The organism is Bacillus sp. B1-WWTP-T-0.5-Post-4, assembly GCF_009183795.1.
GTDB lineage: Bacteria > Bacillota > Bacilli > Bacillales > Bacillaceae_G > Bacillus_A > Bacillus_A cereus.
The window spans coordinates 230687-287687 of record NZ_WEIJ01000001.1; the positions used below are offsets into that span (position 1 = coordinate 230687).

Below are 57001 nucleotides of genomic sequence, written 5' to 3' on the forward strand. Positions count from 1 at the left end.
TTACGGTATTGCTCTTTTACAGAATTTAACGGTGTTCCGCTATCACGTTTCTTTCCATTTTGGTATGCATCATATAAGTTAAATGCATATATGCCGAGCCCAAAAGCGATAACGATAAGGGCCAAGATTCCTTCTACTAATAGAAAGACAGAATGGTCACGTGGAACTTCTGTACCAAGCGTTACAATACCCCATAATCCCATATTTAATAAATCAGCAAAGGCTACAATAAATGAACCTGTTAATACTAGAAAAATAAGACCTTTTACAAATTGTTTATTATACATTTGGCCCACGCCTGGAATGATTGATAACATGGTTGCCATTTTCCTATGCTTTGAATGGTTTAACCCATTTGCTGGTTCCATAGATGTTTGCATGTTCCTTCCCCCTTTTTTCTTCCTACATGGAAGGGAGAGAATTCGTGCCTCTCATATTAGAGGCACGAATTTCACCTTATTTTTTCTTGTTATGATTTGCCTCAATATTACCTTTAATTTGTTTCACTGCACTATCAAGCGCCGCTTTTGGTGCCTCTTTATCTGTAACAACTAATTGAAGCGCATCTCCAGCTGGTTTCCAAACTTCTTGCATTTCTGGAATGTTTGGCATTGGAATTCCATTTTCAGATTGCGTTGCAACTGCTTTTGCAGCTTCGTTATCTTTAATAATTGGATCTTCCATTACTGATTTTACTGGAGGAATTTCTTTTGTTTTCTCAAATCGAATTTTTGCGTTTTCTTCATTTGTTACCCACTCAGTGAATTTTGTAGCTAAATCATTTTGTTTAGAGAAACTTGTTACATGCCATCCTTTAACCCCAACAAACGTTTTCATTGGTTGACCATTTGGTAATTTCGGCATTGGAGCAACGCCATAATCAATCCCGTTCTTTTCCATTGCTTGGAACGCCCATGGGCCATTCATGATAGAAGCTGCTTTTCCTTCATTGAATAGTCCATCAGCAGCAGGCCCACCTGATTCACCGATAATACCTTTTGGGAATAATTTTTCCTTGTACCATTTTTGAAGATATTCAGCACCTTGTACTGCTCCGCTATTATTTAATCCAACATCACTTGCATTTGGCTTTCCATCTTTTTCACCAAATACATAACCGCCCATACCTGCCATGAATGCATTAGCAAAGTAGAAGTTATCTCCTAATGCTAAAAATCCGTACTTGCCATCTTTCGTAAATTCTTTTGAGAAGTTAAACAGCTCGTCCATCGTTTCTGGCGCTTTTGGCATTAGTTTTTTATTGTAAATAAAGACTGGTGTCTCAATTGCTTTTGGTAAACCATATAATTTTCCATTATATGTCTGTGCTTCTATTGATGAATTAGTAAATTTACTCTTTACAGCATCATCTGCTTTCACTTCAGAAAGTAAACCTTCTGTTACTGCATTTCCGATTTGATCGTGTGGCAATGTTACAACATCTGGTCCAGTCCCCGCTGGCCCATCAAGGCGTAACTTCTTCACTTGATCTGTCATTTGCATTTCAACAACTTTTACTTTTACTTTATATTTTTCCTCAAAGCTTTTCACTGCTGGTTCTAAACCAACACCTTTTTTATCATCTTCCCAAACAAGAAGATCATAGTCTTTTTTCGCTTTACTTTCCTCTTTTTTCCCTGAATCTTTCGGCCCACATGCAGATAACATACCAATAGATAATGCTGAAACCGTTAATAATGATAATGCTTTCTTCATCCCAAAAACCTCCCTAAATTGTCTATGTACCTCAGTAACTGAAAACGTTTGCATTTAATAGTTTAATTGAAGCGCAAACAATATCTCAATCTATGAAAACGTTTGCGCTATTTGTCTATCATTATACATTCTTTTATTCATTTTGCAAATATTAATTTAAAAATTATGTCATTATACTCTTTATACATTGACTTTATATGAAATGAATACTACTCTTATAAGCAATATTAAAGCTACGAGAAAGGCAATCGTTTGCAATATAGGCTTTATTATTACACTTAAGGGAATACTATGTATAGAGATATTGAAGGGGGATTTTCTATATGTTTAAAGAAGCCATTTATCATAGGCCGAAAGATAATTATGCATACGCTTATGATGAACAAACAATTCACATCCGAGTACGTACTAAGAGAGATGATATTCAAAGCGCCGATCTTATTTACGGTGATCCTTACGAATGGAAAGACGGGAAATGGATATCAGCAAGTACACCCATGAAAAAAACGGGTTCTACTGCATTATTTGATTATTGGTCCATTTCAATCGAACCAAAATTTAAGCGCTTACGTTATGGGTTTGAATTAAAATCTGAAACAGACACTCTTATTTATGCAGAGCGAGGATTCTTTTCTAGCATTCCAAATGATGATGTTGGTAACTTTTTCTGTTTTCCATTTATTCATGCAGATGATGTATTCAAAGCACCATCTTGGATTAAAGACACCATTTGGTATCAGATTTTCCCTGAGCGATTCGCTAATGGCGATAGTACGCTGAATCCAGAAAACACCCTCCCTTGGGGAAGTGCGAATCCAACTCCAACTAACTTTTTCGGCGGAGATTTTTCTGGTGTTATTCAAAACCTTGATTACCTTGTTAAGCTTGGCATTTCCGGAATATATTTCACACCTATTTTCAAAGCTCATTCAAACCATAAATATGACACAATTGACTATATGGAAATTGACCCACAATTTGGGACGAAAGAAACTTTTAAAGAGCTCGTTGAAGAATGTCATAAGCACGGTATAAAAGTAATGCTCGATGCTGTGTTTAATCATAGTGGATACTTTTTCGAGAAATTTCAAGACGTACTAGAGAATGGTGAGAAGTCCGCATATAAAGAGTGGTTCCACATTCATGAATTTCCGATTATAACCGAACCACTTCCAAATTATGATACTTTCGCCTTTACACCGTATATGCCAAAATTAAATACAGCTCATCCAGATGTAAAAGAATACTTACTTGAAGTAGGACGTTATTGGGTACGAGAATTCAATATAGATGGCTGGCGCCTTGATGTCGCCAATGAAGTCGATCACAACTTTTGGAGAGAATTCCGAACTGAAATAAAGACACTAAATCCTGAAGTATATATTTTGGGAGAAATTTGGCACGATGCCCTTCCGTGGCTACAAGGCGATCAATTTGATGCTGTCATGAGCTATCCTGTTACAAACGCTCTACTTTCTTACTTTGCTAACGATTCCATTAAAGCAAGTGAATTCATGAAGCAAATTACAGAATCTCTACATTCCTACTCTATGAATGTAAATGAAGCAGCATTTCATTTATTAGACAGCCATGATACTCCAAGAATTTTAACAACATGCAACGGAGATAAAAATAAGTTGAAATTGCTCTATGTATTCCATCTTTCTTTCATCGGCTCTCCTTGTATTTATTACGGAGATGAAATTGGTATGGATGGCGGCATGGACCCTGATTGCCGTAAATGTATGATTTGGGATACTAAAGAACAAGATCATGCATTATTTACCCATATACAAACATTGATTTTATTACGGAAACAACATAAAGCATTTGGAGGACATGGTACTTTTCAATTCATCGAAGCAAATGATGAACATAATTATATTTCTTATACGAAAACATATGAGGATGAAACTATCTTTTTCGTTTTAAACCCTACTAATAGTGAAGTTACAGTTTCACTCCCTCTTCATGTTACTGGTAAGAAAATAATTAACATTTATACAAACGAAGAATTTTCAGCAGAAGCAAGTGTATTACAAGTTACACTTCCTCCATATGGATTCTCCATATTAAAATGGTAATCCAAAAAAGCCTTATGCCAAGTTTGAAGTGGCATAAGGCTTTTTCTTATTTCAATTTGAACACTATCGCTTCATACGGACGTAATGGAATGTTATCTATTGATCCGATTTCTACATCGTAATTGTGTATAAATAACTCTGATTCACTATAACTAATATCCTTAGGCATTTCAAATACACTTTCATCCGCAGTAAAGTTTGCAATGACAAGTAGTTTTTCATCTCCATATGTTCTTACATAAGCAAAAATAGAAGGGTCTTTATCTAATATTAAATCATATGATCCATACACAACTATTTCATTATTTTTGCGTAGTTCAATTAATTTCTTATAGTAATAAAAAATTGAACCTTCATCTTGGATTGCTTGTTTCACATTAATCTCTTTATAGTTAGGATTTACAGTAATCCAAGGTTCACCTTTTGTAAATCCAGCGTGATTCTGATCATTCCACTGCATCGGAGTTCTAGCATTATCACGACCCTTTATATAAATAGATTCCATTACTTTTTCTATATCTTCACCATGGTCTATCACTTTTTCTTTATACATATTTAACGTTTCAATATCTCGATATTCATCAATTGATTGGAATCGAACGTTCGTCATTCCGATTTCCTCTCCTTGATAAATATATGGCGTTCCTTTCATCATATGAAGAACTGTCGCTAACATTTTTGCTGATTCAATGCGATACATTCCATCATTACCAAAACGAGATACAACGCGAGGCTGATCATGATTATTCCAATAAAGGCTATTCCATCCGGTATGCTCTAATGCTTTTTGCCACTTTGTTAAATTCTCTTTTAAAGTAAGAAGTGAGCATGGTTTTACATCCCACTTTCCACCTTCTCCTGAATCTAAATCCATATGTTCAAATTGGAATACCATTTGCAATTCTTTTCGTTCTTCTCCAGTATACAATTTCGCTTCTTCTGTCGTTACACCAGGCATTTCACCAACCGTCATAATATCATAATGCGATAATACTTCCTCATTCATTTCATGTAAATATTTATGAATGTTTGGACCGTTCATAAAATGCTTATGACCTGAAACATACCCCTCTTCTTCTGTTTCAACAGCTGGTAATCCCTCTTCTTTAGAAATAAAATTAATAACATCCATACGGAAGCCATCAATTCCTTTTTCTAACCAAAACTTCATCATTTCATAAACATCTTGTCTTACCTTTTCATTATCCCAATTTAAATCTGGCTGTTTTTTAGAAAACAGATGTAAATAATATTCATCTGTCATTTCATCATACTGCCATGCTGATCCACTAAACGCTGCTCCCCAGTTATTCGGCTCTTTTCCTTCTTTTCCAGGGCGCCATATATAGTAATCTCTATATTTATTATCTTTTGATTTACGTGATTCAATAAACCAATTATGTTCATCCGAAGTATGATTAACAACTAAGTCCATCATAAGTTTCATATTACGTTCATGCATTTCATGTAATAGCTCATCCCAATCTTCCATTGTTCCGAACTCGTTCATAATTTTACAATAATCGCTTATATCATAACCATTATCATCATTTGGAGATTCATAGACTGGTGATAACCAAATCACATCAATCCCTAACTCTTTTAAGTAATCTAGCTTTGAAATAATCCCTTGAAGATCTCCTATACCATCACCATTACTATCCATAAAGCTACGAGGATAAATTTGATATACTACACTTTCTTTCCACCATTGTTTTTCCATTATGCTACCCCATTTCATTCATCATTCATTTTTCTCTTTTTTAAGGCGCAAACGTTTTCATTAATGAATGATAACAGATTCTATCTCAATTTAAAATAGCGCTTACAATTTTTATTGTTCTTTTTCTAAGAAAACATATGAAAACCACTAATAAATCTCCAATAAATGAAAACGTTTTATTTTTTTATTTATTTTTTGAATCTATTCGTTTATAATGAACTCAAAGAAAACGTTTGCATAATTATTTCTAGGGGGAAATACCATGGCAGAACTTAAATTAGAAAACATTTATAAAATATATGATAATAACGTAACAGCTGTAACTGATTTTAATTTACACATTCAAGATAAAGAATTTATTGTATTTGTCGGTCCTTCTGGATGCGGAAAATCTACAACATTACGAATGGTAGCTGGACTTGAAGATATTTCAAAAGGCGAGTTTTCAATTGATGGTAAACTAATGAATGATGTTCCTCCAAAAGATCGAGATATCGCTATGGTATTCCAAAACTACGCTCTTTATCCACATATGAGTGTATATGATAATATGGCATTTGGATTAAAACTTCGAAAAATACCAAAAGATGAAATCGATCGTCGTGTGAAAAATGCAGCAAAAATTTTAGGACTTGAACAATATTTAGATAGAAAACCGAAGGCATTATCAGGTGGACAGCGCCAACGTGTTGCTTTAGGTAGAGCAATCGTTCGAGATGCAAAAGTTTTCTTAATGGATGAACCATTATCAAACTTAGATGCTAAACTCCGTGTTGCAATGCGCTCAGAAATTTCTAAGCTACATCATCGTCTTGGAACAACAACAATTTATGTAACACATGATCAAACAGAAGCAATGACTATGGCTTCGCGTCTTGTCGTTATGAAGGATGGAAAAATCCAACAAATTGGAACTCCAAAAGAAGTATATGAAACACCAGAAAACATTTTCGTGGGTGGATTTATCGGCTCACCAGCTATGAACTTCTTCCGTGGTAAATTGACTGAAACCGATTTCGTTATAGACAATACTATAAAAATTAAAGTATCTGAAGGAAAAATGAAGATGCTACGTGAACAAGGCTATGTAAATAAGGAAATTATTTTAGGTATTCGTCCAGAGGACATTCATGATGAACTACTATTTTTAGAAGCTTCACAATCTACTGCCTTCACAACAAAAATTGAAGTCGCTGAGTTATTAGGTGCTGAATCCATTTTATATATGAAACTTGGGAATCAAGATTTTGCGGCACGTGTAGATGCAAGACATACGTTTTCACCTGGTGACCAAATTAAATTAGCATTTGATATGAATAAAGCGCATTTCTTTGATAACCAAACTGAACAACGTATTCGCTAAAAAATTTATCTTTACTATACACATACAAAAAACCGTCCACATATATTGAGGGCGGTTTTCATTATTATACTAGGGCTTCTACTGTATGAAATGATTGTCCTTTCGTGCTAATAATACCAAAAATCGGTAAATCACTAAGCACCACTTCTTCTTGCTGTTTCATAAAAGATGACGTTAATTGTTTTATCTCTATCCAAACGTCATTAATACAAAGTACATTGGAATCGTTCTCTTGTTGGCGAGAAAAAATAGAATCTATTTTATATAAACCAGCATTTTGAAAAAGCATATCAATGCGACTGAATGCATTCAAAGTAATGCTAATAACGCGTTGCCAATCTCCTTGCTTTCCCATATCATAGGATACAAAAAGTGCTTCTCCGCCTAGATTCATAATTTCCTCCACTGTTGCTTGTCCACTCTCTTTATCAATGTCCGTCACAATAACTTTTGCGCCTTGTTTAGCCAACAAAAGAGCTGTATTACGTCCAATACCGATGCCACCGCCAGTTACGATAGCAACTTTTCCTGCAAGCTTCATTTTCATTACCCCTTCTATAAGTCTTACCGTCATTCAGTATACTCCTTTATAAGATTAATCTGCAAGCAAGAAAAATTGCTATTTAATTTGTAAACGTTTACTTTTTACCCTTCTTTTTTCTTATTATTACGCTGATCGAAAACTAGACCGATAAAAATGAGAATACCCCAAAAAATTATGCTACCTCCTGTCATTTTAACTTCCCCCTTATTATATAAAGTGAAATTTTACTCAGCCCCAATATGGCGGAATAAAGATATTATTTTTAATCATTATATCATTTTCTTAATTTTCAATCTATTATAAATAGAAATAACACATTTTGGCTTTTCCTTACTGTAAACATTCCCCATATACTTATAAAATCAAAAAGACCCTTTTATATATAAAAAGGTCTTTTTTTCATTATACAAGACTTATTACTTTCGTTTTTGTAATTAAATCCTGAAAACCACAATTATCTTTGCGGAACAACATCATATATACATTACATATTAATGGAATTCCTAATAGCAATACGTTCGGTAATAACACTACAAAAAATCTTATAATTAATGTTTGCAACGTTAGCTTTTCACTCTTCAATGAAATTAGTTTTATTCTCGTTATCTTTTTTCCAAGTGTAACACCGTTCCAAAGAAAGGGTAATACAATAAAATATATCGCCATTAATATGAAAACTACTGCAAAATCATATCTAAAATCACCTAAGCTTATATTAAAGCGCTTAAACATAGCACTATAGTTTCCGGTCATAATAGCTACTACTGCACCATACATAACCGAGATTAAAAACATGTCAATTAGGGAAGCACCTATGCGATTCATTACAAGCGCTGGACGATGCATCTTTAACTTCATTTTATGTCGACTCCTTCATATCCTTCTTTACCCGTCTCATCGTACCACTTCTAAAAAACATTGTAAACTAGCGTTTCTCTTACTTTTCTTGTACAATTTGTTACAATAGCATTATAAAGGAGGTTCCCATATTGAAAAAATGGATAATCCTATTCGTCGCCTTCCTATTAACTGGTTGTGCAGGAAACACAAGTCACTTAACTTATACGGTTAACGATGAATACGAACTCATACGTACTTCTGGAAATGCATTTGAACTTTTCCCCTCGCAAGATGCTGTATATGCCACACAATACATCCCTGCAAAAATTACAGACATTGCTTGGGATGATAAATACATTATTGCAAAACAAACTGAGGAAAAATCAGATCCAAATAACCCTGACGCAGCAATTGCAAATAAAAAAAGTGAACATTATTGGATTATTGATGTAAAGCACAATAAACGTTTCGGTCCCTACAATGAAAAGCAATTTAATGAACAAAAAGATGCGTTTAAAATTAAGGTGCCTTTTCAAAATGTAGATTCATATATAAAAGAAATAAAAAAACAGTCAGCATAATATTTGTATGCTGACTGTTTTGTCTTACATTATTTTAGTGAGATGTTAAACGTTTGTGGCTCTTTTACAACATCTTGTGTTTCTGAATCTCCTGCAAGTAAATCATCAGTTGTAAACTGAATATCCTTTACCTTGTCTTTTCCATCGTCAAGTATTAAACCAATAATACCATCTCTTATTTCACCAGGCTTATAGTCTTCTCTTGATACATTTTTTGTACCAACTAACGTATCTTCGTCATATAAAAAGTTTTGAGTGGCTACTTTAAAATGTTGCTTACCATTAATCATAACATCATTCATAGAGAAAAATTGCATATTTTTATTTCCGCTATTCTCCACTTTATATGTAATCTCAACGTAACGAATTGTATTACTAATCTCTGTTCCACTTAGCGATGCATATAATTCTGCATCTTCTTGGCTTACTTTATCCCCTAATCTACGTTTTACTTCTTCAGGAGTTAGTGCCGTGTATACTTTCAATGTATTTTTTGCCTTTTCACTCATTTGTGATAAAGAGATTACTTTCACATCTTGTACGTGAATTTTCATTGGCGCTACTTCAAATGTTTGATTCACAGAATGCATCTGCTCTAACTTGAAAGTACCCCATCCTGTTTCTTTCACTTTTTGTCCTACTTTTTTCAGCTCACGCCCACCATATTCTTTCGTTTCAGGAATAGATTCTTTCTTCTTCGGTTCAGCTTTCTTTTCTTCTTGATGGAAGCAACCACTTAACATAAGAAGAAAACTACATAAAACAAAAATACTTTTCCATGCTTTCATCATTTCATTTCTCCTAACGCTATCATTCATGAATATAAAATTAGTCCCTTGCTTTGTAAACTATAGAAACAATGACAATTCCACAAAATGAACTTGTCAATCCAGATACTATTATACCTCCAATTTGGAAAATATGAAAATAGGGATCTAGGAACGCATGCACGATAAATATAAAAGCTGTCACAATGATTATCGAAACCCAATACTTTCTTTTTTCTAAAGCTACAATCATATCTTTCCCTGTTTCATCTTTATACTTCCATAGTACGTATAATAGCAATAATAAGCCAACACATGTACTCCCATGTTGCATATATTTATACAATGGAATACTGCGTAATTCAATTTGTAACAATGCTATTTTCATAACGAAATAGCCTGTATTATGAGTAAATGCATCCCAAACAACATGCGTGAGCATACCGAATAATGCAGAATAGCAAAATACAAAGAATTCTTTCCAGGTATGTAGCCCCCACCTCTCATCTATTGCATATGAATAATAACCAGCAAACGGTTTAGGCAAATGCGTTATAAACGGCTTTTTTAAAATGTAATGATATATGTATGCGATTAGAAATACAAGCGGTAAATTTAAATATAAGAACCCAAGCCATGTATGGCCAATAACACCATAGGGTCTAAAGTGCAAAAAATATTCAAAGTCAGGCGCCATACTACCTAATATAAGAGCCGTTACTGAAATATGTTTAGAATGCTTTTTCGCAAAAGGAAGAACTGCTGCTGGATGTGCAAATGTAAACGGCATACTTTAACTCCTTCTCACATTTTCAATAGAATACCATATATCATAACGAGAGAATGGATCTTCATGCAATATTTATTTTCACATTGGAATATGATAGTTTAAATGATATAATCCACATAAAATATTCAGAAAACAAGAAGGGATTCAGGTGTCATTAACACTTGTATTTGCTGCCTTTTTAAATTCAAAATCCGTTATGAATTGAGGTTTATATATTGATTGACGTACCCTTTTTACAAAATGTCACATTAAAAAAAGAAAATATCCCTAGTTTTTCCGCATATCCTTACTGCTTACCCGCTATTCGAACATTACAATCACTAGCTTTCCATCCAAATGTAACATTCATTATTGGAGAAAACGGAACAGGTAAATCAACATTACTTGAAGGAATTGCAATTGCGTTAGGTTTTAATGCAGAAGGTGGAACGAAGAACTTCCGCTTTAGCACAAACGATTCCCATTCATCTTTACATGAATACCTTCGCATTTCAAAAAGTTTCAATACACCAAACGACGGTTTCTTTCTTCGCGCTGAATCATTTTATAACGTTGCTTCTTATATTGATGAAATAGATGCTGATAGAGAAGCACGTGGGAATCCGGTTATCAACTCTTATGGTGGTATCTCACTACACAAACAATCACACGGTGAATCATTCTTCTCATTATTTATGAACCGTTTTTCAGGACAAGGTTTATACATTTTAGATGAGCCTGAGGCAGCTTTATCACCAATGAGACAACTTTCCATGCTCATTCGAATGCACGAACTAGCTGAACAAGGTTCACAATTTGTTATCGCGACGCATTCTCCTATTTTAATGGCTTATCCTGAATCCACTATATATTCTTTAACACAAGAGGGAATTCACGAATCCACATTAGAAGAAACTGAGCATTACCAAACGACGAAACTTTTCTTTGAAAATCGCGATCGATTATTCCATCATCTATTTGAGTCGTAAAAAAAGAAGCAGCAATAGCTGCTTCTTTTTTATAGTGCTTCTATAAATAAGGCAACCCCGATACCGCCACCGACGCATAAAGAGGCAATTCCTTTTTCTAACCCACGTCTTTTTAATTCGTGAATTAAACTTACTGTAATACGAGCCCCTGTACAACCAATTGGATGCCCAAGTCCTACGCCACTACCGTTTACGTTCACTTTTTCACGGTCTAAGCCTAACTCTTTCTCTACAGCTAAATATTGAGCCGCGAAAGCTTCATTAATTTCAAGTAAATCTGCATCTTCCAATGACCAATCTACTTTTTCTAAACCTTTACGAATTGCTGGTGCTGGTCCAATACCCATAATTTTTGGATCTACTCCAGCTACTGAATATCCAACAATTCTAGCTAACGGTTGTAAACCTTTTTCTTTCGCTTTTTCTTCGCTCATTAATACTAGAACTGCACTCCCGTCATTAAGGCCAGATGCATTTCCAGCAGTCACTGATCCATCTTTACGGAATGCCGGCTTCAATCCAGCTAATTTTTCAGCTGTAATATCTGCACGTGGATGTTCATCCTTCGAAAATACAACTTCTTTTCTACGCTCTTTTATTGTAATAGGAACAATTTGATCGTCAAAGTATCCAAACTCGATTGCCTTCAGTGCCAATGTATGACTGCGAAGAGCAACTTCATCTTGTTCCTCTCTTGTAATTTCATATTGTTCAACTAAATTTTCCGCTGTTTCACCCATCATAATATGGTGAATCGGATCTTCTAACACTTCCCACACCGTATCACGAATTTCTCCGTGCTGTAGACGTTGTCCCCAGCGGTGCTGTTTCAATGCATAAGGGCTCGAACTCATCGCTTCTACCCCACCTGCAACAACAACATCACTTACACCTAATTGGATTTGCATTGCAGCTGACATAATTGCTTGCATACCTGAAGAACATTGACGTTGGATTGTATATCCCGTAACTGTGTCAGGAAATCCTGCCGCTAATGCAGCTGTTCTCGCCGTATTTGCTTCATCAGTTCTTTGAATACAATGACCTAAAATTACTTCATCAACTTCATGTGGTTCTACCCCGCCTCGTTTTACAGCTTCCTGAAGTACAGGAACAGCTAATTCTACTGGCGTTACATTTTTTAGCGCTCCTCCAAAAGTTCCAATTGGCGAACGAACTGCAGCTGTAATAACAACATTATGCATTTTGCACTTGCCCCTCTCTTATGTACCCTAGTCAGTTTTTAGGTGAAATTCCATAAGATGTATATCTATAACTATCATACTATAAACATACTAAAAAATCAAAATATTTAATATAATAAAAATAGAAGGAATTAACCTTCTATTCTGTCAGCGCATATAAAAACTTTTGTAAAATTTTCTCTGTCGTTTCATTCAATTTTGGCAACTTATCTACTGGAAAATATTGAAGTTTTAACCCTTCATGATCGAGCTTTAATTCCCCGCTCACATGATGTGCCTGATACAGATGAATAACATTGAAAATTTCATCGCCATTCGGATAACGGAAATATACTTCTTTTCCAGATAGAACACCCAGAAATTGCATTATTTTTGCAGTTAACCCCGTTTCCTCAAATAACTCTCTACGTGCAGTTTCTTCTGTCGTTTCGCCCAGTTCCATCGCCCCACCAGGTACACCCCAATCATATGTATCTGAACGATATTGAAGCAATACTTCTTGATTATCGTTTAATATAATAATTGCTGATCCTACGAGAATAAGCGGCCTTGTACCAACGACTTTTCGTAACTCTTCAATATACCCCATATGTAAATTCCCCTTTCCCTAACCTCCCTTATCATAACAAAATTTTGCTCTTTTTGTTCATGTAATTTTAAAGAAAAAAAGAAGCTTTCGCCTCCTTTTTTTCACCTTTATTTCTTAAAACTTTCATATTTTACAGCTTCAAAAGCTTCCTCAATTTCATCATTACGATAATGGACATATGTAAAACGCCCCAATTCTACTAATCTTGCTATTTCCTGTAACGCTTTATGCTGCTCATATGTTTCTTTCAGCTTAATATGTACATAAAACTTCATTAACGGATGTTCATATAAAGGTTCTCCCACCTCTACATATACATCTTCCACCCCTTGTACAACTCTTACATAACTTGCAAATTGATAAAGAGCTTCTCTGTCTGAAACGATTTTTAATGTATACATATATTCTCCCCCTTTTCTTTACTATATCAAAAAGATGATCACACTACGTTATAGAACTATGAAATTTTTTCGACTTGTCATCTATATATTCAATAAAGAAGGCGTTTATCCATACATGACATCTTTTCCCCACATATATTATAGGAAGAACTTTTTTTCAGTTGAGGTGTTCCTTATGGATCCATACGTCAATATATGTATTTGTATTACTCCCGGCGCCGATATTTCTGATGACCGCATCGCAAAAGATTTAGCTGTTGCAGAATCAATTTGGCACCCCATTACATTTCAAATTCAAGAAGTAATTGTATTAAATGAACTTTTCCGTTTTTTTGACCGTGAAATCAGTTATAAAAATTCCATTCAAAGTCAAGAAAAGCTGGCATCCTTTTTCCAAACATGTGTAAATGAAGCTCCTGAATGCGACCTTTATATTTGTTATATTGGCAGTGATTATTTCAAAGAAACAGCAGTAATTGCCTGCGCTTATTCTTTAGCAAAACAACAGCAACTTACTGGCTATATCGTTTTAACAAATTCGGCTGCTCCTATGAAAAATATATATACGCTCGCTCACGAAATCGGTCATATTTTATTTACAAGACGTATTCACGGAAAACTTACTCATGCAGATCCTCATTCTCCAACTGGCTCGGAGCACCATCCTTCTCCAACCAATCTTATGTATCCGATAGTCCCTCGTCCAGAAAACGTTCATATTCATTCCTTATTAACAGCAGAACAAAAAGCGCTCTCTTTACAAAGCTCTTTATTACAAAGAAAAAAACAGTAACCCTCATGTTACTGTTTAAAACGACTTATTCCAATCAACAAACCAAATCCCGGCTGCTAGAAATAAAAATAGACAACTAAATGTAAATGTAATCCCTCTAAAAATCCCTATATAATATTTCTTTGGAAATAATTTTTGGTGTATCCAGAGCAGCCCTTTTCCAATAAAACCGAAGAATAGAATATAACCCGATGTGTCATCTAATAAAGTATCGAAATAGTCATCATGTACCTTTTTCAAAAAGGTAGTATAGAGCCTAAAAATCGTTAAACCTAAAAACACAATAGACAATATACCTAGAAATATACTTTGCATATTCGTTCCCCCCTTGATAAAAAATTCAGTTCGTTCACTTCACTATTAGTATAAAACTAGCTTACAGTTTTTTCCTCTTTATTTTTAAAAGACCATCTCATTAATACATATAAACTTCCGTACAGAAGTAAAGGCTCTAACATTCCCCAATATGGGTTTTGCTTCCCTAATTCTTTAAATACAAACATAATTAATAACGGTATGATAACAGCTAATATTCCAATCCATCCAAGTATGTACGCTTCACCAATTAGCAGTACTAATAAGATTATTCCAGCTAGTATATAACTTTGCATTGTAGTTAATTGCAATACAGGTGTCCCGTACCATTTATTCATAAACATTAATAACACTAATAATAAAATAGGTATCATTACTATTACATAAATAATTCCAAACTCTACTAATTTACTTTTAAAAGAAGACATTCTAAACGCAAAAACCGTTCCAATAATTGTAATAATTAAAACGATAGGATAACCAATTAACTGTACATTTGTTAACGTAAATTGTTGATTCGAATTTCCAAATAAAATATTGGTTAGTAACCAATACCCACCAATACCAATAATCATTCCTAAAACACTCTTTATACTTCCGCTTTTATCCTTCTCCATCTCTTTCGCTAATTCTTCCGCATACTCTTTTGGTGAGTCACCAAATATGTCCCTTACCGTCTTTCCCTTTTTTTCACCTTCTATTAAATGAAGTTCTGCATCTTCTAGAAAGGCGTTCACCTCTTCTTCTTTAATCCCTTTTGTTATTAAATATACTTTCGTATCGATTAAAAACTTTTCTCCTTCTTTAGAAACATTCATTATAACCCCTCCCTTATTTAACCATTTCTCTTCTATTCGTCTTCATCATAATTTCAAGGAAAATTAAAATAAACAAACTTCCGTATAAACATATAATTTGAAATAGCATTGGCATAAGATCTTCCGATGTAAATGTTTTAAACAGTAACATAATAGAAAGTGGAATGATTAAATATAAGTTTTTAAACCATCCTTCAAAATATATATTTATCGCTACTGTGATCATAAAAATCCCACCAGCTACTATATAACTTTGGACTTCGGTGAATGTGAGCATTTTTGTAGGATATATCACATCTAATATCGTAACAGCTCCTAATAAAAACAATGGAGCAATCATAACTAAAGACCACATGGAAAACCATGTTTTTGTAAAGCTTGTGACGAAGGTCATTTTGCGAAGTAGAAAATTAGGACCTATAACAACTAAAATCAATGAAAAACTGTAACCGATACACTGAATAAGTGAAATCTGTAACATTCCATGATTCACTATTAAGATAGAAGCAATAATCCAAAACGATACGATATTCATTACTGTAAAACCAATTTGCTTCCACGTTTCCTGTCTATCTCTTTCCATTACTTTGACAAGTTCATTTGCATATTCTTTCGGTGAGCTTCCGAAAATATCTTCTACACTTTTCCCATCACTCTCCCCCTCAATTAAATGGAGTTCCGCATCTTCTATAAAATTTTCAATATCGCTTTCTTTCACACTCTTTGCCGTCAAAAATAATCTCATATCTAACAAAAACTTTCGCGCTTCACTTGATAGCATTATTTTCTCCTTCCCTTCCCTTCAAGTAGACGTTCTACACTACTTTGCATCGTTTCCCAGCGATCCATAAATTCATCAAGTGCTTCCTCGCCTTTTTCTGTTAATGTATAATATTTTCTCTTTGGACCAGATGGAGATTCCTTCATTACGCTTGTTATTAGTCCTTCTTTTTGCATTCGTATTAATAACGGATAAATACTTCCCTCACTCGCCATTGTAAAACCATACTTCGCTAGCTTTTCACTCATTTCATAACCGTATATTTCGCCTTCAGAAATAATAGCAAGTAAGCATCCTTCTAAAATCCCTTTCAGCATTTGACTTGTCGACATAATTCAAATCCTCCTACTATCTTGCTTTACAAGATAGATAAGCGTAAGTATCTTGCTTTACAAAATAGTATAGCAAAGACTATTTTGCAAAACAAGATAGCTAACGATATTTTTTCCAAATGTTTGCAGGAATTTCATTATAGCTTCTCTAAATAGAGCACTATGAAAACTTTATTATGAAGGGATGTTTTTCATCATGGTTACAAATCGAGTTGTCTTTTTAACAGGTGCTGCAAGTGGCATTGGTTATGAAATGGGAAAGGCTTTTGCAAAAGAAGGTGCAAAAGTTGTGATTACCGATCGGCTTGAAGAACGCGCAAAAGAAGCTGCTGAACAATTACAAAATGAAGGTTTTCAAGCTATCGGTTTAAAATGTGACGTTACATCTGAAGAGGAAATTACAGCAGCAATTTCTCAAACAGTTGATCATTTCGGTTCATTACATATATTAATTAACAACGCAGGAATGCAACACGTTTCACCCATTGAAGACTTTCCAACTGAAAAGTTCGAGCTACTAATTCAAATTATGCAAATTGCTCCGTTTATTGCAATTAAGCATGCCTTTCCGATTATGAAACAACAAAAATATGGTCGTATTATTAATGTCGCTTCTATTAACGGCCTTGTCGGGTTTGCTGGAAAAGCTGCCTACAATAGTGCAAAACATGGCGTAATTGGATTAACAAAAGTTGCCGCTTTAGAAGGTGCTACGCATGGTATTACTGTTAATGCCCTTTGCCCTGGTTATGTTGATACCCCCCTTGTACGTAATCAACTACAAGACTTAGCTACTACACGAAATGTACCACTTGAAAATGTTTTAGAAGATGTTATTTATCCACTCGTTCCACAAAAGCGCTTATTACAAGTACAAGAAATTGCAGATTATGCGATGTTTTTAGCGAGTGAAAAAGCTAAAGGTATAACTGGTCAAGCTGTCGTTATCGATGGTGGTTATACCGCTCAATAAAAATAAAGTTTGCTCAAGAAGAGCAAACTTTATTTTTTATCCCGAGGATCTTCGTACTTTAGTAATTGCCGCGGGAGCTTCTCAATTGCAACAATTACCCCCTCTAATTTACTTTCAATACGGTGGAGTAAATATAATGTTACAACAATCGGAAACCCTACATTACCTATCATCTTGATCCACTCTTCCACCCTCTTCCCCTCCTTTCATTATATAAGTAAGAGAAAACACTGCATTTAGGCATAAAAAAACAAGCTATTATGTATTAGCTTGTTTTTCAAATAATGATGCAATTTCTCGTTTATAGTCCCCGCGTATAATACCTTTCTCAGTAATAATTCCTGTAATTAATTCATTCGGCGTTATGTCAAATGCTGGATTATAAACATCCGTTCCAATTGGTGCTACTTGTTTTCCAAAGATTTTCGTAACTTCTGTTTCATCTCTTTCTTCAATAATAATTTCGGCTCCAGTTTCTTTCGTAACATCAAATGTTGACAGTGGCGCAGCAACGTAAAATGGGATGTTAAAGTACTTTGCTAAAATAGCTAAATTCATTGTCCCTATTTTATTGGCTGTATCTCCATTTGCGACAATTCGATCCGCCCCCACAATAATTGCGTTTATTTCTTTCGTTTGAATAGCATGAGCTGCAGTATTATCTGTAATAAGGGTCACATCAATATTTGCTTGCTTCAATTCCCAGGTCGTTAAGCGACCACCTTGTAAAACTGGTCTCGTTTCACACGCATATGCATGTAAACGCACACCTTTCTCTTTTCCAATATAAAAGGGAGCTAATGCAGTTCCATATCTGGCAGTTGCGATACTTCCAGCGTTACAGATTGTTAAAATATTATCGCCATCTTTAAAACATGTTAACGCATATTCCCCAATATTTCGGCACACCTCTTCATCTTCCTGCTGAATGCGAAGCGCTTCTTCTTCTAATGTTTTTTGTGCTTCTTTTATTGTAGTAATCTCTCGAATAGATTCTCTCATACGATCAATTGCCCAAAATAAATTTACTGCTGTCGGGCGTGACGTTCCTAAATAATTACAATCTCTATTAAACTTCTTTTGAAATTCTTCAATATGTACAGTGTTATATTTTTTTGATGCAAGCGCCAAGCCAAATGCAGCTACAATTCCAATTGCAGGCGCTCCTCGTACTTCTAACATTACGATGCTTTTCCAAACCTCTTCAATAGTCGTTAATGTTTTGTATTCTGTGCTATGCGGCAATTTCGTTTGATTTAATACCGCAATTGCATCACCTTTCCAGCTTACAGATCTCGGAACAGTAACAATTGTACTCACGCTTTTACGCCCCCTGAAACTGTCTGTTGAAATAATGTTCGAAACAGTTGAATATCAGCACTTTTAGATTCATATTTTATTAGTTCTTTACCTAAGGATAGCGCTTGTTTCTTAGCTTGAATTCTTGTTTCTTTATTTTCTATTTCATCTAAATCTGCTACATGAGCTAAACCAATTGTTCTACGAATCAGTTCACATCCGGCAAATCCAACTGCATCAGTAAAGATATTTTGCAAAATAATTGGTAACCATTGTTTTTCTTTCGTATATGCTTCTACACCTTCCCCAATCCATAACTTTGTAAAAGTCTCTACAAAATAACTCCACGTCTTTTCTATATGAAAAAATAGTACACTTCTCTTTTCTTCTTCTCTAGATAAAGCATTTAATAATAGATTTGCAATAAATTGACCTATATCAAATCCAAATGGGCCATATGTCGCAAATTCTGGATCAATCACTTTCGTTTCAGAAGGTGACGAAAAAATACTACCAGTATGTAAATCACCATGAATAAGAGTTTCTTTTCTTGTTAAGAACTTATATTTATATTGTGCTACTTTTAGTTTTAAAGTTTTATCACTCCAAAGTTCATCAACCACGAGCTGTAAATCTGGCTCATAATCATTTGTATCATAATGCCCAAAAGGATCTGTAAACACTAAATCCTCTGTAATTTTACATAGGTCCGGATTTACAAAGGTACCTTCTAGTATCCTCTTCTCTTCTGACTGTAAACCAAAATCTGAAGTGTAAAATAAAACATGTGCTAGAAAACGACCAATATGCTGGGATAAAAGCGGATATTCTTCTCCGTCTATTAATCCTTTTCTTGTAATTGTTAGTCTTGATAAGTCTTCTATTACCGTTATTGCTAACTCTTCATCATGACTGTACACTACTGGAACATAATCCGGTACATACTGCGCAAAAATTTGTAATGCCTTGCTTTCAATCGTTGCTCTTTTTATAGACAATGGCCAGCTTTCACCAACTACTTTAGCATAAGGCAGTGCTTGTTTTATTATAATGGATTTCTCTCCATCATCTAATTTGAACACGTAATTTAAGTTTCCATCTCCAATTTCATGACAAATGACATTTGCCTTCTCTTCAAAATAACCATGATCTTTCGCATATTGTACAGCTGTTATTTCTGTTAATAAATAATATCCCATCGTCTTCTCCCCCTTTTTAAATTCAGAGGTTTTTCTAACACAGAAAAACCTCTTTCCACTAAGAAAGAGGTTTGAAGTTTATCTTCTCCCCTCTTATCTGCCAGAAAGTTTTACTTTCTGCTGGAATTAGCACCGTGCCTTTTGGCGTAATAAACGCCCCATTTCACAATGGTATTACGGTCGGTTGCTGGGCTTCATCGGGCCAAATCCCTCCACCTGCTCTTGATAAGAGTTGTATAATTTTTTGAATTTTTAACTTTATGTTGATGACTATACCAAGAATAAAAATCAATTGTCAACATTTTATTTGTATAATTCTGGACGACGATCCGCAAAAACTGGAATTCCTTTTCGTACTTCTCTAATTTTCTCGAATACAAGCTCTCCAAATAAAATTGATTCCTCTTCATTCGCCTCTACTACAACTTCACCCCAAGGATCCACAATTAAAGAATGACCTGCAAACACATTATTCGGATCCTTTCCTGCTCTATTACACGCAACAACATAACACTGATTTTCAACTGCTCTTGCTTGCAATAGCAAACGCCAATGTGCTAAACGAACTAATGGCCATTCTGCTACAACAAATAATACTTTTGCCCCTTTAGCAGTATGAACACGCATCCACTCTGGAAAACGAATATCATAACAAATTGTTCCAGCGCATTCAACATCATCTAGCTTAAATTCGCCTGTACCATTACCAGCTATTAAATATTTATGTTCATCCATAAGCTGAAATAAATGTACTTTACTATATTCGTTGACTAACTGTCCTTCATTATTTACAACATACATCGTATTTGTAACGCCTTGCTCTGTTTGCTTTGCTATGGACCCACCAACAATATGTACATCATATTGCTTCGCCCATTCTATTAACTTTTCTTTCGTTTCCACTCCATCCCTATCTGCAATTTCAGAAAGTCTCGTTAAATCATATCCTGTTGTCCATAGTTCTGGTAAGACGATAACATCTGGCCTTTCCTTCATAGCTTCACTTATTTTATTTTTAGCATTCTCAATATTTTTTTCTACATCTCCAAAAACAATATCCATTTGAATACATGCGACTTTCATTTTTTCAGCCCCATTCTTATTTTTCTCTTTACAAAATACTGGAAAGATTATATCATTTGTCACTAGAATTGTAACAACTTTCAAAAGAGGTGGAAAGTATGAAATTATTTCAACCTTCTGAGATAGTAACATCATTGCCAACACAATTTTTCGCTTCACTTGTTGCAAAAGTTAACAAAGTCGTTGCAGCTGGTCACGATGTTATTAATCTAGGTCAAGGTAATCCAGATCAACCAACACCGCAGCATATCGTAAAAGCTTTACAAGATGCTGCCGAAAAGACCATTCATCATAAATATCCGCCATTTCGCGGACATGAAAGCTTAAAGGAAGCCGTGGCTACATTCTATAAACGTGAATACGGCGTGGAATTAAACCCAAAAACTGAAATTGCTATTTTGTTTGGAGGGAAGGCTGGACTAGTAGAATTACCGATTTGTTTTACAAATCCCGGTGATACGATTCTCGTTCCGGATCCAGGTTATCCTGATTATTTATCCGGGGTTGCTTTAGCAAAAGCACACTTTGAAACAATGCCGCTTATTGCAGAAAATAACTTTTTACCAGATTATACGAACATTGATGACTCTATTGCAGAGCGTGCAAAATTAATGTTTTTAAACTATCCAAATAATCCTACCGGTGCTACTGCATCAAAAGATTTTTTTGATGCAACCATTCACTTTGCTAATAAACATAATATATTAGTTGTTCACGATTTTGCTTATGGCGCTATCGGATTTGATGGTCAAAAACCTGTTAGTTTCTTGCAAGCAGATGGTGCGAAAGATATAGGAATTGAAATTTACACATTATCAAAAACTTTCAATATGGCTGGCTGGCGCATCGCTTTTGCTGTAGGGAATGAAAGTGTGATTGAAACAATTAACCTATTACAAGATCATATGTATGTTAGTATATTCGGTGCAGTTCAAGATGCTGCTCGAGAAGCGCTATTAAGTTCACAGTCTTGTGTAATAGACCTTGTAAATAGTTACGAATCTCGAAGAAACGCTCTTATTTCAGCCTGTCACTCAATTGGTTGGAATGTAGACATTCCAACAGGATCATTCTTTGCATGGCTTCCCGTTCCAAAAGGATATACCTCTGAGCAATTTTCTAATATTTTACTAGAAAAAGCACATGTCGCAGTTGCTCCTGGTGTTGGATTTGGTGAGCATGGAGAAGGGTATGTCCGTGTTGGTCTCTTGCATACAGAAGATAGATTACGAGAAGCCATTCATCGAATTGATAAATTAAATTTTTTCAAAAAGTAATTGACAACACGAAAAATATCTGACAAAATTCAGTTATCTTAAAAATTTAAACATTTCTAAATACTTCTTATCAAGAGCAGGTGGAGGGACGAGCCCGACGAAACCCGGCAACCGATCTACAATTGTAGACACGGTGCTAATTCTCGCAGCATTACGCTGACAGATAAGGAGCTGGTTGTAAAAAAACCTCTCCTTAGCTGAGAGGTTTTTTTATTTAACTAGGAGGTTATAACAATGAGCGGAATTATAGCGACGTATTTAATCCATGATGATTCACATAACTTAGAAAAAAAAGCTGAGCAAATTGCACTCGGTTTAACAATTGGCTCTTGGACTCATTTGCCACACTTATTGCAAGAACAATTAAAGCAGCATAAAGGCAACGTCATTCATGTTGAGGAATTAGCTGAACATGAACATACCAATTCGTATTTACGTAAAAAAGTAAAACGCGGAATTATTAAAATCGAATATCCGCTATTAAACTTCAGTCCAGATTTACCAGCGATTTTAACGACTACATTTGGAAAGCTATCACTTGATGGCGAAGTAAAACTAATTGACTTAACTTTTTCAGACGAGTTAAAAAAACATTTTCCTGGTCCAAAATTCGGGATAGATGGTATTCGAAATCTTTTACAAGTGCATGATCGTCCCCTTTTAATGAGTATTTTTAAAGGAATGATTGGACGAAACATTGGGTATTTAAAAACGCAATTACGCGATCAAGCAATTGGTGGTGTAGATATAGTAAAAGATGATGAAATATTATTTGAAAATGCATTAACACCCCTTACGAAACGCATTGTATCTGGAAAAGAAGTTTTACAATCTGTCTACGAAACATACGGTCATAAAACGTTATATGCCGTAAATTTAACAGGGCGAACTTTTGATTTAAAAGAAAATGCGAAACGTGCAGTGCAAGCTGGAGCTGATATTCTATTATTTAACGTATTTGCTTACGGACTAGATGTACTACAATCACTTGCAGAAGATGATGAAATCCCAGTTCCTATTATGGCACATCCTGCTGTAAGTGGTGCTTATTCAGCATCCAAGTTATATGGAGTTTCATCTCCATTATTACTTGGAAAGCTACTACGTTATGCTGGGGCTGACTTTTCATTATTCCCATCTCCATACGGAAGTGTTGCGCTAGAAAAAGAGGAGGCTCTTGCTATCTCAAAATATTTAACTGAAGACGATGCATTTTTCAAGAAGAGCTTTTCTGTTCCGTCTGCTGGTATTCATCCTGGTTTCGTTCCCTTTATTGTACGAGATTTCGGTAAAGATGTTGTTATTAATGCTGGCGGCGGGATACACGGACATCCAAATGGAGCGCAAGGCGGCGGTAAAGCTTTTCGTACTGCAATTGATGCTACTTTGCAAAATAAACCACTCCATGAAGTAGACGACATAAATTTGCATAGTGCACTACAAATATGGGGAAATCCCTCTTATGAGGTGAAATTATGAGTATTCAAGTATTTTGTGATTTCGATGGCACGATTACAAATAATGATAACATTATGTCCATTATGGAAAAATTCGCACCACCAGAAGCCGAAGAAGTAAAGAATAAAATTTTATCACAAGAACTATCCATTCAAGAAGGTGTTTCTCAATTATTTCAATTAATACCTACTAATCTGCACGATGATATTATTCAATTTTTAATAGAAACTGCTGAAATCCGTAGTGGTTTTCATGAGTTTATACAATTCGTAAAGGAAAATAACATTTCTTTTTACGTGATATCAGGTGGAATGGATTTCTTCGTCTATCCACTCTTACAAGGAATCATTCCAAAAGAGCAAATTTATTGTAATGAAACAGACTTTTCAGCAGAGTTTATTACAGTTAAATGGCCTCATTCTTGTGATGATCATTGTCAAAATCATTGCGGATTATGTAAATCATCATTAATCCGTAAATTAAGTGATACAGATGACTTTCATATTGTAATTGGAGATTCTATTACTGATTTACAAGCCGCGAAACAAGCTGATAAAGTATTCGCTCGCGATTTTCTTATTACAAAGTGTGAAGAAAATCATATTGCTTATACACCGTTTGAAACATTTCAAGATGTGCAAGCTGAATTAAAACTTTTGTTGGAGGTGAAGGCATGAAACAACTTTTTCGTCAATGGTATGACTTAAGCGAGATAAAAAAAGAGTTAACAACACGAAATTGGTTCCCAGCAACAAGTGGTAATATTTCTATAAAGGTTAGTCATGAACCACTTACTTTTCTTATTACGGCAAGCGGTAAAGATAAAACAAAAACCACTCCAGATGATTTTCTATTAGTAGATCATGTAGGAGTTCCCGTTTTAGAGACTGAATTACGTCCTTCAGCAGAAACAATATTGCATACACACATTTATAACAATACGAATGCCGGTTGCGTACTTCATGTTCATACAACCGATAATAATGTCATCACAAATTTATATAGTGATGCAGTCACCCTTCAAAATCAAGAAATTATTAAAGCACTCGATATTTGGGAAGAAGGTGCAACAATTCACATTCCTATTATCGAAAACCATGCCCATATCCCAACGCTTGGAGAAAACTTCCGAAAGCATATACAAGGAGATTCGGGTGCAGTATTAATCCGTAACCACGGTATTACTGTATGGGGCCGAGATAGCTTTGATGCAAAGAAGAGATTAGAAGCTTATGAGTTTTTATTCCAATTTCATATAAAACTATTATCAATTCAGGGAGGCGTTTCTAATGGCGCAAATTCGTATTCATGAAGTAAATACTCGTATTGAAAATGAAGTGGAAGTATCTAAATTTCTACAAGAGGAAGGCGTTTTATATGAGAAATGGAATATTTCTAAACTTCCTACTCATTTAAATGAAAATTATTCGTTAACAGATGAAAACAAAGCTGAAATATTAGCTATTTTTTCAAAAGAAATCGCTGATGTTTCAGCACGCCGTGGTTATAAAGCACATGATGTAATTTCACTTTCAAATAGCACCCCTAACCTTGACGAATTATTAATTAATTTCCAAAAGGAACACCATCATACAGATGACGAAGTTCGCTTTATCGTCAGTGGTCATGGCATTTTCGCTATTGAAGGTAAAGATGGGAAATTCTTTGATGTTGAACTTGAGCCAGGCGATTTAATATCTGTTCCTGAAAATGCAAGACATTATTTTACCTTGCAAGATGATCGCCAAGTTGTAGCTATTCGTATTTTTGTGACAACTGAAGGCTGGGTTCCAATCTATTAAGGTAGTTAGTTGAATAAAAGGACTTGGACCCCCTTTTCCAAACTTTTATTCACTCTACATATATACATCCTCCTATGGAACAGGCTTATTTCATTTTGAAATAAGCCTGATTTTTTATTTACTTGAAAGTACCATTTCATCACAAATTTAACACCTTGATTTTTCAAGTGCATTTTTCGAACATTTTTTGAACATTTATTGAATTTTTTCTGAAAATTCTGTTTTATGTGTGATATACTACAATTAACTAAGAAGGAAAATAATATCGCAAACAGAGGGGGATAATCATGAGCTTACTTATCGCACTTATACTTGGAGTTACATGTGGAGCATTTCCTGTTATTTTAGGAGCTATTATGGAAGAGTTAGAAATTGGTGTTTTAGGATTTGTCGCATCTTGTGTAAGCGCTTTATTATTTGGTTTATTCGGCGCTATTCCTGTTTCAATTCTGTGTGCTTTTTATATAATACGCCATGCTCGTACAAAACAATTTGGTCCTAATCACATCGCACAAATTATCCCGTTCCCGGTTGAACGATGCCGCCGGGCTTCTAACTTATAATTATAAAAATTAAAGATGACTAAATAAATAAAAGTCCTCATTTGAGGACTTTTATTTATTTTCTTCTAGAAATTGAAACAATTCTTGTAGATGTAGGGCATCTTCACCATAGCTAATAGATACATAAAATATGCCGTCAATCTCAGCTTGCATATAAAGATCCACTCCATCACGATCATATTTCAATGCTAAATAAAACTCCATTTCTTCTAACATCTTTTTTGAGGTTCGAATTACATAATGCCCCTTCTCATCTCTTCCATATTCAAATTCTGGTTCAAAATCATATTTTTGTTTAAAAGCTTCTTTTTGTTTTTCATTAATTTGCATACAAGTAGCTCGCTGTACAGTATCAATCATCTCATCAAACTTTTGAAGGTCCACCTCGTTTACCCCCTTATATATTTTTTATATAGTACTTGTGTTCCACTATTTTCTTCGCCATCCTTAATTAACTCTTCATACAATTCTTTCGCCAAACTTAAGCCTGGGACTGGTAATTGTAATTTTTCTGCTTCCTCTAAAGCAATTTTCATATCTTTCATAAAATGCTTTACATAAAATCCTGGCTCAAAGTCTCCTTTTAACATTCGAGGAGCTAAATTACTTAATGACCAGCTACCTGCTGCCCCTGTTGAAATACTCTCTAACACTTTATCTGGATTCAGTCCAGCCTTCTTCGCGTAAGCAACAGCTTCACATACTCCAATCATATTGGAAGCAATCGCAATTTGATTGCACATTTTTGTATGTTGTCCACTCCCAGCTGGTCCTTGTAATTGAATGTTTGTTCCTAACTTTTCAAGTAAAGGTAAGCATCTATCATATATTTCTTTCTCCCCACCTACCATAATTGCGAGTTTTGCCTCTTTCGCACCAACATCTCCTCCTGAGACAGGTGCATCTAACGTATATATATTTTTGCTTTTTGCAACTTCATTAATCCGTTTTGCTAAAGTAGGTGTAGATGTCGTAAAGTCAATTGCTATCGTACCTTCTTTTGCATGTTCTATAATTCCTTCTATACCAAAATACACTTCTTCTACATCATGTGGATATCCAACCATTGTCATTACAATATCAACTTGCTTCACTAACTCTTTTGGCGTATTACACCAATTTGCACCATCTTGCACTAAAGAATCTGTTTTTGCTTTCGTTCTATTATATACATATACTTTATGACCATCTTGCATTAAGTGATAAACCATACTTTTTCCCATTACGCCAATCCCAATGAAACCTATTGATAAAGTTTTATGTTCCATTTTCTCATCCCCTTTGTTCTAATAAATCATTTACCATCTTTCGGAACTCTTTATTAAAGTCATCATCCATACTATTTTTCACATTTGAAAATAAAATAACAAAAGTTCCTTTTTCTTTATTAAAATTATTGAAAGTGTTCCAACCAGATAATACACCATGATTATGAAAATAATCTGGATATATATAAAAACTAAATGCATATTTCCGTTCTGCTGAAGGTGAAAACATTGCTTGTATACTTTGTTCAGAAAGAAGTTTTCCATTTATAATTGCTTCGTCTAATTTCTTCATATCTCCAACTGTCGTATACATCTCACCACAACCATATAGCCAATCCATGCCTAACTTCTGCGCTGGTACAAGCTCTTGATCTTTTTTCACATAACCCTTTGTAAAATTTTTATCTCCAGGTACCATATTCCCCATACCGGATTCATGCATATCTGCTTTTACAAATATGTTTTCTTTTATGTAATCTCCTAAAGGTTTTTTCGATATATGTTCTATTATATAAGCAAGCACCATATAATTATAATCTGTATATCTCCAACCTGTTCCTGCAGGAAATTCTAAATTTTGACGTCCAATCCAATTAATTAATTGTAAGCGGGAAGCCGCATTAATATTGCCTTTTGCGTGTTCAGGTAAACCAGAGGTATGCGTTAATAAATGATATAGCGTAATATTTTTATTCTCCGGAAATGAAGGAATATATTTATTTACATTATCTTGAATATTCAATTTCCCTTGTTCTTGCAGCTGTAAAATAGATGTGGCAACGACTGTTTTCGTAATAGAACCGATACGATATTTTGTTTGAGGTGTATTTTCTATTTTATTTTGAACATCAGCATACCCATATCCTTTATTCAATATAACATGCTCTTTATCTGTTACCAAAACTGTTCCATTGAATTGCTTTCCGACTAAATATTGATCTAATTTTTGAGATATGCTAGCATAATCAATTTGTTGCTCTTCTTTTTCTTCTATATTCCCTTGTACTTCCGATTCAATAGTAGGATTCACTTTAGTTGTTAATACAGTGTTTTCCTTTATATTGGGGCTAACAAGAAAATAGTATACTCCGCCGCCAACTATAGCAGACAGTGAAGCCACCACCATTACTTTTTTTATCATATTGATCCTCCATAATTCCTTCGCTAAAAATTGTCCCCCTATTCTATTATCAAACAATAAAAAAAAATCGCAACAATTTGTTGCGAAAAATCACATTTTTTCTTTTCTATACACACATACTTGATTCTTTCCATTTTTTTTCGCTTCATATAATGCAATATCCGCTCGTTGCATTAATTCTTCTCTTGTAGTTCCTTGTTCATATAACGCAACTCCAAAGCTAGCTGTTAACTTCGAAATTCCAGTGAATTGCTTTGTTTCAATGAAGAATCGTAATGATTCCGCAACTTGAAATGCTTCCTTTTCTACTGTATTTGTCACTAATATAATGAATTCTTCCCCTCCCCATCTTGCAAATACATGTTGCTGCTCCACTTTAGATTTCATAAGCTCTGCAAGTTGTATTAATGCCAAATCGCCAAAATCATGACCATATGTGTCATTAACTGTTTTAAAATTATCTATATCAAATAAAATAATTGCTATTTTCTCATCATTACGTATTACCTTTTCCCATTCTACCTCTAGTATTTGTTGAAACTTTAAACGATTATAAATCTCTGTCAATGAATCTATCATAGCAAGTCTTTCTTGTTCTTGATAGATTTCATCTAATTCTGTAATTTCCGTGCACTTTACAATAAATCTTGATAAATCTTCTGGCAATGGTGTCGCACGTAATAGAAAAGTAGATACTGCCCCTTCATAATTTGACATCTTAATTCTTCTACCGCTTGATAAAGTATCGTCTAGCCATGTTATATCATGCGTCGTCGAGTAGTATCCATTTTCTCTAATAAAATGTTCAGCAAATACTAAATGTTGCTCGCGATAGGCAAACAAATTTTCATATCCGAAAAACGTTAAAAAATTTGTATTACAATCAACAATTTCATCATCTTCTACTATAAATAATAAATCATTTTGAAAATCAAACATCGTTTGAAGCAGTTCCTGTTGTAAACTAACTTGCCTTACCAAAGAAAGTTGATACAAACTCTTATTCACTTCTTCTAACACTGCTTGCGGAGTTACAGGGGCTATTACAATATTACGTATTCCTAATGCAAGTACATCTGTAAATTCTTTTGTTATTTGTTGATCCCAAATGACAATGAATGTACTTTGCGAGGTATACATATTCTTTATATATTTTATTTGAGAATAATCTGTTACATACATAATTATAATGTGCGGTTTCGTTCTTTGAAATAATAGTTCGCCCTCTTCAAAACTATTTGCTATAAACATACATTTTGGATGGATATTTTCTATCGTTTGTTGATGTTTACATCCATTTTCTATATAAAGGACATTTAACTGCAGATCTTGTAACACATTTTGGAAAACCGTATTCTCTAATAAAAAATGTAGTATGTTCATCACTAGTCTTCACTCACTTCATATATCTTGTTCTACTGAATTCCTCACAAATATTTTTAAAAGACTGTTCTCCAATAAACTTTAATTTGTGAGAAATACATATTAACAAGCTAATTGAGAATGTTATCTTCCCTTTTCACTCTATAAATTCCTTTTTTAGTGTATGATTATAGGAATTATATCGTTTGTATGAATGCCCTAGCTTATTTCTTAAAACTTGACAATTAAAATAAAGATATTATATTCTTAAATTCGATAACTTACAAAATGTAAGTAATATACATTACGTTTTCCCGATAATTTTATATACAATTTGGAGGATATATTATGACAAACGACAACTTTTTTAACGTTCTATATGAACGCACATCTACACGTGCATTCAACCCAAATAAAGAAATCTCATCTACAGAATTACATGAGATTTTAAAAGCAGCAGCACAAGCACCTTCCGCTTGGAACTTACAACACTGGAAATTCCTTGTTTTTCAAGGTGAAGATGTACAAAAACGATTACATCCAATAGCTTATAACCAACAACAAATTCTTGATGCTTCTGCAGTAGTCGCTATTTTAGGTGATTTAGAAGCTTATAAAAATGTTGAGCCAGTATATGGTCCAATTGTAGAACAAGGATTTATGAAAGAAGAAGCAAAAGAACGCTTAGCTAAAAATATTGAATCTGCATATGCTCGTGAACAATTCCCAAGAGATGCTGCCTTTTCAAATGCATCTTTAGCAGCAATGCAACTTATGCTTGCAGCTAAAGCAACTGGTTGGGATACTTGTGCTATTGGTGGCTTCAATCCACAAGCACTGACAGACGAATTTAACGTTTCATCTCGTTACGTTCCAATTATGCTTATTACAATTGGTGAATCAACTTTAAAAGGCCACCCTGCACCTCGCATGAGCGTAGAGCAAGTGAGCGAGTGGGCAAAATAATAAAAAACGAAGGCAACTACATTGCCTTCGTTTTTTTTATTCCCTGTCATACTTTTGTAATATTACTACAAATCATTCGACATTTATACTTATGGAAAAGTATATTCTATTCCCTTCTCATAAATAAACGTGACGTTTCGTGTCGAATTTTGTTAAGGTGTTGAAATATACCCGTGTGTTTTTGTTACAATTGTGATACAATGATAACAAATAGATAACAAGAGAGGGATTTTCATTGAGTTCATACGGAAGCTTTATCGCACTTTTATGTTACATAGTAACTGTACTGCTTCTATATTTTATTGGTGATGCCGCAAACATCTCCATTTTACAATTTCCAAAAGAAGAAGCATTCCAATTAGAATCAGAAAAACATACTGCACGATCCATTGTACCACTACTCCTAGCTCTTCCTGTATATATCATCGTTTTATATAAAAGTAAAAAAGTGTAAAGGCTACCCATTTCATTTATTTCGGTGGTTTTTACATTTTTTTGTTATATTCCCCCTATTTTAAACATCATTCCATACTAAACACCCAGCTAGTCATTTAAAATGAGAAAATCCCCTAGAAAAAATTCCACTCTCTGTCCAGTCACTAACTACCGAACTTACATAGATTATAAGTGTGAAGGGGGTGATGAGGATTATGTTTGGATCATTTGGATGCTGTGATAACTTTAGAGAATGTCATCATCATGAAAGAGAGCGCGACCATCGCGAGAAAGAGAGAGAGAGAGAGGTTAGACCACAACAACCAGCTGTATGTAACGTACTTGCTAACATTTCAGTTGGAACAGAACTTTCTCTTTTAAGCATTAGAGGTAACGGCACATTCAACAATGTTATTTTTGAAGGTTTCGCTAACGGTGTTGCTCTTTTCTCTGCTTTAGCTCGTAATGACAAAGACAACAAAGATAACAATAAAGACGATAAGAACAATCAAAATCGAAATACTTTTACTGGTATTTTACGTGTATGCCCAACTGATATCGTTGCAATCGCTATCTAATTCTGTCTCTTATCCTCGATAGTAAGCAAATAAGATTTACTTTTCTCATAGAAAAAACCTGAGACCGATTTCAAATCGACTCAGGTTTTTTTATTAATTATATGCTTTTAACTAGTTCAACAACTTCTTCAGCAGTTGACATCATTAATGCTTTTTCTGCTAATGTTTCCATTTCTGCTTTTGACAACTTGCTTAGCTGTGTTCTTGCAGGAAGAATAGATGTTGCACTCATACTGAACTCATCTAAACCTAATCCTAATAATAATGGGATAGCAAGTGAATCGCCCGCCATCTCACCACACATACCAGCCCATTTGCCTTCTTTATGAGCAGCATCGATAACCATTTTTACAAGACGTAAAATAGATGGGTTATATGGTTGGTATAAGTATGATACTTGTTCGTTCATACGGTCTGCAGCCATTGTGTATTGGATTAAATCATTTGTTCCGATAGAGAAGAAGTCAACTTCTTTCGCAAATTGATCTGCTAATACTGCTGAAGCTGGGATTTCAACCATCATACCAACTTCAATAGAATCAGAAACAGTTGTACCCGCTTCTACAAGTTTCGCTTTCTCTTCTAATAAAATCGCTTTCGCTTGACGGAACTCATCAAGAGTTGCAATCATTGGGAACATAATTTTTAAGTTACCGTATACGCTAGCACGAAGTAATGCACGAAGTTGTGTACGGAACACATCTTGCTCATCAAGACATAAGCGAATTGCACGGTATCCTAAGAAAGGGTTCATTTCTTTTGGTAAATGTAAGTATGGAAGCTCTTTATCTCCACCGATGTCAAGTGTACGAACAACGACTGGTTGACCTTCTTTTACACCTTCAAGAACTGCTTTATACGCTTCGAACTGCTCTTCTTCTGTTGGAAGATTGTCACGGCCCATGTATAAGAATTCTGTACGGTATAAGCCAACGCCTTCTCCGCCATTATCGATAATACCTTGTACATCATTTGGTGTTCCGATATTTGCAACAAGCTCAACGTGATGTCCGTCACTTGTTACAGTAGCTTGGTCTTTTAATTTAGCCCATTCAGCTTTTTGCTCTTCAAATTTCGCTTTCTTTTCTTCAAACGAACGAAGAGTTTCTTCTGATGGGTTTACAATTACTTCTCCATCTAAACCGTCAATGATAACGATATCGCCGTTTTGGATTTTCTCCATAACAACTTTCGTACCAACAACAGCTGGAATTTCCATAGAACGAGCCATAATTGCAGAGTGAGATGTACGTCCACCGATATCAGTAGTGAAACCTTTTGCATACTTACGGTTTAATTGAGCTGTATCAGATGGTGTTAAATCTTCAGCAATGATGATTACCTCTTCAGAAATTGTACCAGGATTTGAGAAGTTAATTCCTAGTAAATGTGCAAGAACGCGTTTTGTTACGTCACGAATGTCCGCAGCACGTTCTTTCATATATTCGTTATCCATGTTTTCAAACATAGAAATAAACATTGATGCAACTTCATCCATTGCAAATTCAGCATTTACTTTTTCGCTATTTACTTTATCTTTTACTGGGTTTACTAGTTCTGGATCATTTAACACTAATAAATGTGCTTCAAAGATCGCAGCTTTGTCAGCACCTAGCTCAGCAAATGCGTGGTCCTTAATAGCTTCTAATTCAGTTTTTGCTTTCTCAAGCGCAGCGTCTAAGCGTGCAATTTCTGCAGCTTCGTTTGTAATTGATTTCTTTTCGATGTTAAATTCAGGATTTTCAAGTCTGAAAGCCTTTGCAATAGCAATCCCACTTGATGCAGCGATCCCTTGAATGTTAAGAGTCATTATTCTCCTAATCCTTCGTTTTTCATAGTTTCTTCGATAGCTGCTAGTGCTTGAGCTGCATCATCACCATTTGCAGTGATTTTAATTTCTGCGTTTTGTTGAATGCCTAAAGACATAACGCCCATGATTGATTTTAAGTTAACGTTCTTTCCGTTATACTCTAAGTTAATGTCAGAACCGAATTTGCTTGCAGTGTTTACAAGTAGAGTTGCTGGACGAGCATGAATTCCTGAGTCGCTAGTTACTTTAAAGATTTTTTCCATGATAATTTATCTCCTTTAAATTACAGTATTTTTTAGTTGTATAGACGTGAGTACTACATCATCTATTGTATATAATAGGCGATGTTCGGTCAACCACATCGCCTATTATAATTATAAACATTTTGCGTCAAATTCCTACTGAATGTCAATAATAGCGGTTTCGCCCTTCTTAACATTTCCATCTTTTTTCAATTCGACTTGTTGCCCTTGTTGTAAGTTTGTAAAGACAATTGGTGTAATGATAGATGGTGCATTTTCTTTTACAAATGCAAGATCTACTTTTAATAATGGTTGGCCTTGTTTCACCTTGTCGCCTTGTGCTACAAGCGCTTCAAAACCTTCACCATTTAATTTTACAGTATCAATACCGAAGTGGATTAAAATTTCTTTTCCGCCTTCAGATTGAATACCAATCGCATGTTTTGTAGGGAATACATTGACAATCTCACCGTTCACTGGAGAAACTACTGTTCCTTCAGTTGGCTCAATTGCAAATCCGTCTCCCATCATTTTTCCTGAGAATACTTGGTCAGGCACTTCTGTAATTGGTAAGATTTTCCCTTCGATTGGTGATACAATTGTTTCATTTTCATCAACTTTTTGAGGAGTTTCTTCCACTTTTACAGGTTCTTCTTTTTCAACATGAGGTGTACGACCTGACATAATATCATGAATTTGTGATTTTAATGTGTCAGATTTCGGTCCGAAAATAGCTTGAATGTTATTTCCAACTTCAAGTACACCAGCTGCTCCAAGTTCTTTTAAGCGGTCTTTGTTTACATTCTTTTGTTCGTTAACTTGAACACGTAAACGAGTAATACAAGCATCTAAAGAAGCAATGTTTTCTTTACCACCAAGTGCTACTAATACTTCACGAGGAAGTTCGCCTGCTTCTGCTTTTCCTGCGCCGTCATTTGCATTTGCCACTTCACGACCAGGTGTTTTTAGATTCCATTTACGAATTGCAAAGCGGAATCCGAAGTAGTAAATAACTGCTAGTACAAGACCAACAATAATTACCCACCACCATGCTGTACGGCCTGGTAGTACACCGAATAATAGGAAGTCAATTAAACCACCAGAGAATGTCATACCAATTTTAACACCTAAAATTTGCATTGTCATAAATGATAGACCAGCAAATACAGCGTGAATTCCGAATAATACTGGTGCTACGAATAAGAATGAAAATTCAAGTGGCTCTGTAATACCTGTTAAGAAAGATGTTAATGCTGCAGAACCTAAAATACCTGCTGCTAATTTTTTATTTTCTGGACGTGCTTCATGGTACATTGCTAAAGCTGCTGCTGGAAGACCGAACATCATGAACGGATACTTACCAGTTGTAAATGTACCTGCTGTTAATTCTACACCGTCTTTTAACTGTGCCATAAAGATTTTTTGGTCACCACGGATTAATTCGCCAGCTGCATTTGTATACTGACCGAATTCGAACCAGAACGGTGAATAGAAAATGTGATGTAATCCAAATGGAATTAATGAACGTTCAATTAAACCGAATATAAATGCTGCGATTGTTCTATTTGCATCAATCATTTGATGTGAGAACGTGTTTAAGCCACCTTGAATGTATGGCCAAACGAAGCACATGATAATACCTACTATTAAAGAGAATGTTGCAGTTGCGATCGGTACGAAACGCTTACCTGCAAAGAAACCTAAGTATGATGGTAATTCAATGTTGAAGTATTTATTATAGCAATATGCCGCTACTATACCGACGATAATACCACCAAATACCCCTGTTTGTAGCGTTGGAATACCTAATACGTTTGCATACGCTGGATCTGCAAATCCAATTTTTACTGGGTCTGCTCCAGAACTTGTTACTTTCACTAGCTTATCTACTTCTAAGAACACACTCATCGTTTTGTTCATAATTAAGTAGCCGACGAATGCTGCTAAACCAGCTACTCCGTCTCCACCAGCTAAACCAATTGCTACCCCAACTGCGAATAATAATGCAAGGTTAGCGAAAATAATATCACCAGATTGTTCCATAATTTTTGCTACCATTACGAACCAATCTGCTTTTAAAGCAGGAATAACATTTGTTAACTGTGGATTTTGAAATGCATTACCAAATCCAAGTAAAATACCTGCCGCCGGTAAAATCGCTACTGGAAGCATTAACGCTTTTCCGACTTTTTGAAGAACACCAAAGATATTCTTAAACATGGAAACCCTTCCTCTCTTATCTATATTGATACCTTCCGACAAACGCCAAAAAGACATGAGGAAAAAAAGATAGAACGATAGCTATACAAAGGGTAGTATATCCCTTTCTCTAGCTTACATTCCTTACTTTTCTCCACTCATGCCTGATCGAATCAGTAACACGTGTCAAAAATAGGTTTACGTATAAGTTCACTATAATTAAGGCAAACGTTTTCGTTACTTACCTTAATGTGTTTGTCGAAATTTGTATAACTTTGCAATAGTTATTATACATAACTATTGTAAGCGATTCAATCATTTTTTTTAACGTTTTCATTTTAGACAAAAATATATGACTTTTTACACATGCTCTGCCTTTACTAAGCGTTGCAAGTGCATCGTTAAATAAATACTTTCAGCTTCATATACAGGTAGTTGCAGCTCTTTTTGCATGACCTTAACTAGCTTCCAAGCCAAGTTATAGCAAACTGGATACTCCGCCTTTAATAAATCAGCAAAACTTTGCGATTCCTCTACTTTTTCTCCTTTTTTCACCCTCTCAATAGCATATTGAAGATGACGAATAAGACGTAAATAATGAATGCTCTCTTGATCTAATGTAATTTGTAAGTTTGTCTCAATTAAAGATACAAGTTGTGCAATGAGACGGGAGTTTTGATTAACTGAAGATAAATCAGAATTTGTAAGCGAACTGTAAATGTGAAGTGCAATAAAACCAATTTCTCCTTCAGGCAATGTAATTTGCAAACGAGAATTTAAAAGTTCTACAACACCTTCCGCAATTTCATATTCCTCTGGATAGAGCATTTTTGTTTCAACTAAAAAAGGGTTATCAATTGTAAGTCCTTGTTTTAACCTTTTAATCGCAAATGAAATATGATCTGTTAACGCAATATGAATATGTTCATTTAGTGGCGATTTCGCTTTTCCTTGAATGTACAGCATAATATCGTTCATCAATTCAATTAATTTTTCACTAATATGCGGCACTAATAATTTGTATTGTTCACGATCACGTTCATTTTTTAAGACAAACATTTTTTCGATTTGTTCTTGCTCCAATACATCTTTCGCTTTTTTCCCAAATCCAATTCCTTTACCAATCACTACTACTTCCTCGTGTTCCGGATGGCTAGCAATGATGACATTATTATTTAAAACTTTTTTAATTTCTAGATAATTACTCATATAACACCACCCTCGTACTTAAATAGCCTACTTTTATGTTACAGAATATTCTTCTTTGTCGTCAATGTAAAACATCTGCCATTTAATAAAAATTCATTTTTTAGACATGTTTATATATGATGCGTATAATGTAAGAGCAACTGTACATAGAAAGGAGATAACAGCATGATTAAAATGTTTGTAAGTGATATCGATGGTACAATGATGCAACACGGAGGTCTTATTGATGAACAAGATGTTGCGGCACTGCGCAGCCTTGCCGAACAAAATGTTATTCTTTGCTTCGCTTCCGGAAGACTTGATAATGAAATTGCAGACTTAATGAAAGCTGTAAATACAAATTTTCATCGTATTAGTGTAAATGGTGTTTTTGTATATACACATGAAAATAAACAACTATTATCTGCAACTTTTGATTCCAGCATACTTCCCGATTTGTTAGCTATGACGAATGAAGAGCCTTATTTCCGTTATGTAAGTGATGAGCATAATTATTACATTGAAGAGAAAACACCTTTTATTCAAGAACTTGAACAACAAGTAACTATGACTTCTGTTGAAGAACCAAACTTACTACAGAAGATTGATAATACAATTTTCCCAAATAAAATTTCTGTCGGCGGAACAAAGGAGAGCTTACAACTCCTTCAGAAAAAAATTGATGAAAAATTCCACGGGAAAGTTAGTACTTTCATCTCAGCAGAACAATGTTTAGATGTAATGCCACCGAATGTTAGTAAAGGCTCTGCCATTTCTGTTTTATTAAATGAGTTTCAAATAAAACCTGAGGAAATTGCTTGTATAGGGGATTCTTATAATGACATTCCTATGTTTTCTTTAACTCCTCACAGTTTTGCTATGTCACAAGCAGATGATGCAGTAAAAAATCACGCTCACTATGTAGTAAATCACGTCAAAGATGCTGTTAACCACGTAATTGCTCATAATAAAAATACGACTCATTCCTTATAAGGATGAGTCGTATTTTTATTTCTTTACATGTTAACCATTTTCAATTCCACTGTACTTCACAAACTGAAATATACTATTTGTTACGTGCGATATTCGTAATAAATTTATAACGATCTCCACGATAAATACATTTCACGTACTCTAGCGGTACCTCGCCTTCTGAATATGACCATTGACGCATTACAAGTACAGGCGCCTTTTTAGGAATATGCAGATGTTCAGCTTCATTTTCCGTCGCAACGGAAGCTTCAATTGACTGAGTAGCGCTAACAAGTTTAAAGCCCAGTTTTTTCTCTAAATGTTCATATAAAGATTGTTGCAATATCTCTTCGTTAATATCTTTTACAAGAGCTGGCGACAAATATGTCGTCTCAAAAGCAATCGGTTCATCATCAGCTAAGCGAATACGCCTCACTTCATAAACCGATTCCCCCTCCTGTATTCTCAACCGGTCTGCTATTTTAGCAGTAGCTGGAACTAGGCGGAAACTAAGTAATTGACTACTTGGGTTCATCCCACGAGAAATCATGTCTTCTGTGAATCCCGTCATTCCTTGCAATTTTTGTTCCACTTTCGGAAGTTGGACAAATGTTCCAATTCCACGCTTCCGATATAAATAGCCTTGTTCCACTAAATTATTAATCGCCTGTCTGATTGTCATTCGACTCACTTCGAACTTATCACAAAGTTCATTCTCAGATGGGATTTTATCTCCCGGCTTCCATTCGCCGTCCTCAATTAGCTGTTTCACCCACTCTTGAATCTGATAATAGATCGGAAATGGTGAATACTTGTCGATGTTCATCAGCAATCGCCTCACTGCATAAAGATAGAGCTTCTTGATCAGCGATTACGGTTACATTCGGATGACGTTGTAAAACTGTAGCCGGACACTCTTCACTATATTCACCTTGCAATAATTCTTTAACAGCTTCTGCCTTTTTAGAACCCATCGCAACAAGTAGAACTTGTTTCGCTTTCATAATGCTTCCAATTCCCATTGTAATCGCATGAGTTGGCACATCTTCTTCTTTTTCGAAGAAGCGAAGGTTTGCTTGGCGTGTAGATTCTGTTAATTCAACAATGTTTGTTGGAGAATTAAACGGTGTTCCTGGCTCATTAAATCCGATGTGACCGTTTTCACCGATTCCAAGAATCTGTAGGTCAACTGGGTTAGCAGCTAGAATGCTCTCGTAACGTTTGCACTCTTCCTCTAAATCACTTGCCATCCCGTTTGGTACATAAGTTTGTTTAAATGGAAGATGATCAAACAACTGTTCTTGCATGAAATAGTGATAGCTGTTTTTATCTTCATGTGGTAAATTTACGTACTCATCTAAGTTTACAGTGGTTACACGGCTTGTATCAAGTTTATTTTTTCGCATTTCTGCATAAATACCTAATGGAGAGCTTCCTGTAGCCATTCCTAATGTTGGATTTTCTTTTGTTTTTACAACTTCTTTAATTAATTTATAACCTGCTTCTGCTAGTTCTTCTGGAGTTTTTACAACAAGAATATTCATTTAATTACTTCCCTTCCTTCATATGAATTCCTAAACGAACCGTATCATATACATGTAAATCTTCATTCATCACAACAAAGTCTGCATCTTTTCCTACCGCTAATGCACCTTTATTATTTAATCCAAACTCTTCTGCTTGGTTAACTGATGTCATCAGTACTGCATCTTCGATTGAACAACCTGTAAATTCAATTACATTTCGGAAAGCTTGATCCATTTTTAAAATACTACCAGCTAACGTTCCATCTTCTAATCGAGCACTACCATCTTTTACATGTACTGGCTGTCCGCCAAGCTCATATAATCCATCTTCAAGACCTTTTGCACGCATTGCGTCAGTAATAACACTTACTTTTTTTGGTCCTTTTAACTTATATGCTAATTTCACCATATCAGGGTGAATATGAATACCATCTGTAATTACTTCAACCATTACATCTGGATTTAATAACACATGACCAACAACTCCTGGTTCACGGTGATGTAATCCACGCATTTGATTGTATAAATGTGTTGCATGTGTAATTTTTCTATTTTTTAGTTGCGCATCAATTGCATCTGTATGCCCCATTGTGCCAACTACACCAGTTTCAGCAAGATATTGTTCAAACTCTAATGCTCCCTCTTCTTCTGGTGCATATGTTACTAATTTAATTAAATTCCCACTTGCTTCTTGCCATTGTTTAAATTGCTCAATATTTGCAGGAACGATATGTTCAAGTGGTTGTGCACCTGCACGTTTCTTTGAAACATAAGGTCCTTCTAAGTGAATATATTCGAAATGCGCTCCTTTTTCTTTTGCTTCTTTTGCAGCAGTTAACGCTGCTTCAATTGCCTCTGGAGCTTGTGTCATTGTTGTTGGGAAGTAAGTTGTAACCCCTTCTTTTAACATTTCTTTACCTAGAGTTACTAACCCATCGCTATTTGCATCCATCGCATCAATATCGTATCCACCATGAATATGAACATCGATCATACCTGGAATTACAATCTTCCCTGTAGCATCAAAAACAGTTTCATTTTCTTGTGGTACATATTGAGCCATCAAACCAATTTCTTTAATGGTTTCTGCGTAACGAATAAATCCGTTTTCCACTATTTCTTGACCTGTGTAAATTTTGGCATTGATGACAATTTGCGTTTTCATTTTCATCGATCCTTTCCCATGAATTACCTACTTGTTATTATTACCTTATTCGCCTAGTTCCATCTTAATATACGCACGAGTAGTTGTCTATACATTCTAATGAAATTTCCTTTTTATTCAACAGAAAAGGAAATTTCTTACGTCTCTTATAATTATAATATATATTATTCATTTTTCCAAAAAGGGACAGTATCGCCCCCTAATCTAGAAATCACTTCAATAATGGCATTAACCCGCTAGACTCTAACATAATATGTTCACCATCTGTTTCCATTTCTACTGTACGTTTATTCGTTCTATATACCATTATACCGTGCCTTTTTAAGCGTTTCACTACACTTTGGTGAGGATGTCCATACGGATTACTACTCCCGTACGACAAAATAGCAAACTGCGGTTCCACTTTTTTTATAAACGTTTCACTTGTTGAAGTATATGAGCCGTGATGCCCCACTTTTAACACATCTGCATGGACATCAAATTGTTTTAATATTTCATGTTCTGTCCGTACATCCGCGTCACCCATTAATAAAAAATCCGCTTTTCCATATCGCACCTTTAAAACAATTGAGGATTCATTATTTTCATCTTTTGATTTCCCGTTGTTTAATACTTGTATAGAAACATGTGGATCCAGCGGTATATATTGTCCTTCCTTTACTGAAACGAAAGGTATCCCTCTTTTTTTAATATTATTCCGATACGTATGATAAGTAAGAGAACTATATGTTTTTCCGCTATCTAATATAAGCGATACCGGCATTTGCTCTACAATTGGAATTAACCCCCCTATATGATCCATATCGGGATGCGTACTGACAATTACATCTAAATGATTAATCCCTTTCTCAATTAATTTCTGAATAATAACCTCTCCTGCTTCATAAGGTCCTCCATCAATTAACATTGTTTGTCCATTTGGCATTATAATAAGTGTTGCGTCACCTTGCCCCACTTTTAAAAAGCTCACTTTCATTTTACTAAGATGTTGCCGATGCATATGTAAAGGAGACGTAGTATGAATGGACATCATATACCTTTTAGCTGATGCGCTATTTAAAGAAAAACATAATAAAACAGAAACTAATAATAAAATAATCCGCATACCTCTCATAACTCGTCTCCTTTTTTCATTTAGTATGGCACTGTAAATAATTGATATACAAAAAAAGCTTAGCAAAATGCTAAGCTTTTATTTCGATATCTCTTGTAAGGAACCGAAGAATAAATCTGCTTCATTCATTTGTTCATTCTCTTCAGAAAGCGGTGGTAAATCATCTAATGTTTTCAATCCAAATGTGTCTAAAAATTCTTTTGTTGTTCCGTATAAAATAGGACGTCCTGGTCCTTCTGCTCTTCCCATTTCTTTTATAAGTAAATGTGAAACCAACGTTTGTAACGCCTTATCAGTTTTAACTCCTCTAATCTCTTCCATTTCAGTCCTTGTGATTGGTTGGCGATATGCAACAATCGCTAACGTTTCGAGGGCAGCTTGTGAGAGTGAAGCAGCTGTTGGTGTATCTATTAATTTTTGATAATATGAAGCATGTTCTTTCTTTGTAGCAAAACGATATACTTTTGCATACTGTACAATTTGCAAACCACGGTTTGCACCTTCACATTCTTGTTGCATTTCTTCTAAAATATTAATTGCTTCATTCATTTCAATTTCAAGAACTTTCGCTATTTGTTCTGGATAAATCCCTTCATCACCAGAAACAAATAAAAGGCCTTCAATAATTGACTTTTGTTCTTTCCTATCCATTTCACGAGCTCCTTCCTTCTATTTTCTCATAAAAATACACATCAAAAAACCGAATCACAATTAATGCGTTCGGTTCAATATTTTTTCTCTTGTTCCAAACGATACATTAAAACATAGCATGAGATAAAATGTTGCTATCCCATTTTCACATACTTGCTCTATGCAGATTTATTAGAGCTTGATACGAAAATTTCATCAAAATTATGTTCTTGCTCAATTATGATTTGTTGATTTTTCATAAGTTCCAGAACTGCTAAAAATGTTACAACCATTATTTCACGTTCATCATCAACAAACAAATCATAAAAACTTTGGCGACCACCCTTTATTTTTAACTGTTTTAAAATATCAGTCATTCGCTGTTCAATTGGTATTTCTTGACGAGTAATACGTGTTGTTACAGGTTTTTTTGCCTTTTTACGGCGCATTAATTTTTGAAATGCTGCTAGCATATCATATAACGTAACATCAAGAGGTAAGCTTGTCTCCTCTTCTTGTTGCAACGATGTAAAGTCAATTGGTGGACGTGTATATAGCTGTGCTCTTTCTTGTTCTCTTTCTTTTAACTCAGTAGCAACTTGCTTATATTTCTTATATTCAATTAACCTCTCCATCAATTCTTGACGAGGATCATCTATAAAATCATCACCGTTATCAAGTACATCTTCTTCATGTTTCGGCAACAACATCTTACTTTTAATTTGTAATAACGTTGCAGCCATTACTAAATACTCACTTGCAACATCTAATTGAAGTTCTTTCATCGTATGAACATAAGATAAATATTGCTCTGTAATATCTGCTACAGGAATATTATATATATCAATTTCATAACGATGTATTAAATGTAACAATAGATCTAACGGCCCTTCAAAAGCCTCTACTTTAAAATTATATTGCACAAAGCATCCCACCACATTTTTTCTATAACAACATAAGTATAGAGCATACTCATGTTCTATCCAACCTTTTTAAGAAATTTAATTAAAAATAGACCGATGCCTATGCCATCATGCCCACCACTTCATATGATAACAGTGTAGTAAGAACAATGTAGGAGGTCAAAAAACTATGGGTCACGTTGATTGTGGTTTTAGCGGTGGGTTCGCATTACTTGTTGTACTGTTTATTTTACTAATTATTGTAGGAGCAGCTTGCTTCTGCTAATATGAACAATAACGGCTAGGGGGAAACCTCCTAGTCGTTTATTGTTCATATTTCTATGATACACTTATATGTATAACCGTTAGATAGGAGCGAGAAAACATGTATCCTACCGAATACATACAATTTTTAATTCATTTCCATGGAGATTATGACTATTTTGAATGCCACGAAATACTAGAAGAGTATTGGAAGACAAAACCAAGAGGTAATCGTGATCATTACTTAGTTGGTCTCATTCAAATTGCAGTTTCTTTATACCACCAAAGACGTGCTAATTGGAATGGTTCTACAAAAATGATGAAAAGCGCAATTACAATTTTAGAAAAAAGCGGTGTGCCTTTACAACGTTTAGGAATTAATCAAGTACAACTTCTTTCCTTGCTCAATGAAAGATTGCAATCTATCCATAAAAAAGAACGTTTTGTACCTTTATTTTTACCCTTATCAGATTCATCGTTAGAGAAGCAGTGCATAGAGTTATGTCAAAAACAAAACCTCTCTTGGAAAGACTTGAATGCTATCCCAGGTGAATATATTATAAACAAGCACACTTTGCGTGATCGCACAGAGGTCATTACTGAACGAAACGAACAATTACAAAAAAGAAAGCAGAGATAATAAACTACTTATCTCTGCTTTCACGAATGTATATTTTGTTCTAGCCCTTTACATTTTTCGCAAAAACTTGCTGTTTGCTCATTTCCGCAAATTGTAAACTCAAGAAATTTACTCTTTAACTCTTGAACCATCTTCGTCCCAATCCCCACATGACGGTGAGACGGGTTCACACTCAAATGCTGAATTTCTAATACTTGATTCTCTTTTTTTACAATCCCCATTATTCCAACAAAATCTTCATTTTCTTTCCACAAATACAATTGCCAATCATCTTTTGCTTCATATTCTTTCATTGTCAATTGTAATGTTTTCACATCTTTTTCAGTTGGCATAAACGAAAGAAGCCCCATTGCAATTTTTTCATAACTTTTTTTAAAACGAATTAACATAACCCTTATCCCTTCTTACAAAAGTTACAAACTAGTAATCCCCTCAATCACTCTTTTCATATCACATTCATTTTACAATATTTTCAACAGAGTGAGAAGAGTCTAAAACAACTTGATAATCATACAAAGCGAAAAGAAGAAAGTCAAATCTATGTTTCAGCACTATTCCTTTAATAAATAGAGTTAAAAAAAGAAAATTTTATATGGAATGGAAAGAAACATATCATTCAACCGCACTTCATTTATAGTTACTCTAAAGCAGCACAATTCTAGCAAAATTAATATAACAAAAAATATTTATTGAAACATATAATGTAATGTATTCTATGTAATTGGTTAAAGGTTTGTTCTCACAAGCAATATATTTTAGCAACAATACTACTTGTATGATGAGCTGTAGAAGTAGTACTCAATCTCATTAAAAATAAAAAAGAGAGCAAAAGCTCTCTTTTTCCTTACCTTATTCTTCCCAAACTTTAACTTCTTTCATTACATCGCCTTGACGCATTTTTAATACTGTTTCAATACCGCTTGTTGCTTTACCGAATACAGTATGAACACCATCTAAATGCGGCTGTGGCTCATGAACGATAAAGAATTGGCTACCGCCTGTGTTACGGCCAGCGTGAGCCATAGAAAGTGATCCTACAAGGTGTCTATGAGGGTTTCCATCAGTTTCACATGGAATAGAGTAACCTGGGCCACCTGCACCTGTACCTGTTGGGTCTCCACCTTGGCTTACGAAGCCAGGAATAACACGGTGGAATGTAACACCGTCATAAAATCCTTGCTCTGCTAATTTTTTAAAGTTTTCTACTGTTTTCGGTGCTTCTTCTGGGAAAAATTCCAAGTCGATTTTTTCACCGTTTTCCATTAATATGTATCCTAAAGTTTTCATACGTATATGTCTCCTTTCAACTATCTCAGCACTATATTACCACATTCATGACTAGAAACAAAAAGAATCCGACAATCTAGATACTTCTTTTTTGAAATGTGGAAAAAGCTAGGTGACAAATAAGAAATATATACTATAATAACTTTGTTGCCCGAAAATTTTAGAAAGAGAAAGGGAGCGATTTTTCGTGAAAACGAAATTACTAGCTCTGCTATTAGCTGTAACGGTATTTATGATGCCAACAGCTTCGTTTGCAGACATCATCGAGGGAGAATCAATTGTTACATTAGGAGAGAACTTATCTGAACAACAAAAACAAGATCTGTTAAAAGAAATGAAAGCACCAAAAGATGCTACAATTATCACTGTATCTAATGCGGAAGAACATAAATTTCTAGAAGGCATTGTTCCAAAAGCACAAATTGGTACGAGAGCAATTTCTTCTTCTATGATTACATACACAAAACCAGGATCTGGTCTTATCGTACGATCAAAGAACATTAACTGGGTAACAGATGCAATGTACACTAACGCTTTGATTACAGCAGGTGTAAAAGATGCAGAAATTCAAATTACTGCACCTTTTAAAGTTTCAGGAACTGCAGCTTTAACTGGATTAATGAAAGCATACGAAACTGCGTCCAATAAACAAATTCCTGAAGAAGTTAAAAAAGTAGCGAATGAAGAAATGGTACAAACAGCCCAGCTTGGTGATAAAATTGGTGAAGAAAAAGCAGTTCAACTTGTTGCAAAAATTAAAGAAGAAATTGCAAAAGAACAGCCAAAAACAACAGAAGATTTACGTTCATTAATTAAAAAAATTGCTGACCAACTCGGCATTACATTAACAGATGAACAGTTAGATAACTTAGTATCGTTATTTGATAAAATGAAGAATCTTAATATCGATTGGAATCAAGTTGGTAGTCAATTAAACAAAGCAAAAGAACATGTTTCTGCCTTTTTAGGATCTGAAGAAGGGCAAAGTTTTCTAGATAAAGTGAAAGATTTCTTCTCAAGTATCATTGATTTTGTTAAATCTTTATTCAAGTAAAAAAGAAGCCCGCCAATGACGGGCTTCTTTTTTATACAAGTAACGGTAATTTCATAACAGCCTCTTCAACCGAACGCACTATATGATTTGCTTTCTCCTTTACATATGGATGGGCATGATGAAGAGTAAATGAATGTGGGGTTACTTCAAACATAGAAATATCATTGAAAGAATCTCCAATACAAGCAACTTCATTTGCTTCAATTTGCAAATGGTCCATTAGTCGCTTTAGAGCACTCCCCTTACTCACGCCTCTTGGCATAATATCAACATAGCGTTTACCTGATATAAAAACTTCCGCTTCGCCTTGAAACGTATCTCGTAGCTCTTGATCTAACGTCACAATTTTCTCTTCTTCTCCAAAAACAAACAATTTTGCAGGGTGTACAGTCTTACCAAACTCTTCTTCTAACGCTTCAATTTCAGCGATATGCACGCCCATATATGCTTCAAAATTATGGTGATGTTCATTCTTCCTTTTTGTATATCGCTGCTCATTTGCACAAACAATATCCGCTAGTCCTTTTTTATGTATATATCGATATATTTCCTGGGCAACCACATTTTCAAAACTCGATTCATGAAATAAATTTCCATCCGGAAGTAACATTGTCGCTCCATTTAAGCCAGTTGTGTAATATGGGAATGCAAACCTTTTTACAACTTCATCAATTCTGTGTGTAAAGCGGCCAGAGGCAAAACAAATATTTGTCCCTTTCTCAGCTAACCAACACAGCGCACGTTCATCTTCTTTTTGCATATGATTCACATCGTAAACGAGCGTGTCATCTAAATCACTTACAAATAATTTAATCATGTCCTCTTCCCCTTTCATACACAATATCTACTCTAAGTGTACACAAAAAATGTTTGATTTTTGTTAAAAAATAATAAATTTTTGCTAAAAAAAATAAACGGGTGTATAATCCCGTTTATTTTTGTCTTTTTACATTTTGAGGTCTTACAATACTTGGTCGTACTTTTAAACTAGACATCGTTGGACGGAGTAAAATTTTTGTTAACGCGCCCCAATCAAATGGTAAAAACGGCCATAAATAAGGTGTTTGTAAACTTTTTATAGACGTTAAAAATAAAATTAATATCGTCATACCAATTACAAATCCCATCTCATGGAAGAGACCTGTTAAAATAATAACAAACAATTTCCCAACCTTATTCCCTAATCCTAATTCATAACTCGGTGTTGCATATGCACCAACCATCGAAACTGCTACATACAAAATTACTTCTGGCACAAACAAACCTACATCAATTGCAATTTGACCAATTAATATAGCGGAAATCAACCCTGCTGCAGACGATAACGGTGTTGGAGTATGAATGGCTGCCATCCTTAAAAACTCAAGTCCGACCTCTGCCATTAACACCTGTAATAAAATTGGTAAATGCGTCATCTTAGTCGGTCCAATAAAAGCAAGATTTGCTGGCAAAAGAGTTGGATCAAATACAAACACTAACCAAAATGGTAATAAAAATAACGAGAATATAACACCTAAAAAGCGCACCCAGCGTAAAAATGTACCGACAGCTGGATTTTGTCTAAACTCTTCCGCGTGCTGTAAATGATGAAAATATGTTGTCGGTGTAATCATAGCACTTGGCGATGTGTCAACAAGTACTAACACATGTCCTTCTAGTAGATGATTTGCTGCTACATCTGGCCTTTCTGTATATCGAATAAGTGGGAATGGGTTATAGCTTTGCTTTACAACAAATTCTTCTACTGTTTTATCCGCCATCGTAATTCCATCTACATCGATGTTATTTAATTCTTGTTTTATAATCTTTACTAAATCTGGATTTGCAACATCTTGAACGTATGTAATACAAATATCCGTTTGCGATCTATCTCCTACTCGAACCATTTCATTTCGAAGACGTGGATCTCGAATTCTCCTACGAATTAACGCTGTATTTACAACGATATTTTCAACAAATCCATCCCTCGCACCTCGTACTACCTTTTCGGTATCTGGTTCTGTCGGTGTTCGCCCTGGATAACTACGAACATCGATCGCGAACGCTTCCGTTTCACCTTCCACAAATATCACGATGAGTCCTGATAATACTTGGAGCATTACCTCATCCATCGTTTTCACTTTACTTACTTGTTGATGGATTAAGCGATTCTCTAAAAGCTTCACTGTATCTTCTTCTACATCCCTTATCTCATTTGTATCCACCGCTTCTTCTAAAATAGGGATAATATAATTTGTATCACAAAGTCCGTTTACAAATAACACACCAATTTCTTTATTCAAAATTTGAAATTTACGAATGCCGACATCGTATGTAACGCCTAGTCCAACTGTCTGCTTTAAATAATTTTCATTGTCACTTATGAAAGTTGATATAGGGATATCCACTTTTTTAGGCTTCGTCATAAAAACCACTCCTTTCCAAAATTAATTGAATTGCTTTCTTCGTAATAGGTGATCCCCTCTCCCATTCATCATTTCCACACATCTTACCAATGTCACCGACTCCAACAATGACAGGAACATTTAAATCGTCTAAACAATATATTGTATCTCCGCTAATCCTGCCAATTTCACCATCTGGAAGTCCAAATTTATCAACACCGTATTCGGTTAAATTCCCGTTCCGATCTACACTTACATCTACACGTGCCCATTCCCAATGATGCGTATTAGACGCTACCGCTAAAATACCGAGCACATCAATTTGTTTATGGGTAGCCACATATTTTAAAGCCTTTTCACCAGATCCTTCTCCAATAAATCCACTGTCATCAAACATGACAAATACAGGGTCATATGGCGTTTGCATAATAAGCTCAACAACTTTTTTCCCTGTCAATTTGGTTGGATTACTTTGTGATGCTGAAATACACCTTCCCCCAAATTCCTTCGTTAAAAGCTCAATTGTCCGCTTTGCATATTCATCTCCATCTGTGACCAAAACAACCCTTCGTCTCATTTGATTTATCCTTTCGGTTTACATATAAGTGCTATAAAAAACGAAAACAATATCGCTGCGGAAATGCCCGCAGACGTTAAACTAAACATGCCAATACCAATTCCTAAATATCCATGTTTTTCTGCTGCATGCATTGCTCCGTGCAATAGTGAATGTCCAAAACTTGTAATAGGGACTGTTGCTCCAGCACCTGCAAACTTTATTAGTTTATCGTACAATCCAAATCCATCTAAAATTGCTCCGATGACTACAAAAGTTGCCATTAAATGAGCTGGTGTTAACTTTACGAAATCTAACAATAGTTGCCCAATTAAACAAATAACTCCACCTACAAGAAATGCATATATAAAATCCACAATTCACTCTCCTTTAACTCTCTCAAATACGACACCATGTGCAATTGTTGGAATCGTTTCCTTCTGTTGCATCATCATCGGGCTTAATAATGCACCAGTCGCAACGACAAAAATTCGTTGTAAATTCCCTTTTTGCATCTCGTGTAATAAATGACCATATGTGACAACTGCTGAACAAGCGCAACCACTACCACCTGCAAACACTTCTTCTTGACTTGATTCATAAATCATCAATCCACAATCATTGTATATATGCCCAAGATCATAACCTTCCTCAAGTAAAAGTTGTTTCGCAATCGGCGTCCCAACAGCTGATAAATCACCCGTAACAATCAAATCATAATCATCGGCACTTCTTCTTAAATCTTCAAAATGTTGTTGAATTGTATGAGCTGCTGCTGGAGCCATCGCTGCCCCCATATCCAAAGGATTTGTGATTCCTAAATCTTGCACTTTTCCAATTGTAGCCGACGTAATTTTAATTGCACTTTTTTCATTGCTAATTAATATAGATCCTGCACCAGTCACAGTTGAATTTGCTGTCCCTGGCTTTTGTCCACCGTACTCTGTTGGATAGCGAAATTGTCTTTCAGCCGTTGCATTATGACTACTTACTGTAGCTAAGACACGATTTGCAAATCCACCGTCTATAAAAGCTGAGCCAACTGCTAAAGTCTCCATAGACGTCGCACAAGCGCTAAACATTCCTAAAAAAGGAATGCCCCACTTACGCGCAACATAATTTGCTGTCACTGTTTGATTTAATAAATCTCCCGCTAAAAAGAAATCAATTTGCGATGTTTTTATATTCCCTTTTTGCACTGCTTGTTGAATTGAGTCTGACATTAATCTTCGTTCGGCGAGCTCCCAATTTTCTTCTCCACAATGCAAGTCATCATATGAAATATCAAATTTTTTCCCAAGAGGGCCCTCAGCTTCTTTCGGACCGACAGCAGTACCCGTTGCATTCACATATATATCATTTTGAAATACCCACGTTTGTTTTCCGGTCAACCTCATACTAGCCCTCCTTTAAGACATAAAAATTTTAAAGGTATACCTTATTAACCCAATGATATATGCACCAACAACCCCAAATACAATCACACTTCCTGCCAGTTTAAACATATTTGTAGCAATCCCTAGAACAACTCCTTCGCTCTTATGTTCTAAGGCAGCGCTCGCCATAGAATTTGCAAATCCTGTTACCGGTACCGCTGATCCTGCTCCAGCAAATTGACCGATTTTATCATATACACCACACCCTGTTAAAATCGCGGATAATAAAACAAGGGTTGCAACAGTTGGGTTTCCTGCCTCTTGTTCACTGAAGTGAAAATAATGTATATAAAATTTCATCAATACTTCTCCAACTGTGCAAATGAGTCCACCTACAAGAAATGCTTTGATACAATTTAGTAAATAGTTTGGCTTTGGATGATACTCCTTCACTTTATTTACGTAATCATCCTTCAATTTCTGACTTGTCATTTATATACTGCCTCCTACTTTACGAAATAAATCCAGTGAAACAACGATCCTATTACTTTCCCAAGTACAAGAGCAACGAGTAAAACAATAATCTTCCCCTCTACCCCTACTCGTTTCGCTAAAATAGGTAGAACATTTAACACCTCTGTTAATGCCGCAGCAAGCATTCCAATGAACGTGCCACAAAATATCCCTAATATAACGAGCCAATATTGCGACGTTTGAAATGTAATGTTTTTCAAACTGCACCAAGCCCCTGTTAAAGTACCTGCAATGACTGCCCACTCAAAATATTGAATATGCTTTCCACTTCTCGTTAATTGAGCTAAACGGGGGATTATACCAAGTACAGCTAAAAATGCGACATATCCGCTACCTACCGCAATCCCTCCAGCTAAACCAATTAAAATAACAAATCCAGACTCAATCATCGGCAAGTTGTTTCATATTATCCTTGTTTTCATTAACGATTACATACTGATCAAGTGACTGTTGGTATTGAAACATCTCAACTTCTAACGGACTCGGCTCTTCATTAATTCGCTTTTGAAATACATGATTAAAGAATAAAACCATCCCTAAGCCAAGACCTAAAGAATAAGGAATTTGAAATAAAAGTGGTTGTGCATTAAATTCTCCAGTAATCATGTAATATAACCGTTGATGTACTTGTTGCATACTTACATCTTCATGGAAATAAATGATCGCAAGGGCCGCTCCAATGAACAGTAACAGCCATACAAGCCCGAAAAAAATTGGGTGTGTCTTCTTTTTTTCGTATATAATTTCAACAAGAGTTTGTCCAGAACCGAGTAAATTAATTTGTACGTGAGATGCTTTCTGTTGAATAATCTCAATTACTTTCATAACATCAATTACAACATGCGTCTTATCATGCGCTGTTATTTTGTAAACTATCTCATTTTGTAACAACTCAACTACGGAAGAATCTCCGGCAAGTTGAGCAACATCGCCCAGCTTTACTTCATAAGTAGGAGAAACTTTTAAACGATTGCGCATTTTAATATAAATCGTTTGTTCCAACTTTCATTCACCCCTTCACTCTTCCTCGTAGTTGTAGTATGGTTATTGAATTTTTTTCTAATACAATTTTTTCATAAAAAAACATCTGCACCATTTCGGTACAGATGTTTTTTACTTATGCCTTTTTCTTAAATAAGTTTGCAATACTTAATGCAAGCCCTCCCCAAATGACTACTATTCCAATAACCATCATCATAATCGCTGATCCACTCATTATGAAACACCTCGATCTTTCCATTCTTTTTCAAGCTTGGCAGAATCCGAATGAATTTGTGCATCCCATTTTTTCAGGCCAATGATTATTGCAACTATGAGGAATGCTGCCGCTATCGACCAACCATACGTTACAACAAACTCAGTCGGATAATCTCCGTAGTTCTTTTTAATATTTTGGATTGTACCATCAATTAGCATATACCCTAACATAAGCGGAGTAATAACGAGTAAACTCACTCTCCAAAACGTTCCTAATTTAATATCAGATACAAAGTTTGCATGATTTTGATAAACTGGTAAACGGCGTAAAATGAGTCCTATCGTAACTACTTCCGCAAGTGCAATTGTAATTAATCCGAAATTATTAGCGAAATAGTCGACAACATCTAAGAACATAAGTCCACCACGTGTTGCAAAAACAAGAGAAACTAACACGAGAAGGGTTCCCATAATTCCAATAGTTTTTTCCCGACTTAAACTGAATTTTTCAGATACAGCGGCAAAGCATACTTCCGCGAGTGAAATAAGTGATGTAATTCCAGCAACCGTTAACGATAAGAAAAATAAAACACCAAACAACGGTGACATCGGCAATTCATTAATAATTTGGGGAAATACTACGAACGCAAGCCCAACGCCAGCACTTGCTACTTTATCAACCGGTACTCCCATATTATTTGCCATGAATCCAAGAGCTGCAAAGACCCCAATACCTGCTAATAATTCAAATCCTGAGTTTGCAAATCCAGTAATAAAGGCATTATTTGTTGTATCCGAGTTTTTCGGTAAATAACTAGAATACGTAATCATAATTCCAAATGCTAAAGATAAACTAAAGAATATTTGACCATAAGCAGCAAGCCATACTTTCCCATCAAAAATACGACTCCAATCTGGTTTAAAGAATGCATCTAGTCCTTGCATAGCGCCTTCCATCGTCACTGCACGAACGACGATAATAAGAAACATAACAACTAATAAAGGAATAAATATACGGTTAACAACCTCGATTCCTTTTTTAACTCCTTTAAATGCAACGCCAAGCACAATAATCCAAACGAGAGCTAACGGAATTAATACTTCCGGTACAAGTCCTCCAAATTGTCCTGGCTTATCTGCAACATGTAAGTACTCTTTAAATAAAAATGATTGCGTGTCTTTTCCCCATGCTCCAGTAATTGCAAAGTATGTATACGATATAGACCAAGCAATAATCACTGCATAATATGTTGAAACGATAAATGTTACGCACATTTGCCACCATCCAATAAATTCGGCACGCGGGCTAATACGGAAAAATGTAAGTGGTGCTGAACCACGATGACGATGACCAAGGGCAAACTCAAACGCTAACAATGAAATACCAGTCGTTAATAATGCAAATAAATACGGTAAAAAAAATGCTCCTCCTCCATTTTCATACGCTGTATAAGGAAAACGCCATATGTTTCCTAATCCAACGGCAGATCCGACCGCTGCGAAAATAAATCCAGCTCTCGTTCCCCATTGTTGCCTCGTTTCCATGTTTCCTTCCCCCTTTATGACAAGTTCATACTTGGATTATATTTTAAATTGACTAAATTATCAATAAATTCTGTAAATTTTTTCGAAAATTTACATCTCTCTCCTATTAACAGCATAAAAAAATCGAATAGACAATTATTCGTCTATTCGATCTTTCATCTGTTTTAATATTTTCTTTTCAAGTCTTGAAACTTGTACTTGCGAAATGCCTATGCGCTCTGCTACTTCTGATTGTGTCTGATCTTTATAGTAACGCAAGTATACAATTAAGCGCTCTCGTTCATCTAGTTCTCTAATCGCTTCTTTTAAAGCAATTTTATCGAACCATTTCGTTTCAGATTGATCTGCAATTTGATCTAAAATAGTGATTGGATCTCCATCGTTTTCATATACAGTTTCATGTATAGATGAAGGGGCCCGGCTCGCTTCTTGTGCTAGAACAACTTCCTCTGGCGTTAGTTCTAGTGCCTCTGCCACTTCATTAATCGTTGGAGCCCTTCCGAATTCTTTCGAAAGCTCATCTCTCATCTTTCGAATTTTGTTTCCTGTTTCTTTTAAAGACCTACTAACTTTCACTGATCCATCATCGCGTAAGAAACGTTGTATTTCACCAATAATCATTGGAACTGCATATGTTGAAAATTTCACGTCGAAAGATAAATCAAATTTATCTACCGATTTCAAGAGCCCAATACATCCAATTTGAAATAGGTCGTCTGGTTCGTATCCTCGATTAAGAAACCGCTGTACAACCGACCAAACGAGGCGCATATTACTTTGAACGATTGTATCTCTCGCTTGTTGATCTCCATCTTGACTTTTTTGAATTAACGCTTTTAGCTCGTGGTCCTTTAACTGAGGTTTCTTCTTCTCATTTTTGACCTCTATGTCCATAGGCTATTCTCCTTAATTGCATAGAGCGTTACTATTTGATAAGTATTTTGTCAAATGGATTGTTGTCCCGAAAGATTCGTTTGAAATAACTTCTACTTCATCCATAAAATTTTCCATGATAGTAAATCCCATTCCGGAACGCTCTAATTCAGGTTTAGTTGTAAAAAGGGGTTGTCTCGCTTCATCTAAGTTAAAGATTCCAATCCCTTCATCTCGAATCGTGAGTTTCACCATTGCTTCTTCCAAAATTACAGAAATATAAACAATACCTTCTGCATTTCCTTCGTATCCATGAATAATTGCATTTGTAACCGCTTCTGACACAACTGTTTTAATCTCCGTTAATTCTTCCATCGTTGGATCTAGTTGTGCAATGAAAGCCGCCACTGTAACGCGAGCGAATGATTCATTTTGACTTAATGCTGAAAATTGAAGGTTCATTTCATTTCTCATCTATGCCACCCCCAACGTCGCGAGCGCGTGCGCTTCACTTTCTTCTAAGCGAACGATTTTGAATAAGCCCGACATTTCAAATAAACGCTTAACAGGCGGTGAAATTGCACAAACAACCATTTCTCCACCTAATCCCTTTACGTGTTTATATCGGCCTAATATAACACCTAGACCAGAACTATCCATAAACGATAAGTTCTCTAGGCTCAAAACAATATGATGAACACCATGTGTCTCAATCATATCTGTTACTTTCGTTCGCAACTCTTCAGCCGTATGATGATCTAATTCACCCTCTAGTCTCACACATAGGACGTCACGTTTTACTTCTAATTGCATGGAAAGACTCACACGATTTCCTCCTTATGCTCAAACTTTACTTATTCACATACATAAAGATTTTCGTGATACAAAATAAGAATCCTTCCTGCTGACAAAAGAAGAACTATTTCGTCATAAAGTGAAACCTTTCAGCATTATTCACTTACATACGAATAGAAAAGCGGCAAAATATTTGCCGCTATTTTGATGTTGAAAACATCCCAAAACTTCTTTTAAATAACTCCCACCAGCTCGCTGCAGCAACATCTTCTTTTGCTACAATTGTTTGTTTTAATAAAACATCTTTATCTTTTTTAATAACAAGTGTACCAAGCGCGTCACCTTTTTTAATCGGCGCTTTTACTTTCTTTTCAGCAATTACTTCTTGTTTTACCTTGTCCATATTCTCGCCCTTCTTCATAAGAAGAGAAACATTATCTGACGCAACTAAATCTACTTTTTCTTTTTTCCCTTTTCCTACTTGAACTGTCTTAATTTTTTCGCCGCGCGTATACAATTTCTTTGTCATATATTGTCCAAATGCATAGTCAAGAAGCTTCGTCACTTGGTTGTTCCGTTCTTTTGATGTTGGTGCTCCCATGACAACTGAAATGACACGCATGCCATTTTTTTCAGCCGATGCTGTTAAACAATATTTCGCTTCTGTCGTAAAACCTGTTTTTACTCCATCTACGCCAGGATAAAAACGTACTAGTTTATTCGTATTAACGAGC

Annotated in this window: 68 protein-coding genes and 2 riboswitches (2 of these 70 cut by a window edge); of the genes, 19 read left to right on the top strand and 49 right to left on the bottom strand. The window is 35.2% G+C overall.

The window, feature by feature from the left end; genetic code table 11:
- Both malC and GBN91_RS01205 read right to left on the bottom strand, forming a co-directional pair.
- Window positions 1–380, bottom strand: partial view of a maltosaccharide ABC transporter permease MalC gene (gene malC / locus GBN91_RS01200; protein ID WP_001194996.1) — the 5' portion only. 922 nt of this gene lie to the left of the window's left edge; the window shows 380 of its 1302 coding nt (coding positions 1–380); the start codon lies at window positions 378–380; its stop codon lies off the left edge, out of view.
- Between the two features lie 76 nt (window positions 381–456).
- A complete protein-coding gene (locus GBN91_RS01205; protein ID WP_000709923.1) occupies window positions 457–1716 on the bottom strand; it encodes an extracellular solute-binding protein in 1260 nt (419 codons plus the stop codon).
- Window positions 1717–2039: 323 nt separating this feature from the next.
- Here GBN91_RS01205 and GBN91_RS01210 point away from each other — a divergent pair, with 323 nt between their 5' ends.
- On the top strand, window positions 2040–3800 hold the full coding sequence (locus tag GBN91_RS01210) for an alpha-glycosidase (RefSeq protein WP_000471782.1): 1761 nt from the start codon (window positions 2040–2042) through the stop codon (window positions 3798–3800).
- Between the two features lie 46 nt (window positions 3801–3846).
- Here the strand turns inward: GBN91_RS01210 and malL are convergent, their stop codons facing one another.
- The gene (malL, locus tag GBN91_RS01215) at window positions 3847–5523 is read right to left on the bottom strand and encodes an oligo-1,6-glucosidase (RefSeq protein WP_152121209.1); all 1677 of its coding nucleotides are present in this window, start codon (window positions 5521–5523) and stop codon (window positions 3847–3849) included.
- Window positions 5524–5785: 262 nt separating this feature from the next.
- Between malL and GBN91_RS01220 the strand changes: the two genes are divergently transcribed.
- On the top strand, window positions 5786–6886 hold the full coding sequence (locus tag GBN91_RS01220) for an ABC transporter ATP-binding protein (RefSeq protein ID WP_152121210.1): 1101 nt from the start codon (window positions 5786–5788) through the stop codon (window positions 6884–6886).
- A gap of 64 nt (window positions 6887–6950) precedes the next feature.
- Here the strand turns inward: GBN91_RS01220 and GBN91_RS01225 are convergent, their stop codons facing one another.
- From GBN91_RS01225 to GBN91_RS01235, 3 genes are all read right to left on the bottom strand, one after another.
- On the bottom strand, window positions 6951–7460 hold the full coding sequence (locus GBN91_RS01225) for an SDR family NAD(P)-dependent oxidoreductase (protein ID WP_152121211.1): 510 nt from the start codon (window positions 7458–7460) through the stop codon (window positions 6951–6953).
- A 71-nt stretch (window positions 7461–7531) separates the two neighbouring features.
- On the bottom strand, window positions 7532–7621 hold the full coding sequence (locus tag GBN91_RS01230) for a hypothetical protein (protein WP_000145636.1): 90 nt from the start codon (window positions 7619–7621) through the stop codon (window positions 7532–7534).
- 211 nt (window positions 7622–7832) lie between these two features.
- Window positions 7833–8288, bottom strand: a complete 456-nt coding sequence (locus GBN91_RS01235; protein ID WP_000769082.1) for an RDD family protein — start codon at window positions 8286–8288, stop codon at window positions 7833–7835.
- A gap of 131 nt (window positions 8289–8419) precedes the next feature.
- On the opposite strand from GBN91_RS01235, the gene GBN91_RS01240 reads away from it, so the two are divergent.
- Window positions 8420–8851 carry a DUF3997 domain-containing protein gene (locus GBN91_RS01240; RefSeq protein ID WP_000758789.1) on the top strand — a complete coding sequence of 144 codons (432 nt, stop codon included), beginning with the start codon at window positions 8420–8422 and terminating at the stop codon, window positions 8849–8851.
- Between the two features lie 29 nt (window positions 8852–8880).
- Here GBN91_RS01240 and GBN91_RS01245 read toward each other — a convergent pair whose 3' ends face one another.
- Both GBN91_RS01245 and GBN91_RS01250 read right to left on the bottom strand, forming a co-directional pair.
- Window positions 8881–9642: a hypothetical protein gene (locus GBN91_RS01245; RefSeq protein ID WP_000973899.1), complete on the bottom strand. Its 762-nt coding sequence runs from the start codon at window positions 9640–9642 to the stop codon at window positions 8881–8883.
- Between the two features lie 37 nt (window positions 9643–9679).
- Entirely contained in the window at window positions 9680–10408 is a 729-nt protein-coding gene (locus tag GBN91_RS01250) for a DUF4184 family protein (RefSeq protein ID WP_001116855.1), read from the bottom strand.
- Window positions 10409–10623: 215 nt separating this feature from the next.
- On the opposite strand from GBN91_RS01250, the gene GBN91_RS01255 reads away from it, so the two are divergent.
- A complete protein-coding gene (locus GBN91_RS01255; protein WP_000567998.1) occupies window positions 10624–11376 on the top strand; it encodes an AAA family ATPase in 753 nt (250 codons plus the stop codon).
- A 29-nt stretch (window positions 11377–11405) separates the two neighbouring features.
- Here GBN91_RS01255 and GBN91_RS01260 read toward each other — a convergent pair whose 3' ends face one another.
- From GBN91_RS01260 to GBN91_RS01270, 3 genes are all read right to left on the bottom strand, one after another.
- On the bottom strand, window positions 11406–12581 hold the full coding sequence (locus GBN91_RS01260) for an acetyl-CoA C-acetyltransferase (RefSeq protein ID WP_152121212.1): 1176 nt from the start codon (window positions 12579–12581) through the stop codon (window positions 11406–11408).
- 139 nt (window positions 12582–12720) lie between these two features.
- Entirely contained in the window at window positions 12721–13170 is a 450-nt protein-coding gene (locus GBN91_RS01265) for an NUDIX hydrolase (protein WP_000540529.1), read from the bottom strand.
- A gap of 107 nt (window positions 13171–13277) precedes the next feature.
- Entirely contained in the window at window positions 13278–13571 is a 294-nt protein-coding gene (locus GBN91_RS01270; protein WP_000288330.1) for a DUF3928 family protein, read from the bottom strand.
- A 175-nt stretch (window positions 13572–13746) separates the two neighbouring features.
- Here GBN91_RS01270 and GBN91_RS01275 point away from each other — a divergent pair, with 175 nt between their 5' ends.
- The gene (locus tag GBN91_RS01275; RefSeq protein WP_000371605.1) at window positions 13747–14364 is read left to right on the top strand and encodes an ImmA/IrrE family metallo-endopeptidase; all 618 of its coding nucleotides are present in this window, start codon (window positions 13747–13749) and stop codon (window positions 14362–14364) included.
- A 15-nt stretch (window positions 14365–14379) separates the two neighbouring features.
- Here GBN91_RS01275 and GBN91_RS01280 read toward each other — a convergent pair whose 3' ends face one another.
- The 4 genes from GBN91_RS01280 to GBN91_RS01295 are packed head-to-tail and all read right to left on the bottom strand — an operon-like array spanning window position 14380 to window position 16610.
- Window positions 14380–14679, bottom strand: coding sequence for a DNA-binding protein (locus GBN91_RS01280; RefSeq protein WP_152121213.1), 300 nt, complete (start codon window positions 14677–14679; stop codon window positions 14380–14382).
- Window positions 14680–14735: 56 nt separating this feature from the next.
- Complete coding sequence (locus GBN91_RS01285; RefSeq protein ID WP_152121214.1) at window positions 14736–15497, bottom strand: DUF1129 domain-containing protein; 762 nt, start codon at window positions 15495–15497, stop codon at window positions 14736–14738.
- Window positions 15498–15510: 13 nt separating this feature from the next.
- Window positions 15511–16278, bottom strand: a complete 768-nt coding sequence (locus tag GBN91_RS01290) for a DUF1129 domain-containing protein (RefSeq protein ID WP_000952889.1) — start codon at window positions 16276–16278, stop codon at window positions 15511–15513.
- Window positions 16278–16610, bottom strand: a complete 333-nt coding sequence (locus tag GBN91_RS01295; protein WP_000107982.1) for a PadR family transcriptional regulator — start codon at window positions 16608–16610, stop codon at window positions 16278–16280. Before GBN91_RS01295 ends, GBN91_RS01290 begins: the two co-directional genes overlap by 1 nt.
- A gap of 196 nt (window positions 16611–16806) precedes the next feature.
- Between GBN91_RS01295 and GBN91_RS01300 the strand changes: the two genes are divergently transcribed.
- Complete coding sequence (locus tag GBN91_RS01300; protein WP_000258428.1) at window positions 16807–17583, top strand: 3-hydroxybutyrate dehydrogenase; 777 nt, start codon at window positions 16807–16809, stop codon at window positions 17581–17583.
- Between the two features lie 29 nt (window positions 17584–17612).
- Here the strand turns inward: GBN91_RS01300 and GBN91_RS01305 are convergent, their stop codons facing one another.
- The 4 genes from GBN91_RS01305 to GBN91_RS01320 all read right to left on the bottom strand — a co-directional run bounded on the left by GBN91_RS01305 (window position 17613) and on the right by GBN91_RS01320 (window position 21248).
- On the bottom strand, window positions 17613–17774 hold the full coding sequence (locus tag GBN91_RS01305) for a YvrJ family protein (RefSeq protein WP_000393336.1): 162 nt from the start codon (window positions 17772–17774) through the stop codon (window positions 17613–17615).
- Between the two features lie 67 nt (window positions 17775–17841).
- On the bottom strand, window positions 17842–18903 hold the full coding sequence (gene mtnA, locus GBN91_RS01310) for an S-methyl-5-thioribose-1-phosphate isomerase (RefSeq protein WP_144596537.1): 1062 nt from the start codon (window positions 18901–18903) through the stop codon (window positions 17842–17844).
- Entirely contained in the window at window positions 18900–20081 is a 1182-nt protein-coding gene (mtnK, locus tag GBN91_RS01315; RefSeq protein WP_152121215.1) for an S-methyl-5-thioribose kinase, read from the bottom strand. The genes mtnA and mtnK overlap by 4 nt, the downstream gene beginning before the upstream one ends.
- Before the next feature lie 90 nt (window positions 20082–20171).
- A riboswitch (SAM riboswitch) is annotated at window positions 20172–20313 on the bottom strand.
- A 71-nt stretch (window positions 20314–20384) separates the two neighbouring features.
- Window positions 20385–21248, bottom strand: a complete 864-nt coding sequence (locus GBN91_RS01320; RefSeq protein WP_016123295.1) for a carbon-nitrogen family hydrolase — start codon at window positions 21246–21248, stop codon at window positions 20385–20387.
- 14 nt (window positions 21249–21262) lie between these two features.
- Between GBN91_RS01320 and GBN91_RS01325 the strand changes: the two genes are divergently transcribed.
- The 6 genes from GBN91_RS01325 (at window position 21263) to GBN91_RS01350 (ending at window position 26264) form a co-directional block, all read left to right on the top strand.
- Entirely contained in the window at window positions 21263–22441 is a 1179-nt protein-coding gene (locus GBN91_RS01325; RefSeq protein WP_088859625.1) for a pyridoxal phosphate-dependent aminotransferase, read from the top strand.
- Between the two features lie 64 nt (window positions 22442–22505).
- Window positions 22506–22611: riboswitch (SAM riboswitch) on the top strand.
- A gap of 64 nt (window positions 22612–22675) precedes the next feature.
- Entirely contained in the window at window positions 22676–23920 is a 1245-nt protein-coding gene (mtnW, locus tag GBN91_RS01330; protein ID WP_000014180.1) for a 2,3-diketo-5-methylthiopentyl-1-phosphate enolase, read from the top strand.
- Window positions 23917–24576 carry a 2-hydroxy-3-keto-5-methylthiopentenyl-1-phosphate phosphatase gene (locus GBN91_RS01335; protein WP_000027461.1) on the top strand — a complete coding sequence of 220 codons (660 nt, stop codon included), beginning with the start codon at window positions 23917–23919 and terminating at the stop codon, window positions 24574–24576. Before mtnW ends, GBN91_RS01335 begins: the two co-directional genes overlap by 4 nt.
- Window positions 24573–25211, top strand: a complete 639-nt coding sequence (locus GBN91_RS01340) for a methylthioribulose 1-phosphate dehydratase (protein ID WP_000811341.1) — start codon at window positions 24573–24575, stop codon at window positions 25209–25211. The genes GBN91_RS01335 and GBN91_RS01340 overlap by 4 nt, the downstream gene beginning before the upstream one ends.
- Window positions 25189–25701, top strand: a complete 513-nt coding sequence (locus GBN91_RS01345; RefSeq protein WP_000057313.1) for a 1,2-dihydroxy-3-keto-5-methylthiopentene dioxygenase — start codon at window positions 25189–25191, stop codon at window positions 25699–25701. The genes GBN91_RS01340 and GBN91_RS01345 overlap by 23 nt, the downstream gene beginning before the upstream one ends.
- Window positions 25702–25988: 287 nt before the next feature.
- Window positions 25989–26264 carry a hypothetical protein gene (locus GBN91_RS01350; protein WP_000054659.1) on the top strand — a complete coding sequence of 92 codons (276 nt, stop codon included), beginning with the start codon at window positions 25989–25991 and terminating at the stop codon, window positions 26262–26264.
- A gap of 51 nt (window positions 26265–26315) precedes the next feature.
- On the opposite strand, the gene GBN91_RS01355 is transcribed toward GBN91_RS01350, so the two are convergent.
- From GBN91_RS01355 to GBN91_RS01370, 4 genes are all read right to left on the bottom strand, one after another.
- Window positions 26316–26648 (bottom strand): DUF3909 family protein, encoded by a 333-nt coding sequence (locus GBN91_RS01355; protein ID WP_000365620.1) that lies wholly within the window; start codon window positions 26646–26648, stop codon window positions 26316–26318.
- Window positions 26649–26653: 5 nt separating this feature from the next.
- On the bottom strand, window positions 26654–27532 hold the full coding sequence (locus GBN91_RS01360) for an NAD(P)-dependent oxidoreductase (protein WP_000400431.1): 879 nt from the start codon (window positions 27530–27532) through the stop codon (window positions 26654–26656).
- A 4-nt stretch (window positions 27533–27536) separates the two neighbouring features.
- Window positions 27537–28673 (bottom strand): serine hydrolase, encoded by a 1137-nt coding sequence (locus tag GBN91_RS01365; RefSeq protein ID WP_000592910.1) that lies wholly within the window; start codon window positions 28671–28673, stop codon window positions 27537–27539.
- A 90-nt stretch (window positions 28674–28763) separates the two neighbouring features.
- Complete coding sequence (locus tag GBN91_RS01370; RefSeq protein WP_001023185.1) at window positions 28764–30056, bottom strand: GGDEF domain-containing protein; 1293 nt, start codon at window positions 30054–30056, stop codon at window positions 28764–28766.
- A gap of 327 nt (window positions 30057–30383) precedes the next feature.
- On the opposite strand from GBN91_RS01370, the gene GBN91_RS01375 reads away from it, so the two are divergent.
- The 3 genes from GBN91_RS01375 to GBN91_RS01385 all read left to right on the top strand — a co-directional run bounded on the left by GBN91_RS01375 (window position 30384) and on the right by GBN91_RS01385 (window position 32014).
- Window positions 30384–31001, top strand: a complete 618-nt coding sequence (locus tag GBN91_RS01375) for a nitroreductase family protein (protein ID WP_000180387.1) — start codon at window positions 30384–30386, stop codon at window positions 30999–31001.
- Between the two features lie 235 nt (window positions 31002–31236).
- A complete protein-coding gene (locus GBN91_RS01380; protein ID WP_000100485.1) occupies window positions 31237–31455 on the top strand; it encodes a hypothetical protein in 219 nt (72 codons plus the stop codon).
- A 196-nt stretch (window positions 31456–31651) separates the two neighbouring features.
- Window positions 31652–32014 (top strand): DUF3915 domain-containing protein, encoded by a 363-nt coding sequence (locus tag GBN91_RS01385; protein WP_000468040.1) that lies wholly within the window; start codon window positions 31652–31654, stop codon window positions 32012–32014.
- A 97-nt stretch (window positions 32015–32111) separates the two neighbouring features.
- Here the strand turns inward: GBN91_RS01385 and ptsP are convergent, their stop codons facing one another.
- The 4 genes from ptsP to glcT form a co-directional block, all read right to left on the bottom strand.
- The gene (gene ptsP, locus GBN91_RS01390; RefSeq protein ID WP_000174207.1) at window positions 32112–33824 is read right to left on the bottom strand and encodes a phosphoenolpyruvate--protein phosphotransferase; all 1713 of its coding nucleotides are present in this window, start codon (window positions 33822–33824) and stop codon (window positions 32112–32114) included.
- A complete protein-coding gene (gene ptsH / locus GBN91_RS01395; RefSeq protein ID WP_000411080.1) occupies window positions 33824–34087 on the bottom strand; it encodes a phosphocarrier protein HPr in 264 nt (87 codons plus the stop codon). Before ptsH ends, ptsP begins: the two co-directional genes overlap by 1 nt.
- Window positions 34088–34222: 135 nt before the next feature.
- Window positions 34223–36286, bottom strand: a complete 2064-nt coding sequence (gene ptsG, locus GBN91_RS01400) for a PTS glucose transporter subunit IIABC (RefSeq protein ID WP_000475799.1) — start codon at window positions 36284–36286, stop codon at window positions 34223–34225.
- A 339-nt stretch (window positions 36287–36625) separates the two neighbouring features.
- On the bottom strand, window positions 36626–37474 hold the full coding sequence (gene glcT / locus GBN91_RS01405; RefSeq protein ID WP_000073858.1) for a glucose PTS transporter transcription antiterminator GlcT: 849 nt from the start codon (window positions 37472–37474) through the stop codon (window positions 36626–36628).
- A 165-nt stretch (window positions 37475–37639) separates the two neighbouring features.
- Between glcT and GBN91_RS01410 the strand changes: the two genes are divergently transcribed.
- Window positions 37640–38446, top strand: a complete 807-nt coding sequence (locus GBN91_RS01410; protein ID WP_152121216.1) for an HAD family hydrolase — start codon at window positions 37640–37642, stop codon at window positions 38444–38446.
- A 73-nt stretch (window positions 38447–38519) separates the two neighbouring features.
- Here the strand turns inward: GBN91_RS01410 and phnF are convergent, their stop codons facing one another.
- The 6 genes from phnF to scpA all read right to left on the bottom strand — a co-directional run bounded on the left by phnF (window position 38520) and on the right by scpA (window position 43783).
- Window positions 38520–39251 carry a phosphonate metabolism transcriptional regulator PhnF gene (gene phnF, locus GBN91_RS01415; protein WP_021727649.1) on the bottom strand — a complete coding sequence of 244 codons (732 nt, stop codon included), beginning with the start codon at window positions 39249–39251 and terminating at the stop codon, window positions 38520–38522.
- Window positions 39181–39969: a glucosamine-6-phosphate deaminase gene (gene nagB, locus GBN91_RS01420; RefSeq protein ID WP_149215140.1), complete on the bottom strand. Its 789-nt coding sequence runs from the start codon at window positions 39967–39969 to the stop codon at window positions 39181–39183. Before nagB ends, phnF begins: the two co-directional genes overlap by 71 nt.
- Before the next feature lie 4 nt (window positions 39970–39973).
- Window positions 39974–41116: an N-acetylglucosamine-6-phosphate deacetylase gene (nagA, locus tag GBN91_RS01425; RefSeq protein WP_001987227.1), complete on the bottom strand. Its 1143-nt coding sequence runs from the start codon at window positions 41114–41116 to the stop codon at window positions 39974–39976.
- Window positions 41117–41327: 211 nt separating this feature from the next.
- Window positions 41328–42230 (bottom strand): ComEC/Rec2 family competence protein, encoded by a 903-nt coding sequence (locus GBN91_RS01430; RefSeq protein WP_001214829.1) that lies wholly within the window; start codon window positions 42228–42230, stop codon window positions 41328–41330.
- A 78-nt stretch (window positions 42231–42308) separates the two neighbouring features.
- Window positions 42309–42881, bottom strand: coding sequence for a segregation/condensation protein ScpB (gene scpB / locus GBN91_RS01435; protein WP_000375168.1), 573 nt, complete (start codon window positions 42879–42881; stop codon window positions 42309–42311).
- A 158-nt stretch (window positions 42882–43039) separates the two neighbouring features.
- Window positions 43040–43783: a segregation/condensation protein A gene (gene scpA / locus GBN91_RS01445; protein WP_001199753.1), complete on the bottom strand. Its 744-nt coding sequence runs from the start codon at window positions 43781–43783 to the stop codon at window positions 43040–43042.
- A 169-nt stretch (window positions 43784–43952) separates the two neighbouring features.
- Here scpA and GBN91_RS01450 point away from each other — a divergent pair, with 169 nt between their 5' ends.
- Both GBN91_RS01450 and GBN91_RS01455 read left to right on the top strand, forming a co-directional pair.
- Complete coding sequence (locus GBN91_RS01450; RefSeq protein WP_000510194.1) at window positions 43953–44048, top strand: YjcZ family sporulation protein; 96 nt, start codon at window positions 43953–43955, stop codon at window positions 44046–44048.
- Between the two features lie 99 nt (window positions 44049–44147).
- Entirely contained in the window at window positions 44148–44666 is a 519-nt protein-coding gene (locus tag GBN91_RS01455) for a DUF309 domain-containing protein (RefSeq protein ID WP_000283597.1), read from the top strand.
- Between the two features lie 20 nt (window positions 44667–44686).
- Here GBN91_RS01455 and ribT read toward each other — a convergent pair whose 3' ends face one another.
- Entirely contained in the window at window positions 44687–45055 is a 369-nt protein-coding gene (gene ribT / locus GBN91_RS01460; RefSeq protein WP_000908401.1) for a GNAT family N-acetyltransferase RibT, read from the bottom strand.
- Between the two features lie 460 nt (window positions 45056–45515).
- Window positions 45516–45953 (bottom strand): peptidylprolyl isomerase, encoded by a 438-nt coding sequence (locus tag GBN91_RS01465; RefSeq protein ID WP_000853782.1) that lies wholly within the window; start codon window positions 45951–45953, stop codon window positions 45516–45518.
- Window positions 45954–46140: 187 nt separating this feature from the next.
- Between GBN91_RS01465 and GBN91_RS01470 the strand changes: the two genes are divergently transcribed.
- Window positions 46141–47007, top strand: a complete 867-nt coding sequence (locus GBN91_RS01470) for a DUF1002 domain-containing protein (RefSeq protein ID WP_000850515.1) — start codon at window positions 46141–46143, stop codon at window positions 47005–47007.
- Window positions 47008–47038: 31 nt separating this feature from the next.
- On the opposite strand, the gene GBN91_RS01475 is transcribed toward GBN91_RS01470, so the two are convergent.
- From GBN91_RS01475 to dacF, 14 genes are all read right to left on the bottom strand, one after another.
- Window positions 47039–47842: a Cof-type HAD-IIB family hydrolase gene (locus GBN91_RS01475; protein WP_001987215.1), complete on the bottom strand. Its 804-nt coding sequence runs from the start codon at window positions 47840–47842 to the stop codon at window positions 47039–47041.
- Window positions 47843–47939: 97 nt separating this feature from the next.
- Entirely contained in the window at window positions 47940–49412 is a 1473-nt protein-coding gene (gene spoVAF / locus GBN91_RS01480; RefSeq protein WP_000165596.1) for a spore germination protein SpoVAF, read from the bottom strand.
- Window positions 49399–49968, bottom strand: coding sequence for a stage V sporulation protein SpoVABEA (gene spoVAEA / locus GBN91_RS01485; RefSeq protein ID WP_001254415.1), 570 nt, complete (start codon window positions 49966–49968; stop codon window positions 49399–49401). The genes spoVAF and spoVAEA overlap by 14 nt, the downstream gene beginning before the upstream one ends.
- Window positions 49969–49973: 5 nt before the next feature.
- The gene (spoVAE, locus tag GBN91_RS01490) at window positions 49974–50324 is read right to left on the bottom strand and encodes a stage V sporulation protein AE (protein ID WP_000345916.1); all 351 of its coding nucleotides are present in this window, start codon (window positions 50322–50324) and stop codon (window positions 49974–49976) included.
- A 3-nt stretch (window positions 50325–50327) separates the two neighbouring features.
- Window positions 50328–51344 carry a stage V sporulation protein AD gene (gene spoVAD, locus GBN91_RS01495; protein ID WP_001241163.1) on the bottom strand — a complete coding sequence of 339 codons (1017 nt, stop codon included), beginning with the start codon at window positions 51342–51344 and terminating at the stop codon, window positions 50328–50330.
- A gap of 12 nt (window positions 51345–51356) precedes the next feature.
- Complete coding sequence (spoVAC, locus tag GBN91_RS01500) at window positions 51357–51815, bottom strand: stage V sporulation protein AC (protein WP_017673595.1); 459 nt, start codon at window positions 51813–51815, stop codon at window positions 51357–51359.
- A gap of 14 nt (window positions 51816–51829) precedes the next feature.
- Window positions 51830–52246, bottom strand: coding sequence for a stage V sporulation protein SpoVAB (gene spoVAB / locus GBN91_RS01505; protein ID WP_000572936.1), 417 nt, complete (start codon window positions 52244–52246; stop codon window positions 51830–51832).
- Window positions 52239–52859, bottom strand: coding sequence for a stage V sporulation protein AA (locus GBN91_RS01510; RefSeq protein ID WP_000438369.1), 621 nt, complete (start codon window positions 52857–52859; stop codon window positions 52239–52241). The genes spoVAB and GBN91_RS01510 overlap by 8 nt, the downstream gene beginning before the upstream one ends.
- A gap of 115 nt (window positions 52860–52974) precedes the next feature.
- Window positions 52975–53073 carry a methionine/alanine import family NSS transporter small subunit gene (locus tag GBN91_RS01515; RefSeq protein WP_000016826.1) on the bottom strand — a complete coding sequence of 33 codons (99 nt, stop codon included), beginning with the start codon at window positions 53071–53073 and terminating at the stop codon, window positions 52975–52977.
- Entirely contained in the window at window positions 53073–54599 is a 1527-nt protein-coding gene (locus GBN91_RS01520; protein WP_000450088.1) for a sodium-dependent transporter, read from the bottom strand. Before GBN91_RS01520 ends, GBN91_RS01515 begins: the two co-directional genes overlap by 1 nt.
- Before the next feature lie 135 nt (window positions 54600–54734).
- The gene (sigF, locus tag GBN91_RS01525; RefSeq protein ID WP_000350729.1) at window positions 54735–55493 is read right to left on the bottom strand and encodes an RNA polymerase sporulation sigma factor SigF; all 759 of its coding nucleotides are present in this window, start codon (window positions 55491–55493) and stop codon (window positions 54735–54737) included.
- 12 nt (window positions 55494–55505) lie between these two features.
- Window positions 55506–55946, bottom strand: a complete 441-nt coding sequence (spoIIAB, locus tag GBN91_RS01530; protein WP_001243398.1) for an anti-sigma F factor — start codon at window positions 55944–55946, stop codon at window positions 55506–55508.
- Window positions 55947–56297 (bottom strand): anti-sigma F factor antagonist, encoded by a 351-nt coding sequence (gene spoIIAA / locus GBN91_RS01535; RefSeq protein ID WP_000059135.1) that lies wholly within the window; start codon window positions 56295–56297, stop codon window positions 55947–55949.
- 169 nt (window positions 56298–56466) lie between these two features.
- A protein-coding gene (dacF, locus tag GBN91_RS01540) for a serine-type D-Ala-D-Ala carboxypeptidase DacF (RefSeq protein ID WP_000831998.1) crosses the window boundary here: on the bottom strand, window positions 56467–57001 show its final stretch. It continues 656 nt past the right edge of the window; 535 of the gene's 1191 nt are visible here — the last part of the coding sequence; its start codon lies off the right edge, out of view; its stop codon occupies window positions 56467–56469.

Excerpts from the sequence above, each read along its gene's own strand:
- mtnW (WP_000014180.1), top strand. The coding sequence starts at position 22,676 with ATGAGCGGAATTATAGCGACGTATTTAATCCATGATGATTCACATAAC.
- GBN91_RS01270 (WP_000288330.1), bottom strand. The coding sequence starts at position 13,571 with ATGTATACATTAAAAATCGTTTCAGACAGAGAAGCTCTTTATCAATTT.
- spoIIAB (WP_001243398.1), bottom strand. The coding sequence starts at position 55,946 with ATGAGAAATGAAATGAACCTTCAATTTTCAGCATTAAGTCAAAATGAA.
- GBN91_RS01220 (WP_152121210.1), top strand. The coding sequence starts at position 5,786 with ATGGCAGAACTTAAATTAGAAAACATTTATAAAATATATGATAATAAC.
- GBN91_RS01225 (WP_152121211.1), bottom strand. The coding sequence starts at position 7,460 with ATGACGGTAAGACTTATAGAAGGGGTAATGAAAATGAAGCTTGCAGGA.
- GBN91_RS01340 (WP_000811341.1), top strand. The coding sequence starts at position 24,573 with ATGAAACAACTTTTTCGTCAATGGTATGACTTAAGCGAGATAAAAAAA.
- spoVAF (WP_000165596.1), bottom strand. The coding sequence starts at position 49,412 with ATGACGAAGCCTAAAAAAGTGGATATCCCTATATCAACTTTCATAAGT.
- spoVAEA (WP_001254415.1), bottom strand. The coding sequence starts at position 49,968 with ATGAGACGAAGGGTTGTTTTGGTCACAGATGGAGATGAATATGCAAAG.
- GBN91_RS01345 (WP_000057313.1), top strand. The coding sequence starts at position 25,189 with ATGGCGCAAATTCGTATTCATGAAGTAAATACTCGTATTGAAAATGAA.
- GBN91_RS01265 (WP_000540529.1), bottom strand. The coding sequence starts at position 13,170 with ATGGGGTATATTGAAGAGTTACGAAAAGTCGTTGGTACAAGGCCGCTT.
- GBN91_RS01250 (WP_001116855.1), bottom strand. The coding sequence starts at position 10,408 with ATGCCGTTTACATTTGCACATCCAGCAGCAGTTCTTCCTTTTGCGAAA.
- GBN91_RS01205 (WP_000709923.1), bottom strand. The coding sequence starts at position 1,716 with ATGAAGAAAGCATTATCATTATTAACGGTTTCAGCATTATCTATTGGT.
- GBN91_RS01325 (WP_088859625.1), top strand. The coding sequence starts at position 21,263 with ATGAAATTATTTCAACCTTCTGAGATAGTAACATCATTGCCAACACAA.
- GBN91_RS01410 (WP_152121216.1), top strand. The coding sequence starts at position 37,640 with ATGATTAAAATGTTTGTAAGTGATATCGATGGTACAATGATGCAACAC.
- GBN91_RS01385 (WP_000468040.1), top strand. The coding sequence starts at position 31,652 with ATGTTTGGATCATTTGGATGCTGTGATAACTTTAGAGAATGTCATCAT.
- GBN91_RS01350 (WP_000054659.1), top strand. The coding sequence starts at position 25,989 with ATGAGCTTACTTATCGCACTTATACTTGGAGTTACATGTGGAGCATTT.
- GBN91_RS01430 (WP_001214829.1), bottom strand. The coding sequence starts at position 42,230 with ATGAGAGGTATGCGGATTATTTTATTATTAGTTTCTGTTTTATTATGT.
- GBN91_RS01465 (WP_000853782.1), bottom strand. The coding sequence starts at position 45,953 with ATGAAAACTTTAGGATACATATTAATGGAAAACGGTGAAAAAATCGAC.
- GBN91_RS01210 (WP_000471782.1), top strand. The coding sequence starts at position 2,040 with ATGTTTAAAGAAGCCATTTATCATAGGCCGAAAGATAATTATGCATAC.
- GBN91_RS01260 (WP_152121212.1), bottom strand. The coding sequence starts at position 12,581 with ATGCATAATGTTGTTATTACAGCTGCAGTTCGTTCGCCAATTGGAACT.
- glcT (WP_000073858.1), bottom strand. The coding sequence starts at position 37,474 with ATGAGTAATTATCTAGAAATTAAAAAAGTTTTAAATAATAATGTCATC.
- GBN91_RS01515 (WP_000016826.1), bottom strand. The coding sequence starts at position 53,073 with ATGAGTGGATCAGCGATTATGATGATGGTTATTGGAATAGTAGTCATT.
- nagB (WP_149215140.1), bottom strand. The coding sequence starts at position 39,969 with ATGAATATTCTTGTTGTAAAAACTCCAGAAGAACTAGCAGAAGCAGGT.
- GBN91_RS01275 (WP_000371605.1), top strand. The coding sequence starts at position 13,747 with ATGGATCCATACGTCAATATATGTATTTGTATTACTCCCGGCGCCGAT.
- GBN91_RS01450 (WP_000510194.1), top strand. The coding sequence starts at position 43,953 with ATGGGTCACGTTGATTGTGGTTTTAGCGGTGGGTTCGCATTACTTGTT.
- spoVAD (WP_001241163.1), bottom strand. The coding sequence starts at position 51,344 with ATGAGGTTGACCGGAAAACAAACGTGGGTATTTCAAAATGATATATAT.
- ribT (WP_000908401.1), bottom strand. The coding sequence starts at position 45,055 with ATGTTAATTCGTTTTAAAAAAAGTTATGAAAAAATTGCAATGGGGCTT.
- ptsH (WP_000411080.1), bottom strand. The coding sequence starts at position 34,087 with ATGGAAAAAATCTTTAAAGTAACTAGCGACTCAGGAATTCATGCTCGT.
- GBN91_RS01245 (WP_000973899.1), bottom strand. The coding sequence starts at position 9,642 with ATGATGAAAGCATGGAAAAGTATTTTTGTTTTATGTAGTTTTCTTCTT.
- spoVAB (WP_000572936.1), bottom strand. The coding sequence starts at position 52,246 with ATGATTGAGTCTGGATTTGTTATTTTAATTGGTTTAGCTGGAGGGATT.
- phnF (WP_021727649.1), bottom strand. The coding sequence starts at position 39,251 with ATGAACATCGACAAGTATTCACCATTTCCGATCTATTATCAGATTCAA.
- GBN91_RS01235 (WP_000769082.1), bottom strand. The coding sequence starts at position 8,288 with ATGAAGTTAAAGATGCATCGTCCAGCGCTTGTAATGAATCGCATAGGT.
- GBN91_RS01230 (WP_000145636.1), bottom strand. The coding sequence starts at position 7,621 with ATGACAGGAGGTAGCATAATTTTTTGGGGTATTCTCATTTTTATCGGT.
- GBN91_RS01290 (WP_000952889.1), bottom strand. The coding sequence starts at position 16,278 with ATGCTATCAAGTGAAGCGCGAAAGTTTTTGTTAGATATGAGATTATTT.
- malL (WP_152121209.1), bottom strand. The coding sequence starts at position 5,523 with ATGGAAAAACAATGGTGGAAAGAAAGTGTAGTATATCAAATTTATCCT.
- GBN91_RS01375 (WP_000180387.1), top strand. The coding sequence starts at position 30,384 with ATGACAAACGACAACTTTTTTAACGTTCTATATGAACGCACATCTACA.
- GBN91_RS01365 (WP_000592910.1), bottom strand. The coding sequence starts at position 28,673 with ATGATAAAAAAAGTAATGGTGGTGGCTTCACTGTCTGCTATAGTTGGC.
- GBN91_RS01370 (WP_001023185.1), bottom strand. The coding sequence starts at position 30,056 with ATGAACATACTACATTTTTTATTAGAGAATACGGTTTTCCAAAATGTG.
- nagA (WP_001987227.1), bottom strand. The coding sequence starts at position 41,116 with ATGAAAACGCAAATTGTCATCAATGCCAAAATTTACACAGGTCAAGAA.
- GBN91_RS01285 (WP_152121214.1), bottom strand. The coding sequence starts at position 15,497 with ATGAATGTTTCTAAAGAAGGAGAAAAGTTTTTAATCGATACGAAAGTA.
- GBN91_RS01335 (WP_000027461.1), top strand. The coding sequence starts at position 23,917 with ATGAGTATTCAAGTATTTTGTGATTTCGATGGCACGATTACAAATAAT.
- GBN91_RS01455 (WP_000283597.1), top strand. The coding sequence starts at position 44,148 with ATGTATCCTACCGAATACATACAATTTTTAATTCATTTCCATGGAGAT.
- GBN91_RS01295 (WP_000107982.1), bottom strand. The coding sequence starts at position 16,610 with ATGTCGACAAGTCAAATGCTGAAAGGGATTTTAGAAGGATGCTTACTT.
- ptsP (WP_000174207.1), bottom strand. The coding sequence starts at position 33,824 with ATGACTCTTAACATTCAAGGGATCGCTGCATCAAGTGGGATTGCTATT.
- mtnK (WP_152121215.1), bottom strand. The coding sequence starts at position 20,081 with ATGGGATATTATTTATTAACAGAAATAACAGCTGTACAATATGCGAAA.
- scpB (WP_000375168.1), bottom strand. The coding sequence starts at position 42,881 with ATGGATAGGAAAGAACAAAAGTCAATTATTGAAGGCCTTTTATTTGTT.
- ptsG (WP_000475799.1), bottom strand. The coding sequence starts at position 36,286 with ATGTTTAAGAATATCTTTGGTGTTCTTCAAAAAGTCGGAAAAGCGTTA.
- sigF (WP_000350729.1), bottom strand. The coding sequence starts at position 55,493 with ATGGACATAGAGGTCAAAAATGAGAAGAAGAAACCTCAGTTAAAGGAC.
- GBN91_RS01360 (WP_000400431.1), bottom strand. The coding sequence starts at position 27,532 with ATGGAACATAAAACTTTATCAATAGGTTTCATTGGGATTGGCGTAATG.
- GBN91_RS01520 (WP_000450088.1), bottom strand. The coding sequence starts at position 54,599 with ATGGAAACGAGGCAACAATGGGGAACGAGAGCTGGATTTATTTTCGCA.
- GBN91_RS01300 (WP_000258428.1), top strand. The coding sequence starts at position 16,807 with ATGGTTACAAATCGAGTTGTCTTTTTAACAGGTGCTGCAAGTGGCATT.
- GBN91_RS01475 (WP_001987215.1), bottom strand. The coding sequence starts at position 47,842 with ATGAAAGGGGAAGAGGACATGATTAAATTATTTGTAAGTGATTTAGAT.
- spoVAC (WP_017673595.1), bottom strand. The coding sequence starts at position 51,815 with ATGACAAGTCAGAAATTGAAGGATGATTACGTAAATAAAGTGAAGGAG.
- GBN91_RS01280 (WP_152121213.1), bottom strand. The coding sequence starts at position 14,679 with ATGCAAAGTATATTTCTAGGTATATTGTCTATTGTGTTTTTAGGTTTA.